A 56,711-nucleotide genomic window follows, 5' to 3' on the forward strand; every position below is an offset into this window, starting at 1 on the left:
TGCCGCCCGCCTGTACCGGGTGGCTGGCAATGAAAATTTATACCTTTGATTTTGACGAAATTGAGAGTCAGGAAGACTTCTATCGCGAGTTTACTCGGGCGTTCGACCTGGAGCGGGGCAGCGTAAGCGATCTTGATATGCTGTGGGATGTAGTGACCGGCGATCGGCTGCCGTTACCGCTGGAGATCGAGTTTATCCATCTGCCTGAAAAACTGCGCAGACGCTTTGGCGCATTGATTTTATTGTTTGATGAAGCGGAGGAGGAACTGGAAGGACAACTGCGTTTCAACGTGCGTCATTCATAAAAAAGCCCCTGACCGGGAGGTCAGGGGCAAGTCGTATGATGAGATACGACGAGGGTTTATTTGTACAGTTCTGCGGTAGCGTGCCAGTGATCACCACTGCGCGCTTCGATGATGCGATAGGATGACGCACCCTGTTCTTCCGCTTTTTTGTTCAGCATTTCGTGCATGTCCATCGGAGAAGTACCGATGGCACCAACAGAAACAGTCCCGATAGCCTGACGGGATTGTGCCTGTTCGGCATTAATGGTGTCGGCTGCAAACGCACCGAATGACAGGACTGACAGTACGCTCAGGGCAGCTACAGTGGTTTTGATTTTCATGATTATTTACCTCGTCAATTATTTTACTGGGGTCTTTGTTCTGTGACCCTCATCACAAAATCAAGTATACACTAATCACGCAAAAAATTAATACCAGACTAATGGTTGCGCCTGTTATTACGTGTTAAAAAAATCAATTTTTATAACAAGAATGCATAAAAAGTGCGTTGCAAGCTGAAAAGGAATGCTTTTTTGATTTAAAAATCAAAAGGATAAGTGAATTTGATTTTTAGTGCGATTTTGCGGCAGATCATTCGCTGGATGAATGTTAATGGACGGTAAAAAGCACTATTTGCAAAAGTAGCAGGCAGAGAAAAGCAGGGTAAAACGAGGTAACAGCAGAAGGATCCCCGCAGCCAGACGCTACGGGGCAGACAATTACAGCTCCTGTTCGAACAGAACCAGAATCGCTTCGTAGAGGTCTTTCACAGAGAAACCGTTTGCCGGGGTCGTAAAAATGGTGTCATCCCCGGCGATAGTCCCGAGGATCCCCTCTGCTTTACCCAGCGAATCCAGCAGGCGAGCGATCAGCTGTGCTGCGCCTGGGCTGGTGTGGATCACGACCACGGCATCGTTATAGTCGATGTCCAGAACCAGGTTCTTCAGCGGGCTGGAGGTCGTCGGCACGCCAAGTTCAGCAGGCAGGCAATAGACCATCTCCATTTTGGCGTTGCGCGTACGCACCGCACCAAACTTGGTTAACATGCGAGAGACCTTCGACTGGTTAATGTTGTCGAAGCCTTGTTCCTGCAACGCCTGAACAATTTCTCCCTGAGAACTGAATTTCTCTTCTTTGAGCAGCGCTTTAAACGCCTTTACTAATTCTTCTTGCTTAGACGAGCTTCGCATAAGTCACCCGGAATATGACGATAGAAACAACATTATTATGCATGTGGATGAATTTTTATGCAAATTATCTACCTGACACCAGGCTGAAATAATGTTATGAAAGGGAGTGATTTTATCAGATTTCGTTATCGGAAAACATGCCTGGGTCACGCCGCGCAAATAAGCTTAAAAGTAAATTAAATGTTATCAAAATGATGTTGTTTTGGTGGCGTGGCAGGGTGTATTGTAACCCCCTCTTAATTCGTTGTTTGCCCATAGCCCGATAGCATTCAGGTGAAGGCGAAAGACGTGCGACCTCAAATTCTTTAGCGATGAAAATTGTAATTAATGACGTGCTGAATTATGGTCGCCGCAACGGAATTACAGATACTTAAGTTAACCATAATAAGGAGTTTAGGATGAAAGTCGCAGTCCTCGGCGCTGCTGGTGGTATCGGCCAGGCGCTTGCCCTACTACTGAAAACCCAACTGCCTTCAGGCTCAGAACTCTCCCTGTACGATATTGCCCCGGTTACCCCAGGTGTGGCGGTTGACCTGAGCCACATCCCGACAGCTGTGAAAATCAAAGGCTTCTCCGGTGAAGATGCGCGTCCTGCATTGCAGGGTGCCGACGTGGTGCTGATCTCTGCGGGTGTTGCGCGTAAACCGGGTATGGATCGTTCAGACCTGTTTAACGTCAACGCGGGCATCGTGAAAAACCTGGTTCAGCAGATCGCTGAAACCTGCCCGAAAGCGTGCATCGGTATCATCACCAACCCGGTGAATACCACCGTGGCCATCGCAGCAGAAGTGCTGAAGAAAGCAGGCGTTTACGACAAGAACAAACTGTTCGGCGTGACGACGCTGGATATTATCCGTTCCAATACCTTCGTGGCTGAGCTGAAAGGCAAGCAGCCAACGGAAGTGGAAGTGCCGGTTATCGGCGGTCACTCTGGCGTGACCATCCTGCCTCTGCTGTCGCAGATCCCGGGCGTGAGCTTCACCGAGCAGGAAGTGGCTGACCTGACCAAACGTATTCAGAACGCAGGCACCGAAGTGGTGGAAGCGAAGGCGGGTGGCGGTTCTGCAACCCTGTCTATGGGCCAGGCGGCGGCACGTTTCGGCCTGTCTCTGGTTCGCGCGTTGCAGGGTGAAAAAGACGTTGTTGAATGCGCCTATGTTGAAGGCGACGGTGAACACGCGCGCTTCTTCTCTCAGCCGCTGCTGCTGGGTAAAAACGGTGTTGAAGAGCGTAAGTCTATCGGTACGCTGAGCGCGTTTGAGCAAAACGCGATGGAAGGCATGCTGGATACGCTGAAGAAAGATATTACGCTGGGCGAAGAGTTCGTTAACAAGTGATCTTGTCCCGGTAAAAAAAACGGAGCGCTAAGCTCCGTTTTTTTATGCCCGTCAGTTAGTGGCCGGGTATTCCTGAATCGTGACCTGAATCGTCAGCTTCTTGTCATTACGCATGACTTCAACAGGGATGATGGAGCCAGGGCGAATCTCAGCCACCTGATCCATGGTTTCCAGCGCAGAGACCGCTGGCGTGCCGTTGACGGAAAGGATAACGTCGTTCACCTGGATACCCGCATTAGCCGCCGGGCCGCCAGGAGCCACTTCGTTGACCACAATCCCCTGGATCTGATCGATACCACCGCCCTGCGTATGCATCGGCGCGATTTCACGCCCACCGATACCAATGTAGCCACGGATCACGCGGCCATCGCGGATCAGCTTATCCATAATCTTGGTCGCCAGCTGGAACGGAATGGCAAAGCCAATCCCTTCCGGCGTTTCGCCGTCGTTGCTCTTGTCGAAGGAGAGGGTGTTAATGCCCATCAGTTCGCCCAGAGAGTTGACCAGTGCGCCGCCGGAGTTACCGTGGTTGATCGAGGCATCGGTTTGCAGGAAGTTCTGCCGCCCTGACGGGTTCAGGCCGATTCGACCGGTCGCGCTGATGATCCCCTGAGTGATGGTCTGACCCAGGTTGTACGGGTTACCGATCGCCAGCACCACATCGCCGATGTGCGGCGTTCGTTTGCGATTAATCGGGATAGTCGGCAGACCGCCCGTGGCGTTGATCTTCAGCACCGCCAGATCGGTCAGGCTGTCCGACCCCACCAGCAGGGCTTCAAACACGCGGCCATCCTGCAAGGCGACGATAATCTGATCGGCATCGTTAATGACGTGTTTATTGGTGATGATGTAACCCCGGTCATCCATGATCACACCGGAACCGAGCGTGCGGATCTCCAGCTGGTTATGAGCGGAACTGTTAAGCCCGCGGTTATAGACGTTAACCACGGCGGGGGCGGCACGGCGTACCGCCTGATTGTACGTCGCAGGCGTTTCATCCGTGCTGTCGAACTGGGGAGCCGACAGTTTGTTGAACTGGCGTAAAGATGGCATAGCCACCAGAAGCAGGCCGGCAACGATCAAACCAATGACAATTGAACGAAAGAGCTTTAAAAGCATGATGCGTGTGTCGTTAAAAAAGGAACGGTTTGCAGCATAACATGAGTTATCCGGACATCACACGCAGCGGCGATGCCCGGAGTCGCAAATGGTTAACGCAGTAAAATGTAGAGGGTGTCGTTGCCACGGATAATTTGCAGGGCAATGACCGCCGGTTTACTCTCCAGCACCTTACGCATTTCGGCAATAGACTGCACGCGAGTGCGGTTCACGCCCACGATCACATCGTCCTGATGTAAACCTGCCTGCGCGGCCGGGCTACTCTTTTCAACGGTGGTGACAGAGATGCCTTTCGTGCCGTTTTTAAGCTGGCCGTCGCTCAGCGTAGCGCCCTGTAGCGCCGGGGAGATCTGTTCGGCACTGGCGGAAGAGGAGGTGCTCTTGTCCAGCGTCACTTCCACGGTCAGCGGTTTGCCCTCGCGGATCAGGCCCAGCTTCACTTTAGCGCCTGGCTCCGTGGTGGCAATACGTGAACGCAATTCAGCGAAGCTGCTCAGCGGTTTATCGTTCAGGCTGACAATAACGTCGCCGGATTTCACGCCCGCTTTCGCAGAGCCGGAGTTGGGCAGCACTTCGCTGACAAACGCCCCGCGCTGCACGTTGAGCTTAAAGGCTTTGGCGATATCGGCGCTCATTTCCATGCCTTTGATGCCCAGCAGCCCGCGCTTAACCTCGCCAAACTGAATTAACTGTTGAGACAGGGTTTTCGCCATGTTACTCGGAATGGCAAAGCCAATCCCGATGCTGCCGCCGCCTGGCGCGAGGATAGCGGTGTTGATGCCGATCAGCTCACCGTTCAGGTTAAGCAGCGCACCGCCGGAGTTGCCCCGGTTGATGGAGGCATCGGTCTGGATGAAGTTTTCCAGCCCTTCGAGATTCAGGCCGCTGCGCCCCAGGGCGGAGACAATCCCGGAGGTGGCGGTCTGGCCTAAACCGAACGGGTTACCGACCGCGACGGCAAAATCACCGACGCGCAGTTTATCGGAATCTGCAATGGCGATCTGGGTCAGGTTGCTGGGGTTTTGCACCTGTAACAGGGCGATATCACTCTGATCGTCACCGCCGATCAGTTTGGCGTCAAACTCCCGGCCATCGTTTAGCTGAACGCTGATTTTATCAGCCTGGCTGATCACGTGGTTATTGGTCAGGATATAGCCTTTGGCCGCGTCGATAATCACCCCTGAACCCAGACCTTCAAACGGCTGGGCCTGCTGATCCGGCGCGTCCTCGCCAAAATATTTCTTCAGCTCTTCGGGAATGCGCTGGCTTTGGCGGGCCGTCCCTTCCACCTGAACGCTGACCACCGCAGGCAGGACTTTCTCAAGCATTGGCGCGAGGCTGGGAATGGCTTCTTGTCCTGGCACCTGCGAAGGCAGTGCCGCACTGGCAGGGAAGGAGGCCGAGAGAGATAACCCGACACTTAACGCTAAGGCGCTCAACAGCTGGTTTTTTTTCTTCATCGATGCTGACTCTCGTATCCTGGAATGAAAAAGAACGGCCCCAAAAACATCTTGATGTTATTGAATTTTCAACCGCTGAACAATGAGGTGTTTGACTAAATAATAGCTGGGGACGGGAAGAAAGGACGGGCGCTTAAGGTGCGCCCGTAAAATTTATTCAGGTTGTGCGATTAATCGCGTTTTACGCCACCGCGCAGCAGGCCGGACGCGCCGTCTGAATAGTCGCGTGGCATCTGAACCGGTGCCTGATCGTTACCGGCTTCAGAGTCCGCCAGACGATTGCGGAAGGGGTTGGTCTCCGCGGTCATTTCCGGCAGCAGGCTGCTGGAGCTTTTCGCCATGTGCTGGTAGAGCTGGCGATAATCTGTCGCCATGTTGTCCAGCAGCTCAGCGCTACGGGCAAAGTGGCTGACCAGCTCTTCGCGATATTCTTCCAGTTCGGCTTTGTTCTTTTCCAGTTCGTATTGCAGTGACTGCTGCTGACGCAATTTGCGGTTACCGAAACGCATGGCCACAGCACCAATGATGATGCCGACGACTAAACCGATTAGCGCATATTCCCAGGTCATGAACTTCTCCCGTTGTCTTGTTGTTCCGTAGGGTGTTGGCTCGGCTCCTGCCTGTGCCTGATTATGCCACTATAACCGCTATTTCCGCAGAAGTGGAATCCTGACGTATCATCGCGTAGTGTAGAACGGCCTTTTTTTCATCAGCCACGCGCGCTGGTGAGGTTTAACTAAAGGAATAACAACAACATCATGCAAAACCTGTCCCCTTCATCGCGTTACCAACTGGCCCTGAGTGAGGGCACACACCAGCCGGATGATGTCCAGCGTGAAGCGGTTAACCGCCTGGACACGATTTATCAGGAACTCCTGGCGAAACCCGCCGATGCGGTGCAGAGCAGTGGGCTGAAGGCGGCATTCGGCCGTTTACTGGGCAAAAAAGAGCCCACGATAAACGCACCGGTTCGTGGCTTATATATGTGGGGCGGCGTGGGACGGGGTAAAACCTGGCTGATGGATATGTTCTACCAGAGCCTGCCCGGCACGCGTAAGCAGCGTCTGCACTTTCACCGTTTTATGCTGCGGGTTCATGAAGAGCTGACGGCGCTCCAGGGGAAAACCGACCCGCTGGAAATCGTGGCGGACCGCTTTAAGGCGGAAACCGACGTGCTCTGCTTCGACGAATTCTTTGTTTCCGATATTACGGACGCCATGCTGCTGGGGGGACTCATGAAAGCGCTGTTTGCGCGTGGGATCACCCTGGTAGCGACCTCAAATATTCCGCCGGATGAGCTTTATCGCAATGGTCTCCAGCGGGCGCGTTTCCTGCCAGCCATTGACGCTATTAAACAGCACTGCGACATCATGAACGTCGATGCCGGTGTCGATTATCGTCTGCGTACGCTGACGCAGGCGCACCTGTGGCTTTCGCCTTTGAATGCCGACACCGCCCGCGAGATGGATAAACTGTGGCTGGCCCTGGCGGGGGCGCCGCGGGGTAACGCGCCAGCGCTGGAGATTAATCATCGTCCATTGCCGACGCTTGGCGTAGAGAACCAGACGCTGGCCGTCTCGTTTGCCACGCTGTGCGTGGATGCCCGCAGCCAGCATGACTACATTGCCCTTTCGCGTCTGTTCCATACCGTGATGTTGTGGGATGTACCCGTCATGACCCCGCTCATGGAGAGCGAAGCACGCCGCTTCATCGCGCTGGTAGATGAGTTTTACGAGCGTCACGTTAAACTGGTGGTCAGCGCCGAGGTGCCTTTATATGAGATCTATCAGGGCGAGCGCCTGAAGTTTGAGTTCCAGCGCTGCCTGTCGCGTCTGCAAGAGATGCAGAGCGAGGAGTACCTCAAGCGTGAGCATATGCCATAAATACTCCCCTCTCCCTGAGAAGGGAGCCTTGTAGGCCGGGTAAGGCGCAGCCGCCACCCGGCATTTTCCGTAGCCCCGAAAAACCCATTCCAAATCACATTTAAGGGTCGATCTTTGACCTCAACTTCTCTATAATCTTGCGACCCCACGTTACGAGAAGGTTTTTTTCCCGAAACTTTCTATGTGTCGGCATGTGCTATTCGAAGGGGTAGGTTTGCCGGACTTTGTCGTGTGAACCTCAACTGACTAAACGTTTGGGTGTTCACCAACGTGTAACTTATTATTTGGGTAAGCTTTTAATGAAAACTTTTACAGCTAAACCAGAAACCGTACAGCGCGACTGGTATGTTGTTGACGCGACCGGTAAAACTCTGGGCCGTCTGGCTACTGAACTGGCTCGTCGCCTGCGCGGTAAGCATAAAGCGGAATACACTCCGCACGTTGATACCGGTGATTACATCATCGTTCTGAACGCTGACAAAGTTGCTGTTACCGGCAACAAGCGTACTGACAAAATGTACTACCACCACACCGGCCACATCGGTGGTATCAAAGAAGCGACCTTTGAAGAGATGATTGCCCGCCGTCCTGAGCGTGTGATTGAAATCGCGGTTAAAGGCATGCTGCCAAAAGGCCCGCTGGGTCGTGCTATGTTCCGTAAACTGAAAGTTTACGCAGGCAACGAGCACAACCACGCGGCACAGCAACCGCAAGTTCTTGACATCTAATCGGGATTATAGGCAATGGCTGAAAATCAATACTACGGCACTGGTCGCCGCAAAAGTTCCGCAGCTCGCGTTTTCATCAAACCGGGCAGTGGTAAAATCGTAATCAACCAGCGTTCTCTGGAACAATACTTCGGTCGCGAAACTGCCCGCATGGTAGTTCGCCAGCCGCTGGAACTGGTTGATATGGTAGAAAAACTGGATCTGTACATCACCGTTAAAGGTGGTGGTATCTCCGGTCAGGCAGGTGCGATCCGTCACGGTATCACCCGCGCTCTGATGGAGTACGACGAATCCCTGCGTTCTGAACTGCGTAAAGCTGGCTTCGTTACTCGTGACGCTCGTCAGGTTGAACGTAAGAAAGTGGGTCTGCGTAAAGCACGTCGTCGTCCACAGTTCTCCAAACGTTAATCCATTCTGCTTACGCAGAACGATTGGCGAAAAACCCGCTTCGGCGGGTTTTTTTATGGATAATGCGCAGGTTATCCACAGTAACATTTCATATATCTTCTCTTTTTCCACATTTCCGGAATCCCCTCACCACAAAGCCATCAAAATCTGGTAAACTATCATCCAATTTTCTGCCCAAATATCGGTGAATACTCGATTTTTGTTCGATTCTTGAACAATGTGTCTTCTCTGGGATGGGCGATACATCATCTGGCTGGCCCCGTTGGGCTGGTAGCAGTAAAAATTCTGAATATACCTGGAGGTTTTCATGGCTGTCGCTGCCAACAAACGTTCGGTAATGACGCTGTTTTCTGGTCCTACTGACATTTATAGCCATCAGGTTCGTATCGTGCTGGCCGAGAAAGGTGTCAGTTTTGAGATCGAGCATGTGGAAAAGGATAACCCGCCTCAGGATCTGATCGATCTCAACCCGAGCCAAAGCGTACCGACGCTGGTGGATCGCGAGCTGACCCTGTGGGAATCCCGTATCATTATGGAATACCTGGATGAGCGTTTCCCGCATCCGCCACTGATGCCTGTTTATCCTGTTGCGCGTGGTGAAAGCCGCCTGTACATGCAGCGTATCGAGAAAGACTGGTACTCGCTGATGAACGTTATCGTCACCGGTTCCTCTTCAGAAGCGGATGCTGCACGTAAACAGCTGCGTGAAGAGCTGCTGGCGATTGCGCCGGTATTTGGTCAAAAACCTTTCTTCCTGAGCGACGAATTCAGCCTGGTGGATTGCTATCTGGCTCCGTTGCTGTGGCGTCTGCCAACCCTGGGCGTAGAGTTCAGCGGCCCTGGCGCGAAAGAGCTGAAAGGCTACATGACTCGCGTCTTTGAACGCGACTCTTTCCTGGCATCCTTAACTGAACCGGAACGTGAAATGCGTCTCGGCCGAGGCTAATGACTGTGGAAATGTCACAACTTTCACCACGCCGTCCGTATCTGCTGCGCGCCTTCTATGAATGGCTGCTGGATAACCAGCTCACGCCGCACCTGGTTGTGGATGTGACGTTGCCGGGCGTGCTGGTGCCGATGGAATACGCACGTGATGGACAGATCGTACTGAACATTGCGCCGCGTGCGGTGGGCAACCTGGAACTGGCAAACGACGAAGTGCGCTTCAACGCGCGTTTTGGCGGTGTGCCGCGTCAGGTTTCCGTTCCGCTGGCAGCGGTACTGGCCATCTACGCCCGTGAAAACGGTGCCGGCACCATGTTCGAGCCGGAAGCGGCTTATGATGAAGATGTTGCCAGCCTGAACGATGATGAGTCAGCACCCGATTCAGAAAGTGAAACGGTCATGTCCATTATTGATGGTGATAAGCCGGACCATGCCGACGATAACGATCCGGATGACGACCCACCACCGCGTGGGGGGCGCCCGGCGCTACGCGTCGTTAAATAGATTCAGCTTCGTTATAAACCAGCCAGTTAACATTACCTGGCTGGTTTTTTTTTGGGAAAATTTTGCCCGGGTTTTTATTTTGTAATTGATAATGCATATGTTTTTTTATTTCGAACACATTAAAATGAAAATTTGAAGCGCAAATTCATAACTTTTGTGAATAATATAATCCATTTTTTTCATTGAAACTTCTGATTTTATAGTTATGCCATATCTTATGAGTGGTTCTTAATTTATTAATTAATAATGCTAAATTGCATGTATTTATAAAAATAATATTATGATAACCAATGCTGGAGGCTGTCATCGATTATTGACGCATCTGTACCAGCATAATATTCGCATATGTTAAGGAATAACAGGTGAAAAAGGTTTTACTCGCCTCGGCTTAGTCTCCTTGCGTTGTTTCTACATGAACTCCAGATACCCCAGCACTGAAATGTCAGTAGGCCTACCAGGCCGCGGTGGCGTAGTGGATTGCGGTACAGTTAAATAACGTGGGTTAAATAAACCCAGAGAGTAAATAAATCATGCGTTTATTCTCTTTTTAACAGCACGATAGACATGGATTGTATTGTTGTCGCTTCTAAGGATTTATTCATATGTCATGCTTTAAAAGTGTATTATTAAACACATTAATTACTGCTGCATTATTCTCAGTGCAATTTTCTGGGCATGCCGCCGGGATGGTTCCCGAAACCAGTCTGCTCGTTATTGACGAAGCAACGCACAGTGGAATCATTAACGTCAAAAATACGGATAGCTTTCCGTCACTGCTGTATACCAATGTCGTGGACCTTCCTGACGATAAAGGGTTGAAGCTGATTGCTACGCAGCCTGTTGTTCGTCTGGAGCCGGGGCAAACCCAGCAGCTTCGTTTTATATTGCAGACAAAAGAGCCTCTGAGCGTCGAGCATTATAAACGTGTCACTTTTGAAGGCATTCCGCCAAAAAGCGATGATAAAAAAATAAAAATTGGTATTAACATCCGCCAGGATATTCCTGTGCTTATCCGTCCAAAATCACTCGCGGTTGTGACGGATGCCTGGAAAGAGCTGAAGTGGAGTGCCAACGGCAAATCACTGAAGGTCAACAACCCGAGCAAATACGTCGTTCGTCTGGCGCAAAAAGTGGTAACTCAGCCCTCGGGTGCGGCTGGCTCGCTGTCTAAAACCTACATCCTGCCGGGTGAAACGCTCACCACGACTTTAGATAAAACGCCGGTGAGTGATAACAAGGTGAAGTTTTTCCCAGCAAGCCGCTATGGGGTTGAAGTACCAAGCTTTATTTCGGACTTGAATAAATAAAATAGGGATATGACGGTGTGTAAAAAAAGCCGCCTTGCACTTTGTGTCCGCGCCATCCTTTGCGGCACGCTGCCTCTGGTATTACTGAATTCAACTTCCCTCCAGGCGAGGGAAGTGACGTTTGACACGGGGATCATTAAATCCCGTGGTTTAAGCATGGATCTCAACCATTACTTTGCAGAAGCCCCGCGCTTCCTCCCGGGTACGCACTCCGTACAGATTAAAGTGAATGGCAAAGATCGTGGCACCGCGGCAGTACGCTTCAATGAAGAGGGTGTACTGTGTATTGATAATGATTTTCTTGAATTTGCAGGCATCATGCCTGTTCCATTAAAAGCCAGTGAAACGTGCCACGATATTCGCAGCGATTATGCGCAGGCCGTTGTTAACTCACTGCCTAACCAGGAAGCGGTGGAACTGTTTTTACCTCAGGAAGCCATTAACAGCCTGACGGCGGACGTTAAAAACTTCCAGCACGGGGGAACCGCTGGACTCCTGAATTATTCTCTGTTTAGCACCCGTAATGAATACGGTAGCAGCGAAAGCAATCGATACTCGCAGGCGAGTCTGGAGGCAGGTTTTAATGCTCTGGACTGGTCGCTGCGCAGCCGTTATATCCTGACGGATGATCAGGGGAAAAGGAATGCAGAGAGCATCTACACCTACGCCGAGCATGTGTTTGTGCCTCAGCGTCTGACCATGCAGGTCGGTGAAATTAACGCCTCATCGCAGGTACTGAGCGGTGCCCCCATTTTGGGCGTTCAGTTGATGCCCACGACTGGCTTGCAAAAGCAGGGCAGTGGCGTAAGTGTTTCCGGCATCGCACGTACCCCGCAAGCCCGCGTTGAGATTCGTCAAAGCGGGCAGGTTATTTTCAGTACGTTAGTGCCAGCCGGTCCCTTCAAGCTGGACGATGTGCCAATGGTCCGGAGCAATGTGGACCTGGATGTCACCGTGGTCGAGACGGACGGCTCCAGCAGCCACTTTATCGTGCCTGCCGCGTCGGTGAGATCGCAGCAACTGTCGCGTCCGCAAGGTCTGACAATCTCAGCAGGTCAGGTGCGCGACATTGAAAGTGATTATGATGATCCGATGGTCGTGAACGTTTCTGATGGCTGGCGGATCCTGCCATGGATGAACTTCATGGCGTCCGGTGCGGCAGCGGAAGACTACCAAGCCGTAGGCGGCAGAACCGAGTTTAGGTTAACCGACCGCTGGGGGATTTCAACGAGTGCCGCAGCCAGTAAATCGAAATTTGGCGACAGCAACAGCGGCCTGAAGACGGAATTGCAGAGTGATTTGGCGCTGGGCGAAAACTTCGGACTCTCTGCAAGCGCGACGCATTACAGCGGCGGCTACCGTGAATTGACCGAAGCAATGGACGATGATTTTGAAGCCAGCGATAACGTCTATTCAGGCAATATCAGCTTCTCGACTGAAATGGCGGGCGCTTTCAGCGCCGGGTTTAACTACAACCAGAGCGCTGGTGATGAGCCTGACTCACGCTACCTGTTGCTGACATGGGGTAAAACCTTCAAATACGCCTCGGTGAACGTGAACTGGCAGACTTCGGTAGGGAACAATGATAGTGATGATGAACAGGATGATGACCTGCTCTATATCAATGTGAGTATTCCTCTCGGCGGTTCACAAAGCCTGAGCACCTATATGCGTAAGCAGGGTGACAGCACCAGCTATGGCGTTGCGAACAGCGGAGGCATTGGTGATAACACCAATTACTACATCTCTGCTGACCGCGATGATGAATCTCACGAAAACAGCTTTAACGGAAATATCACGACGAACCTGCACTATACCCAGCTTGGCCTGGGCGGCGGCACCAGCGGTAATAACAACCGCAACTATAATGCCTCGCTGTCTGGTGGAATCGCGATGCATAAAGATGGCGTGACTTTCTCGCCGTATACCATCAAGGACACTTTTGCGATTGCCAAAGTGAGCGAGCCTAAGAGCGGGATAGAGATTTCTACCCCACAGGGAACCGTCTGGACGGATCGCTGGGGACAAGCCGTGGTGCCGGGGCTGACTGAATGGCGTAACTCTCGTCTTGAAGTTGATGCGAACAAACTGCCTCAAAGTATGACTCTCGCGAACGGGACCAAATACGTGGCCGCGGGGCATGCATCTGTCAGTGAAGTGACCTTTAAGGTGCTCAACAGTCGTCGTGTAATGTTGCGTGTGAAGCGTACCGATGGCACGCCATTGGCAAAAGGTATTTCGATTGTTGACGGCAAAGGTCACTACATCGTGACCACCGTAGATGACGGTCACGTCTTCCTCAACGATGCCGATCAGCTTGACGCGCTGTATGCGATGGACGACAACAACAAACAACTGTGTCAGATCGATTTCACCCTCAGTGATAAGCGAGATGAAGACGCATTCTATGAGGAAGTGAACGGAGTATGCCGATGAGATTTCAGCGAAAAATGACACTCGCCGGGCTGCTGGCGTTCTGTTTACCCGCGATGGCGTTTGCCGAGGACTGTCAGATTACCCTCTCGCAGTCCGTGGTGGATTACCACCAACTACAGCGTGAAAACATTGTCACGACGCAGCAGGACTGGCACAAAATGCCGGAGCGCGAAGTCAATGTGAATGTTTACTGCCCCGAAAAACACCAGATCGGCGTGCTGCTCCAGGGGGCATCCGGCGAAAAAGGTCGTTTTCTCTTTGGTGAAAAGGGCGGGGTCGCGATCAAAATCGACAACATGATTGTTGATGGTAAAAATTACAATGTGGGTAAAACAGGCGACCAGGTTAACTTAACGCCTGAGAGTGATGGTGAACAGTCGTTATATTTGAGAAATAACGAAACCGTAGTGGCCGTAGAGAACAACCAGGTTCCTATAGTTCAACAGATGAGCTTCAGGGTGACGGTTTTCCCCGTCCTGAGAGATAACGCATTCAGAAACATTGCGGACGTTACGCAACTGGAAAGCGATCTGAGCTGGAAAATCATTACGAAATAATGTTTCGCCATATGACGCGGTAGCGTTATAAGGCCTGGCACCGCTAACGATATTCAGTCCGTTGTTAGCCGCGTAAAAAAGCCGGATGGTCTGCACCATCCGGCTTATCTCTTACACTTCCAGGAAGTTCATAATCCCTTCAGCGGCTTTACGGCCTTCGGCAATCGCCGTGACCACCAGGTCAGAACCGCGAACGATATCACCACCGGCGAAAATTTTCGGGTTACTGGTCTGGAACGCGTTATCGCTGCCTTCCGGCGCAATCACGCGGCCCTGCGAATCCAGCTCGACGCTGTGCTTCGCCAGCCATTCCATACTGTGAGGACGGAAACCAAACGCCATCACTACGGCGTCAGCCGGGATCACGTGTTCAGAACCGGCAACGATCTCCGCGCGACGACGGCCTTTCGCATCCGGTGCACCCATCTCCGTGCGCGCCATCTTCACGCCGCTCACTTTACCGTTGGCATTCACTTCAATACCCAGAGGCTGGATGTTGAACTGGAACTCCACGCCCTCTTCACGCGCGTTTTTCACTTCGCGCTTAGAGCCAGGCATGTTCTCTTCGTCACGACGATAGGCACAGATGACGTGCGCCGCGTTCTGACGAATAGACGTACGCACACAGTCCATCGCGGTATCACCGCCGCCCAGCACCACCACGCGTTTGCCTTCCATGCTGACGAACGGCTCATCGGCCGTTTCGCCGTAGCCCATCAGCTGTTTGGTATTCGCAATCAGGAACGGCAGCGCATCGTACACGCCTGGCGCATCTTCGTTCTCCAGACCACCGCGCATGGACTGATAAGTGCCTACGCCCAGGAACACGGCATCGTAATCCTTCAGCAGATCGTCAAGCTGCACGTCGCGGCCCACTTCGGTGTTGAGTTTGAACTCAATGCCCATGCCGGTGAAGATTTCGCGGCGGCGGGTCATCACCTCTTTTTCCAGCTTAAAGGCCGGAATACCGAAGGTCAGCAGACCGCCGATTTCCGGGTGGCGATCGAAGACCACCGCCTTCACGCCGTTACGGGTCAGCACGTCCGCACAGGCCAGGCCTGCCGGACCCGCGCCGATAATCGCCACGCGCTTGTCGGTTTGACGTACGCCGGTCATATCCGGACGCCAGCCCATTTCGAAGGCTTTATCGTTGATATAGCGCTCGATGTTGCCGATGGTCACCGCGCCAAACTCGTCGTTCAGCGTACAGGAGCCTTCGCACAGACGGTCCTGAGGACACACGCGGCCGCACACTTCCGGCAGGGTGTTGGTCTGGTGAGACAGCTCAGCGGCTTCAAAAATACGCCCTTCGTTGGCCAGCTTCAGCCAGTTCGGAATGTAGTTATGGACCGGACACTTCCATTCGCAGTAAGGGTTACCGCAGGACAGGCAGCGGTCTGCCTGTGCTTTGGCCTGGCCTTCTGAAAACGGCTCATAGATTTCAACAAATTCAATTTTACGGATCTTCAGCGGTTTCTTTGGCGGATCAACACGCTGAAGGTCGATAAACTGGTAAACGTTCTGGCTCATCTGAATTCCTTACTGCGCCTGCACACGCAGCTCTGCTGCGCTACGACTACGGTGACCCAACAGGGCTTTAACATCGCTGGACTTCGGCTTAACCAGCGCGAATTTCGCAGAGAACGCCGGCCAGTTCGCCAGGATCTCTTCGCCGCGCGAAGAACCGGTATGCTGCACGTGTTCGGTAATCAAACCGCGCAGGTGTTCTTCGTGGATGGCCAGCGAATCAACGTCCAGCACTTCCACCAGTTCCGGGTTCACGCGTTTGCGGAACTCACCGTCTTCATCCAGGATGTAGGCAAAACCGCCCGTCATGCCCGCGCCAAAGTTCACGCCGGTTTTCCCCAGGACGCACACAATTCCGCCCGTCATGTATTCGCAGCCGTTATCGCCGATACCTTCCACCACGGTGATGGCGCCGGAGTTACGTACCGCAAAACGCTCGCCTGCACGACCCGCGGCAAACAGACGTCCGCCGGTCGCGCCGTACAGACAGGTGTTGCCGATGATGCTCGCTTCATGGCTGCGGAAGGCCGAGCCGACCGGAGGACGCACCGCCAGCAGACCGCCCGCCATGCCTTTTCCGACGTAATCGTTGGCATCGCCGGTCAGGTATAATTCAACCCCGCCAGCGTTCCACACGCCGAAGCTCTGACCTGCGGTACCGCTGAAGTGCGCGGTAATCGGATCCGACGCCAGCCCCTGATCACCGTGCGTTTGCGCGATATAACCGGAGAGGGATGCGCCGACTGAACGGTCGGTGTTGCGGATATCAAACCAGAACGTTTTGCTCTGCTTCTCATCCACATACGGCTTCGCCTGTTGCAGCAGCTGCGCGTTCAGCACGCCGTTGTCGAACGGCGGGTTGTTCTCGGTGCAGTAAACCGCTTTGCCAGGATGCGGCTGAGCGGTTTCCAGCAGCTTAGACAGCTCCAGCTTCTGCTGCTTGGCCGTGAAGCCCTCCAGCTCTTTCAGCAGGTCGGTACGACCAATGAGATCCACCAGACGTTTCACGCCCAGCTGCGCCATCAGCTCGCGGGTTTCACGGGCGATGAAGTCAAAGTAGTTAGTCACTTTAAACGGCAGGCCGTGATAGTGATTCTTACGCAGCTTCTCGTCCTGGGTAGCAACGCCCGTTGCGCAGTTGTTCAGGTGGCAAATACGCAGGTATTTACAGCCGAGCGCAACCATCGGGCCGGTACCGAAGCCGAAGCTTTCCGCACCCAGAATCGCCGCTTTGATGATGTCGAGGCCGGTTTTCAGCCCGCCATCCACCTGCAAGCGGATCTTGTGACGCAGGCCGTTAGCGACCAGCGCCTGCTGGGTTTCCACCAGGCCAAGCTCCCACGGACAACCCGCGTATTTCACGGAGGAGAGCGGGCTTGCGCCGGTGCCGCCGTCGTAACCGGCGATGGTGATCAGATCTGCATAGGCTTTCGCCACGCCGGTGGCAATGGTGCCAACGCCCGGTTCGGAAACCAGCTTCACGGAGATCATCGCTTTCGGGTTGACCTGTTTCAGGTCGAAAATCAGCTGCGCCAGATCCTCGATAGAGTAGATATCGTGGTGCGGCGGCGGGGAGATCAGCGTCACGCCCGGCACCGAGTAGCGCAGTTTGGCGATATACGGCGTCACTTTATCACCCGGTAACTGACCGCCTTCGCCCGGTTTAGCGCCCTGCGCGACCTTAATCTGGATCACGTCGGCGTTAACCAGGTACGCAGGCGTTACGCCGAAGCGACCGGACGCCACCTGCTTGATTCGGGACACTTTGTTAGTGCCGTAGCGGGCCGGATCTTCACCGCCTTCGCCGGAGTTAGAGTTGCCGCCGATGCTGTTCATGGCTTCCGCCAGCGCTTCGTGCGCTTCCGGGCTCAGCGCGCCGATGGACATCGCCGCGGTGTCGAAGCGTTTGAACAGCTCAGACGCAGGCTCTACGTCGTCGATGCTGACAGCCTCGTCACCCGGATTCAGCGCGATAAGGTCGCGCAGCGTCGCCGCCGGACGGTTGTTCACCAGCTCAGCATACTGCTGGTAATCGCTGTACTCGCCGCTCTGCACCGCCTGTTGCAGCGTGCGCACCACGTCCGGGTTATAAGCGTGATACTCGCCCCCGTGGACGTATTTAAGCAGGCCGCCCTGTTCCAGCGGCTTACGTGCCAGCCAGGCGCGTTTCGACAGGTTCACCAGATCCTGCTGGAAGTCAGCAAAACCGGCGCCACCGATGCGGCTGACCACGCCCTGGAAGCAGAGGTTGGCAACCTCGTCGTGCAGCCCGACCGCTTCAAACAGCTTCGAGCAGCGGTAAGAGGCGATGGTCGAGATGCCCATTTTGGACATGATCTTATACAGGCCTTTGTTGATGCCGTTACGGTAGTTCAGCATCACGGCGCGGTAGTCTTTGTCGATCGCGCGGGTATCCACCAGACGGGCCAGCGTTTCGTAGGCCAGGTACGGGTAGATCGCCGTCGCGCCAAAGCCTAACAGCACCGCAAAGTGATGCGGATCGCGCGCGCTCGCGGTTTCAACGATGATGTTGGCATCACAGCGCAGGCTTTTATCCACCAGGCGCGTCTGGATTGCACCTACCGCCATTGGCGCAGGCACAGGCAGACGGTTTTTCGCAATGTTGCGGTCAGACAGCACCAGCAGAACGGTGCCGTTACGCACCATCTGCTCGGCTTTATCGCACAGCGCGTTCACCGTCTCTTCGAGGCTCGTTTCGGTCACGTCGAAGGTGATATCGAGCGTGTCGGCGCGGTAGTGCTCCTCGGTCATGGTGGTGAGCTGTTTGAAATCGGAGTACAGCAGGATCGGTGATTTAAAGGTCAGACGGTGCGCCTGGCCTTCGGCTTCACAGAAGACGTTCATTTCACGACCAATGCTGGTGGCCAGCGACATGACGTGTGCTTCGCGCAGCGGATCGATTGGCGGGTTGGTGACCTGCGCGAACTGCTGACGGAAATAGTCGTAAATGATGCGTGGCTGGCTGGAGAGCACGGCAAACGGGGTATCGTCACCCATGGAGCCGACCGCTTCCTGGCCGTTTTCCCCGAGCACGCGAATAACCGAGTCCAGCTCTTCCGCGCTGTAGTTAAACTGTTTCTGGAAGCTCGCGAGGGTGTCATCATCCATCTCGCGGCTGCCCACTTCTTCGTCCGGCAGATCTTCAAACGGCACCAGACGGCGCACGTTTTTCGCCATCCACTCTTTGTACGGATGGCGGCTTTTCAGATCGTTGTCGGTTTCGGCGGAGTGCAGAATACGGCCGCCGCGGGTATCGATCACCATCAGCTCGCCCGGACCGACGCGGCCTTTCTCGACCACTTCGTCTGGCTGGTAATCCCAGATACCGACTTCAGAGGCGCAGGTGATGAGCTTGTCTTTGGTGATAACGTAGCGCGCCGGACGCAGACCGTTACGGTCCAGGTTACAGGCGGCGAAACGACCGTCGGACATGACGATGCCTGCCGGGCCATCCCACGGCTCCATGTGCATGGAGTTAAAGTCGAAGAAGGCGCGCAGCTCCGGGTCCATATCCGGGTTGTTCTGCCAGGCCGGTGGTACCAGCAGACGCATGGCGCGCACGATATCCATCCCGCCCGCCAGCAGCAGTTCCAGCATGTTATCCATTGAGCTGGAGTCCGAGCCGGTTTCGTTCACGAACGGTGCGGCATCGTGCAGGTCCGGGATCAGCGGGGTCTGGAATTTATAAGTACGGGCGCGGGCCCACTGGCGGTTACCGGTGATGGTGTTGATCTCGCCGTTGTGCGCCAGGTAGCGGAACGGCTGAGCCAGCGGCCAGCGTGGAACGGTGTTGGTGGAGAAGCGCTGGTGGAACAGGCAAATGGCCGATTCCAGACGCAGGTCCGCCAGGTCCAGGTAGAAGCGCGGCAGGTCAGCCGGCATACACAGACCTTTATAAATGTTCACCAGGTTAGAGAGGCTACAAACGTAAAACTCTTTATCGTCCTGGAGACGTTTTTCAATGCGGCGACGGGCGATGAACAGACGGCGTTCCATATCGCGCGGACGCCAGCCCGCAGGCGCGTTAACAAAAATCTGTTCAATACGAGGCAGCGAGGAGAGGGCGATTTCACCGAGCACCCCTTCGTTGGTTGGCACATCGCGCCAGCCGACAATTGACAGGGTTTCACGCTGAAGTTCTTCTTCAACAATGCGGCGTGAGGCGGCAGCCTTTTCAGGATCCTGATTCAGGAACAGCATGCCGACAGCGTAGTTTTTGGCTAAACGCCAGCCGCGCTCTTCCGCCACGATGCGGAAGAAACGATCCGGTTTTTGCAGCAGCAGGCCGCAACCGTCGCCGGTTTTACCATCGGCAAGGATGGCGCCACGGTGCTGCATACGGGCCAGTGCGTGAATAGCAGTACGCACTACCTTGTGGCTAGGTTCGCCTTCTATGTGGGCGATCAGGCCGAAACCACAGTTATCCTTCTCAAGGGATTTATCGTACAACATATCAGTGAACCTCCCCAGGCTCGTCGGGCTTCCCACTGAACTTTACCGTGGCGCACAGGCACAGAAAGAGCATGGCGACGGGGTTGGCGTTTCATACGCGGACCTCGCATTCGCCCTCTTTTTCATCCTTTCGCGCAGGTAAACAAGTTTGAGGACTTGCTTCAGAGGGAATCTCAATTACTGCATAAATATGATGAGCAGGCCGCTCATCCAGAAAGCTTCCAGCGGATTTCCAACTTATCGGGAATTGGTACACAGGTCAAATGGCAATCTTATTTATATAAAAATGTGCTAAAGAGCGCTTATCGCATTGTTTAAAAAAGAGATTTAACTATTTTTACAACCATTGAAAGGCCAGGGAAACCGCGAAGGAGTGTGATCTGACTCACTATATGAAAGCGGTATTATCGATGTAGCGTGCTGAAATGCTGATTTATAGCAGAATAATAATCTGGTAGTGCATTCAAACCCGCATAAAATCACTGTTTTTCAGTGATGCCGCTATAAATGAAAAAAACAATCAGAACATAAGGAAAAGTAATCACAGATGGCGTGAATGAAATCGCAGTAATCTTGAGTATTTATTCATATAGATAAAAGCCGTCCAGGGCGATTGATCCAGGTCATCGCCGACAGAGGCTAAAAATGGCAGGCTTGTCCCCTTTCTTCGGGACGGTCTATCAGATTATGCAGTTACAGAAATTAGTCAATATGTTTGGTGGGGATCTTTTGCAGCGCTACGGGCAAAAGGTTCATAAGCTGACGCTGCACGGCGGCTTTAGCTGCCCGAATCGCGACGGCACCATCGGGCGTGGCGGCTGTACCTTCTGCAACGTGGCCTCGTTTGCTGACGAAGCCCAGCAGCATAAATCCATCGCAGAGCAGCTCGCGCATCAGGCCAGCCTCGTGAACCGTGCGAAGCAGTATCTGGCCTATTTTCAGGCTTACACCAGCACATGGGCAGAGGTGCAGGTACTGCGCGCTATGTACCAACAGGCGGTTGCTCAAGCGAACATTGTCGGGCTGTGCGTGGGGACGCGTCCGGACTGCGTGCCTGACGCAGTGCTGGATTTACTGAGCGAGTACAAAGAGAAGGGCTATGAGATCTGGCTGGAGCTGGGCTTGCAGACCGCGCATGACAAAACCCTCCACCGTATCAATCGCGGACATGATTTCGCCTGTTACCAGCGCACCACGCGTCTCGCCCGCGAGCGTGGATTAAAAGTCTGCTCGCATCTGATTGTCGGCTTGCCGGGAGAAGGGCGGCAGCACGGTCTGGACACGCTGGAAAAAGTCGTTGAGACCGGCGTGGACGGTATTAAGCTGCACCCTCTGCATATCGTGAAGGGCAGCATAATGGCGAAAGCCTGGGAAGCGGGGCGGTTAAGTGGTATCGCACTCGACGACTATACGGTGACAGCGGGTGAGATGATTCGCCACACGCCGCCGGAGATTGTTTACCACCGCATCTCGGCCAGCGCCCGCCGCCCAACGCTTCTGGCACCGCTCTGGTGCGAGAATCGCTGGACGGGAATGGTAGAAATTGACCGTTATCTGCATGAACACGGTGTGCAGGGGTCAGCGCTTGGCCGCCCGTGGGTTTCCCCGCTACCGGCGACGGCCGCCTAGCAGACTTCCCAGCATGCCGCGTACAATCTGATTCGTAATCTGTCGCGTCGCGCTTTTTGCCATGGTCTGCACCACGCCATCGCGCTTGCCGCCGCGTGGCCCGGTGCTGCCGAACAGAATATCTTTCAGGCCCCCGAGAATGCCGTCATCCACGGCAACAGTTTGCCCTTTGGCGGCTGGCGCATCCTGTGATTCGGCAGTTGCCTGCACCCCTTTTTGCAGCATTTCGAACGCAGATTCGCGATCCACCTCGTCTTCATACTTGCCGTAGACCGGGGAGTGGTTAATCAGGCCGTTGCGTTCATCGTCCGTTACTGGCCCCATACGCGAGCAGGGCGCAATCACCATCGCGCGCTCGACAACTGTCGGGCTGCCTTTGGCATCCAGGAAAGAAATCAGCGCTTCACCGGTGCCCAGCGCCTGAATGGCGGTTTCGGTATCAAAGGCCGGATTGGCACGCATGGTTTGCGCCGCGGCTTTGACCGCTTTCTGATCTTTCGGCGTAAAGGCACGCAGGGCGTGCTGCACGCGGTTACCCAGCTGCCCCAGCACGTTGTCAGGAATATCCGACGGGTTTTGCGACACAAACCAGACACCGACGCCTTTGGAGCGGATCAGACGGATAACCTGTTCAATTTTATCCAGCAGCACCTGCGGCGCGTCGTTAAACAGCAGATGCGCTTCGTCAAAGAAGAACACCAGTTTGGGTTTTTCCAGATCGCCTGCTTCCGGCAGTTGTTCGTACAGTTCAGAGAGCATCCACAGCAGGCTGGCGGCATAGAGCTTCGGCATCTGGTAGAGCTTCTCTGCGCTCAGAATGTTGATGATGCCTTTGCCGCTGCTGTCGGTGCGCATCCAGTCTTTAATATCCAGCATCGGCTCGCCGAAGAAGTTTTCGGCTCCCTGTTGCTCCAGCGTCAGGAGTCCGCGCTGAATGGCGCCCACCGAGGCGCTGCTGATATTGCCGTACTGGTTCTGGAAGGATTTCGCGTTATCGCCAATATACTGGGTGATGGCGCGCAGATCTTTGAAGTCGAGCAGCAGCAGCCCCTGATCGTCGGCGATACGGAAGATAATGTTCAGCACCCCGGACTGCACATCGTTAAGGTTAAGCAGACGGGCCAGCAGCAAAGGGCCGAGATCGGAGACGGTGGCGCGCACCGGGTGCCCTTTTTCGCCGAAAATGTCCCAGACCACCACCGGATTACCGTGCGGCGTCCAGTCTGTGATGCCGATATTTTTCAGGCGCTCGAGCAGTTTTTCTGATGCTGCACCTTCCTGAGCCACCCCGGTTAAATCGCCCTTCACGTCAGCCATAAACACCGGCACGCCAATCTCTGACAACGACTCAGCCAGCTTTTGCAGGGTGACGGTTTTTCCCGTCCCGGTCGCGCCGGTGATCAGGCCATGACGGTTCGCCATCCCAGGCAGTAAAAACAGCTCTTTTTCCAGCGTCCGGGCGATTAACAATGGTGTACTCATGATGCACGTCCTCTCGTAGTCCTGGGTGGAGTATAGGCAACCTGACGGCAAAATGTCTGCGTAAATTCCTCACTTTGCGGCGCATTATCCAGTGCGGACTATGCTTTTGCATACGGTAAACAAAATTTTGGGAAACTATGTCCAGATTCTTTTTTAACGACCGCAAACAGCTTGTCAACGATGCCATTGAAGGCATACTTCTCTCCGCGCCGCACGGTAATCTTGTCAAACTGGATATCGATCCGGCCATCCGCGTGGTGGCACGCGGCGACTGGGATAAAAGCCGTGTAGCGGTGATCTCCGGTGGCGGCTCCGGCCACGAACCGGCACATGCCGGGTTCGTGGGTAAAGGCATGCTTACCGCAGCGGTGTGTGGCGATCTGTTCGCCTCCCCAAGCGTGGATGCGGTCCTCAATGCCATTGTGGCGGTGACGGGTGACCGTGGCTGCCTGCTGATTGTGAAAAACTACACCGGCGACCGTCTTAACTTTGGCCTGGCCGCGGAAAAAGCCAAACGCTACGGCCTGAAGGTGGAGATGGTTATTGTGGCGGATGATATCGCCCTGCCGGATAACAAGCAGCCGCGCGGTATCGCGGGAACGGCTCTGGTGCATAAGATTGCGGGATATGCGGCAGAGCAGGGGAAATCGTTAACCGACGTGCGGGATATTGCGCAACAGGCCTGCGATAACCTCTGGAGCCTGGGGGTTGCGATGCAAACCTGTAACCTGCCGGGTAGCGATGATGAAGAAGGGCGTATTAAGCAAGGCCATGTGGAGCTGGGGCTGGGCATTCACGGCGAGCCGGGGGCCTCGGTGGTGGATACGCAGAACAGCAGGGCGATTATCGACACGCTGGTGACGCCGTTGAAAGCCCAGGCGGGTGACGGGCGCTTTGCGGTGCTGATCAACAACCTCGGCGGTGTGTCAGCGCTGGAGATGGCTCTGCTCACCAAAGAGCTGGCGCATTCGGCGCTGAAAACGGAGATCGCTTACCTGATTGGTCCCGCGCCACTGGTGAGTGCGCTGGATATGAAAGGCTTTTCGCTGACGCTGTTAAAGCTCAACGACTTCTTCGAGAAGGCGATTCACGCCGAGGTCGAGACCCTGGGCTGGCAGAAGCCCGTCGCGTTTGCGCCTCTGCGTACCGTCCCACATAGCGCTCTTTATGACCGCGTGGAATATACCCCGTCGGACAATCCGCAGGTGGGGGCGTTAGTCTCCTCGGTAACTAAGTCATTGATCCAGCTGGAAAATCGCCTTAACGCGCTGGATGCCAAAGTGGGCGATGGCGATACGGGCTCTACCTTTGCGCAAGGGGCGCGGGATATTGCGCAGCGTCTTGAGGAGAACAACCTGCCCCTCAACGATGTGCCGACATTACTCGTGCTGGTGGGTGAGCGGCTGGCGACGGTGATGGGCGGATCGAGCGGCGTACTGATGTCGATCTTCTTTACGGCGGCCGGGCAAAAGCTGCATGACGGACACTCCCTGCCGGATGCGCTGTTGAGCGGGCTGGCGCAGATGAAGCAGTATGGCGGGGCCGATCTCGGGGATCGCACGCTGATCGACGCCCTGCAACCGGCGCTGGAGGCATTACAGAAAGGCAACATTCAGGCGGCAGCCCAGGCCGCACAGCAGGGCGCCGAAGCAACGGCGAAAATGGCGAAAGCCGGCGCGGGGCGCTCGTCGTATGTGAATAAAGAGAATCTGGACGGGGTGATGGATCCGGGGGCGGTCGCGGTGGCGGAAGTGTTTAAGACCATGGTAGATGCAAAACGGTAACAACCGTTACCGTTTTTAGTGTTTGCGCCCTCTCCCTGTGGGAGAGGGTTGGGGTGAGGGCATCAGGCCGAACATTCCCCGGCAAACTTACATCAGAAATCCGCTTTCAACACCACGCGGTAGCGGGCTTTGCCGTCGCGCACGTGCTGGATCGCTTCGTTGATTTTTGACATTGGGTACAGCTCGGTAGTCGGTGCCACTTTGGTGCGTCCGGCAAACTTCATCAGCTTGCGTAACTCATATGGCGTACCGGTCGCAGAGCCTGACACGCTGCGATCCCCGCCGATCAGGGTAAAGGCCGGAACAGGCAGCGGCTTCATCACCGCACCCACGGTGTGGAAGTTACCGCCGTAGGCCAGGGCTTCAAAGTACGGCTGCCAGTCGAGATCCACGTTCACAGTGTTGATGATCAGATCAAACTGACCCGCCAGTGCGGTAAGCGCCTGCGGATCGCGACTGTTCACCACTTTATCGGCCCCCATCGCCAGCACTTCCTGCTCTTTTGCCGGGTTGGAGCTGAACGCCGTCACTTCACAGCCCATCGCGTGCAGCAGTTTGATGGCAATATGCCCCAGACCGCCAATACCGATCACGCCCACGCGGCTGGTGGCGGTCACGTGGTGCATCAGCAGCGGTTTAAAGACGGTAATACCGCCGCACAGCAGCGGACCTGCGGATTCAATATCAATGCTGTCCGGCAGCGGGATAACCCATTGCCAGTCGGCGCGCAGTTTATCGGCGAAACCGCCCTTGTTCAGGATGGTAGGCACTGCGCCCTCAAGGCAGTTAATCTGGTTGCCGCTGATACAGGCGTCGCAGTGGCCACAGCTGCGTGCCGTCCAGCCGATGCCCACGCGCTGGCCCACTTTCAGCCCTTTGTCCTGCGCGGCGCTGCCGAGCGCCACGACGCGGCCAATGACTTCGTGCCCGGCAACCAGCGGATAGCTGGAGAAGCCCCATTCGTTGTCGATCATCGAGAGATCTGAGTGGCAGATCCCGCAGTAATCAACCTGTACTTCGACGTCTTCCGCTTTTAGTTCGCCCGCATCGTACTCGTACAGCTCAAGTTCTGCACCCGCCTGCGGTGCTGCGTAGCTTTTTATCTTCGACATCGCATTTCCCCTGTTTTGGTGTGAACTGTGAGTGTAGAGCATTCAGTTTACAGACGCTTAACAGAAGACGGCAGGAACGAAACTTACAGACTTTTCAGCATTCTGACTTCGCAGTCCACATGGCCTGTGCAGCCCAGTGGCGCATCGATATGCTCGAAGCCCAGATGTTCATACAGGCCAATGGCCTCTTTAAGGAAAGCGGTGGTTTCAAGGTAGCAACGTTTAAAGCCCTGTGAGCGTGCATATTCCAGGGCGACCAGCGCCAGCTTTTTCGCCAGCCCTTGTCCGCGTATCGTTGGCAGGAAATACATTTTCTGTAGTTCACAGATATCCGGCTCGCTGCAAAGCAGTGGGGCAATGCCGCCGCCGCCCACGACCTGACCGTCCTGCTCGATGACCCAGTAGGCATGACCCGGCTGGCTGTACAGCTGAAAAAGTTCGTCCAGATTTGGGTCGGCCACGGTGTAGCCTTTGTCGGCGGTCAGGCCGTATTCGGCAGAAACCGTGCGGATAACGGCGGCGATAGCCGGGTTGTCTTGCTCAGTGATCCGACGCATTGTCGTCGCGACGGGGGTAATCACGCTCATAGCATTACTCATGACAAAAATTGACACACAACTGCTGTTAATAGCACCGCGGAAAGGGGAGTGCAAGCGAGGAGTTTTCAGGAAGGATACCCCTTACGCCCTGAAGCGTAAGGGGTAAAAGCATTACAGGGCAGCGATAACCGCCTGCTGCTCGATCAGTTTGGTCTTCGCATCGGCGAAGGCAACCAGACGCTCACGCTCTTTGGCGATGACCGCTTCCGGCGCGCGGGCCACAAAGCCTTCATTCGCCAGTTTGCTTTCGATTTTGCCAATTTCCACGTCGACTTTCGCCACTTCTTTCGCCAGACGCGCCAGCTCAGCATCTTTGTCGATCAGACCCGCCATCGGGATCAGCAGTTCCGCGCCATCGATGATTTTGGTCACGGAAACCGGACCTTTGTCATCCGTAGGCAGTACGGTGATGCTTTCCAGACGCGCCATGGTTTTCAGGAAGGTGTTGTTCTCCGTGACACGACGAACGGCAGCTTCGCTGCAACCGCGCAGCAGCAGTTCCAGTGGTTTACCCGGAGCGATGTTCATTTCCGCGCGGATGTTACGTACCGCAACGATTGCCTGTTTCAGCCACTCGGTATCCGCAGATGCAGCGTCGTCCACTTTCGCGGCGTCGAATGCCGGGAACGGCTGGAGCATGATGGTATCGGCGTTGATACCGGCAATCACCTTCACACGCTGCCAGATGGTTTCGGTGATGAATGGAATGATCGGGTGCGCAAGGCGCAGCAGACCTTCCAGGACGGTAATCAGAGTATTGCGCGTACCGCGCAGTTCCGCCTCAGTCCCGCCGTTCATCACCGGCTTCGCCAGCTCCAGATACCAGTCACAGAACTGGTTCCAGGTGAATTCGTACAGGATGCCTGCCGCAATGTCGAAGCGGTAGCTGTCCAGTGCGTCGCGGAAGGCTTTCACCGTCTGGTTAAATTCCGCCAGGATCCAGCGGTCCGCCAGAGACAGGGTCATTTCGCCACCGTTGAAGCCGCAGTCCTGATCTTCGGTGTTCATCAGCACGAAGCGGCTGGCGTTCCACAGCTTGTTACAGAAGTTACGGTAACCTTCCAGACGCTTCATATCCCAGTTGATGTCACGGCCAGTAGAGGCCAGCGCCGCCAAGGTGAAGCGCAGGGCGTCGGTACCGTGAGATTCGATCCCGTTCGGGAACTGCTTCTCGGTACGCTTGCGGATTTTCTCCGCCAGCTGCGGCTGCATCATGTTACCGGTACGTTTTTCCAGCAGCTCTTCCAGCGAGATACCGTCCACCATGTCCAGCGGGTCGATAACGTTACCCTTAGATTTGGACATCTTCTGGCCTTCGTCGTCGCGGATCAGGCCGGTCATGTAGACGGTATGGAACGGAACCTGCGGCTTGCCGTCTTCGTCTTTGATGAAGTGCATGGTCATCATGATCATGCGGGCGATCCAGAAGAAGATGATGTCGAAGCCGGAGACCATCACGCTGGTTGGGTGGAACTGACGCAGCGCGTCGGTATTTTCTGGCCAGCCGAGGGTGGAGAAGGTCCACAGCGCGGAGGAGAACCAGGTATCCAGAACGTCTTCGTCCTGGCGCAGCGCCACGTCAGCGCCCAGGTTGTTTTCCTGACGCACTTCCTCTTCGGTGCGGCCAACGTAGACATTGCCTTCGTTGTCGTACCACGCCGGGATACGGTGACCCCACCACAGCTGACGGGAGATACACCAGTCCTGAATATCGCGCATCCAGGAGAAATACATGTTTTCGTACTGCTTCGGCACGAACTGAATGCTGCCGTTCTCAACCGCTTCCACAGCCGGTTTCGCCAGCACGTCGGCACGCACGTACCACTGGTCGGTCAGCATTGGCTCGATCACCACGCCGCCACGGTCGCCGTACGGCACGGTCAAATCGTGAGGCTTAATCTCTTCCAGCAGGCCAAGCGCGTCAACGGCGGCCACAATCGCTTTACGCGCGGCAAAGCGTTCCAGCTTCTGGAACTCAGCCGGGATGTCGCTTGAGTAAACGTCGGATTCGTTGCCTTTGGTGTCGTATACTTCTGCACTTTCGCGGATATCGCCGTCGAAGGTCAGAATGTTGATCATCGGAAGTTGATGACGACGGCCCACTTCATAGTCGTTGAAGTCGTGCGCCGGGGTGATTTTCACGCAGCCGGTGCCTTTTTCCATGTCGGCGTGTTCGTCGCCCACAATTGGAATACGGCGGTTCACCAGCGGCAGCACCACGAATTTGCCGATCAGATCTTTATAGCGCGGATCTTCCGGGTTAACGGCCACGCCGGTATCGCCCAGCAGGGTTTCCGGACGGGTGGTCGCCACCACCAGATAATCTTTACCGTCGGCGGTTTTTGCGCCGTCGGCCAGCGGATAGCGGATGTGCCACATGGAGCCTTTAGACTCGCGGTTTTCCACTTCCAGGTCAGAAATTGCGGTGCGCAGTTTCGGGTCCCAGTTGACCAGGCGCTTGCCGCGGTAAATCAGGTCTTCTTTGTACAGGCGCACGAAGACTTCTTTCACGGCGTTGGACAGGCCCTCGTCCATGGTGAAGCGCTCGCGCTCCCAGTCCACGGAGTTGCCGAGACGGCGCATCTGACGGGTAATGGTGCCGCCGGATTCTGCCTTCCACTGCCAGATTTTGTCGATGAACGCGTCGCGACCGTAGTCGTGGCGGGTTTTACCCTCTTCAGCGGCAATTTTACGCTCTACCACCATCTGGGTCGCGATACCCGCGTGGTCAGTCCCCGCCTGCCACAGGGTGTTTTTGCCCTGCATGCGCTGGTAGCGGATCATGGTATCCATGATGGTCTGCTGGAAAGCATGTCCCATATGCAAACTGCCGGTGACGTTCGGCGGCGGGATCATGATGCAGAAGGACTCTTTGCTTTCGTCGCCGTTAGGCTTGAAATAGCCCTGCTGTTCCCAGTGCTCGTAAAGCGGCTGTTCGATATCGCGTGGGTTATATGTCTTTTCCATTATTTCCAGGTTGCCGTATTCAGGTTAAAACCGGCCAGGCGGTACGCTTTGTAGCGTTCGCGCGCCAGTTGTTTCAAAGATTCTTCGTAAGGGACAAAGTCTACCACTTCTGTGAAAGCGGTGGCAAAATCTGCAAAGTCTGTCCGCAGGCTAATGAGAATGTCGCGCGCGCTGCTGTTGCGTTTTTGTGGCCAGGCAATTTCGACCGGTGCCCCGCCGCGCGGACCTTCACCCGACAGGTTATGCGGCACAAAACTCTCCGGCGGGCGCGCCCATAGCGCTTCATCCAGGCGAATGGCCTGCTGCTCATCTTCACAGGCAATCAACACGCGTTTACCTGCGCGCCAACGTTCTGCGGCAATTTCACACACCAGCTGTTCGACGGCGCTAAGGCCATCCTGATGGGTGTCGTTGTCCAGAAGGTAGAACGTTGCATTCTTCATATATGGGGCTTCTTGTCGTGGATTTAAATGCAAAGCCGGGTGGCGCTTCGCTTACCCGGCCTACGGTTGAGTGGCGTGTAGGCCGGGTAAGGCGTAGCCGCCACCCGGCGTTTTACATCACTCGTCGCCGTTAAAACCCGCACGATTGAGCAGGAACTGCGACAGCAGCGCCACCGGACGTCCGGTCGCGCCTTTGGCTTTACCGGAGCGCCATGCGGTGCCAGCAATGTCCAGGTGCGCCCAGTTGTACTTGCGGGTGAAGCGCGCCAGGAAGCAGCCTGCGGTAATTGCGCCGCCAGGACGACCACCAATGTTCGCCATGTCTGCGAAGTTAGACTCCAGCTGTTCCTGGAACTCATCCCCCAGCGGCAGACGCCACGCGCGGTCGCCAGCCTGTTCGGACGCGCCGATCAGCTCATGCGCCAGCGGGTTGTGGTTCGACATCAGGCCGGTGATGTGATGGCCCAGCGCGATCACGCAGGCGCCGGTCAGGGTAGCCACGTCAATCACCGCTTCAGGCTCGAAGCGTTCAACGTAGGTCAGCACGTCGCACAGTACCAGACGGCCTTCGGCGTCGGTGTTCAGCACCTCAACGGTCTGACCGGACATGGTGGTCAGCACATCACCCGGACGATACGCGCGGCCGCCAGGCATGTTTTCGCAGCCCGCCAGCACGCCGATCACGTTGATGGGTAACTGAAGTTCCGCGACCATGCGCATCACGCCGTAAACCGCCGCTGCGCCACACATGTCGTATTTCATCTCATCCATGCCTTCTGAAGGCTTGATGGAGATGCCGCCGGAGTCGAATGTCAGCCCTTTACCGACGAGCACGATGGGACGCGCATCTTCAGACGGATTGCCTTTGTATTCGATGACCGACATAAGGGATTCGTTCTGAGAGCCGTTACCGACCGCCAGATAAGAGTGCATTCCCAGCTCTTTCATCTGCTGTTCGCCGATGACGCGGGTGATGACGTTCTTGCTGTAGGCGTCAGCCAGCTGGCGCGCCTGAGAGGCGAGATACGCGGCGTTACAGATGTTTGGCGGCATATTGCCAAGATCTTTTGCCGCTTTAATACCGGCGGCAATCGCCAGACCGTGCTGAATAGCGCGCTCGCCGCTGGTCAGCTCGCGACGGGTTGGCACGTTAAAGACCATTTTACGCAGCGGGCGACGCGGCTCGCTTTTGGTGGTCTTAAGCTGATCAAAGCTGTAGAGGCTCTCTTTTGCGGTTTCGACGGCCTGACGTACTTTCCAGTACGTGTTGCGGCCCTTAACGTGCAGCTCAGTCAGGAAGCAGACCGCTTCCATCGAACCAGTATCATTCAGTGTATTAATGGTTTTCTGAATAACCTGCTTGTACTGGCGCTCATCAAGCTCACGTTCTTTACCACAGCCAATCAGCAGAATACGCTCGGACAGGACGTTCGGAACATGGTGCAGCAACAGGGTTTGCCCTGGTTTGCCTTCCAGTTCGCCACGGCGCAGCAGGGCGCTGATATAGCCGTCGCTGATTTTATCGAGTTGCTCGGCGATCGGGGAGAGTCGGCGTGGTTCAAAGACGCCCACAACGATGCAGGCACTCCGCTGTTTCTCCGGGCTACCGCTTTTTACACTGAACTCCATGCACTACGCTCCTGAATCTTAAAGACAACGGCGGCGGCTACGGATAGAATTGAAACCTTTCGTAACTCATGTCCGCCGTTGTGGTGACTTCGTGTTAATCTTACGTTACTACGGTTTCGACACGTCAATAAATGTCATGAAGCGCGAATCCGCCGGGTTTTTTAATCTTAGCGATGATTTCGACGACTCAAGAGAATAAATGACGTTTAAGCCATGAAACAAGCTAAATTCCTGCATAAGACGAGTTTTAACGGGCGTATTTAAAGTGATAATCATAAGATATCTGGTTCGGGAGACGCTGAAGAGCCAACTGGCGATCCTCTTTATCCTCCTTCTGATCTTTTTCTGTCAGAAGCTGGTCAGGATCCTCGGCGCGGCGGTTGATGGCGAAATCCCAACGAATCTGGTGCTTTCCCTGCTCGGGCTTGGCGTGCCGGAAATGGCGCAGCTTATCCTGCCGTTAAGCCTGTTCCTTGGTCTGCTGATGACCCTGGGTAAGCTCTATACCGAAAGTGAAATCACCGTGATGCATGCCTGCGGCCTCAGTAAAGCCGTACTGGTAAAAGCAGCCATGGTGCTGGCGCTGTTTACGGGCATTGTTGCCGCGGTTAACGTCATGTGGGCGGGGCCGACCTCTTCCCGTCATCAGGATGAGGTGCTGGCGGAAGCCAAAGCTAACCCGGGGCTGGCCGCGCTGGCGCAGGGGCAGTTCCAGCAGGCGACCGACGGTAACTCCGTGCTGTTTATCGAAAGCGTGGATGGCAACCGCTTTAATGACGTGTTTCTTGCTCAACTGCGCCCGAAAGGTAACGCTCGCCCTTCTGTGGTGGTGGCAGACTCTGGTCAGCTGGCGCAGCGTAAAGATGGCTCTCAGGTTGTCACGCTGAACAAAGGAACGCGTTTCGAAGGCACGGCAATGTTGCGTGACTTCCGTATTACCGATTTCCAGAACTATCAGGCCATCATTGGTCATCAGGCCGTCGCGCTCGATCCAACGGATACTGAGCAGATGGATATGCGTACCTTAATGAATACCGATACCGATCGTGCGCGTGCTGAACTGCACTGGCGTATCACTCTGGTATTCACCGTATTTATGATGGCGCTGATGGTGGTTCCACTGAGTGTGGTGAACCCGCGTCAGGGGCGCGTGCTGTCGATGCTGCCAGCGATGCTGCTGTATCTGGTGTTCTTCCTGCTGCAAACCTCAATCAAGTCTAACGGCGGGAAAGGAAAAATTGACCCGATGATCTGGACCTGGGTCGTGAATGGTTTGTATCTGCTGCTTGCAGTCGGACTCAACTTGTGGGACACGGTGCCTGTGCGTCGTCTTCGTGCCCGGTTTACGCGTAAAGGAGCCATCTAATGCAGGCGTTTGGCGTACTTGACCGCTATATCGGTAAAACGATTTTTACCACCATCATGATGACCCTGTTCATGCTGGTGTCGCTTTCGGGCATTATCAAATTTGTCGACCAGCTGAAAAAAGCCGGGCAGGGGAGTTACGACGCGTTAGGCGCCGGGATGTATACCCTGCTCAGCGTACCAAAAGATGTGCAGATCTTCTTCCCGATGGCGGCCCTGCTGGGGGCGCTGCTGGGCCTGGGGATGCTGGCTCAGCGTAGCGAGCTGGTGGTGATGCAGGCATCGGGCTTTACCCGTATGCAGGTTGCGCTGTCGGTGATGAAAACCGCGATCCCGCTGGTGCTGTTGACCATGGCGATCGGCGAATGGGTTGCGCCGCAGGGCGAACAGATGGCGCGTAACTACCGTGCTCAGGCTATGTACGGCGGTTCACTGCTCTCCACACAGCAGGGGTTATGGGCGAAAGATGGTCAGAACTTCGTCTATATCGAACGCGTGAAAGGGGACGATGAACTGGGCGGCGTGAGCATCTACGCTTTCAACAACGATCGTCGTTTGCAGTCGGTGCGTTATGCCGCCTCCGCTAAATTTGATGCGAACAACAAGCTGTGGCGGTTATCCCAGGTTGATGAATCTGACCTGACGAACCCGAAACAGATCACCGGTTCGCAGACCGTTAGCGGTACCTGGAAAACCAACCTGACGCCGGACAAGCTCGGCGTCGTGGCGCTGGATCCGGATGCGCTCTCCATCAGTGGTCTGCATAACTACGTGAAGTATCTGAAATCCAGCGGACAGGATGCGGGGCGTTACCAGCTCAACATGTGGAGCAAAATCTTCCAGCCGCTGTCCGTTGCGGTGATGATGCTGATGGCGCTGTCGTTCATCTTTGGGCCACTGCGTAGCGTGCCGATGGGGGTTCGTGTGGTAACCGGTATCAGCTTTGGTTTCGTGTTCTACGTCCTCGATCAGATTTTCGGTCCACTGACGCTGGTGTATGGCATTCCGCCGATTATCGGCGCGCTGTTGCCGAGCGCCAGTTTCTTCCTGATCAGCCTCTGGATGCTGCTAAAACGCTCCTGATCACTCCTCTTCCTCGCTCCCGGTTGCACGGGGGCGAGGCTAATCTCCTGTTTCACCCCGCACTTTTTCTCACAACTTGCAACGCCTCGCCCTGAATTTGAGTATTATTGAGCGATAAAGTCGTGAAGGGATCCTCTATGAAGCAAATTCGAATGCTGGCCCAGTACTACGTCGACCTGATGATGAAGCTTGGGCTGGTGCGTTTTTCCATGCTGCTGGCGCTGGCACTGGTCGTTCTGGCGATAGTTGTACAAATGGCCGTGACCATGGTTCTGCATGGTCAGGTCGAGAGCATCGACGTGATCCGCTCTATTTTCTTTGGCCTGCTGATCACCCCCTGGGCGGTCTATTTCCTTTCCGTAGTGGTTGAGCAACTGGAAGAATCCCGACAGCGTTTATCGAAACTGGTGGATAAGCTGGAAGAGATGCGCGAACGCGATCTCAAACTCAACGTTCAGCTCAAGGACAACATTGCCCAGCTGAATCAGGAAATTTCAGACCGTGAGAAGGCGGAAGCCGAGCGTCAGACCACGCTTGAGCAGCTGAAAATTGAGATGAAAGAGCGTGAAGTGACGCAGATCCAGCTTGAACAGCAATCCTCTTTCCTGCGCTCGTTCCTCGATGCGTCGCCAGATCTGGTGTTCTACCGTAATGAAGATAAAGAGTTCTCCGGCTGTAACCGGGCGATGGAACTGTTGACCGGGAAAAGCGAAAAGCAGCTGATCCACCTGAAGCCTCAGGATGTCTATTCCGAAGAGGCGGCAGCAAAAGTGATGGAGACGGATGAAAAAGTCTTCCGCCATAACGTTTCGCTGACTTATGAGCAGTGGCTGGACTATCCCGACGGACGTAAAGCCTGCTTTGAGATCCGCAAAGTGCCTTATTACGACCGGGTGGGAAAACGTCATGGTCTGATGGGCTTTGGCCGTGATATCACCGAGCGTAAGCGTTATCAGGATGCGCTGGAGCGCGCCAGCCGGGATAAAACCACCTTCATCTCCACCATCAGCCATGAACTGCGCACCCCGCTGAATGGCATTGTGGGGCTGAGCCGCATTCTGCTGGATACCGAGCTGACCAGCGAGCAGGAAAAATACCTCAAAACGATCCACGTCTCGGCGGTCACGCTGGGCAATATCTTCAATGATATTATCGACATGGATAAGATGGAGCGCCGTAAAGTTCAGCTCGACAACCAGCCAGTTGATTTTACCGGCTTCCTCGCGGACCTGGAAAACCTGTCAGGTTTGCAGGCTCAGCAAAAAGGGTTGAGCTTTGTGATGGAGCCAACCCTGCCGCTGCCGCATAAAGTGGTGACGGACGGCACGCGTCTGCGTCAGATCCTGTGGAACCTCATCAGCAATGCCGTGAAGTTTACCCAGAAGGGGCAGGTTGCGGTGCGTATTCGCTATGACGAAGGGGACATGCTGCACTTTGAAGTTGAGGACTCGGGTATCGGCATTCCTCAGGAGGAGCAGGATAAGATCTTCGCCATGTACTATCAGGTTAAAGACAGCCACGGCGGTAAACCGGCGACCGGTACGGGCATTGGCCTGGCGGTGTCGAAACGTCTGGCGAAAAGTATGGGCGGGGATATCACCGTTGCCAGCCAGCCGGGTAAAGGCTCCACCTTTACGCTTACCGTCCACGCGCCTGCCGTCGCGGAAGAGGTGGAAGATACGTTTGAGAACGACGATATGCCGCTGCCAGCCCTGCACGTCCTGCTGGTGGAAGATATTGAGCTGAACGTCATTGTCGCCCGGTCGGTACTGGAAAAACTCGGTAACAGCGTGGATGTGGCGATGACCGGCAAAGCCGCGCTGGAGATGTTCACGCCGGGCGAGTACGACCTGGTGCTGCTCGATATTCAGCTACCGGACATGACCGGGCTGGATATTTCCCGCGAGCTGACGCGTAAATACGCTCCTGACGAGCTGCCGCCGCTGGTGGCGTTGACCGCAAACGTGCTGAAAGATAAAAAAGAGTACCTCGAGGCCGGTATGGACGATGTGCTCAGCAAGCCGCTGGCAGTGCCTGCCCTGACGGCGATGATCAAGAAGTTCTGGGATACCTGTGATGAAGAGGAGAGCACCATGACGTCTGTTGATAGCGCCAAAGCCCAAACGATTCTGGATACCGCCATGCTGGAGCAGTATATCGATCTGGTGGGACCCAAACTGATCACCGATGGCCTGGCCGTGTTCGAAAAAATGATGCCGGGCTATCTGAACGTGCTCGAATCCAACCTGACGGCGCGTGACCAGAAGGGCATCGTCGAAGAGGGACATAAAATCAAAGGCGCGGCTGGCTCCGTCGGATTACGCCATCTCCAGCAACTGGGCCAACAGATTCAGTCGCCTGATTTACCTGCCTGGGAAGATAACGTGGGTGATTGGGTTGAAGAGATGAAACAAGAGTGGCAAAACGACGTGGCAGTGCTGAAAGCCTGGGTAGATGCCAGAAAAAAATGACCCCGGCTATACCGGGGTGCGCGAATACTGCGCCAACACCAGGGAAATCGTGGCTGCGCCTGATTTTTATGGGTTGTTTTCGCATGGACGCCGCCTGAAAATTGAGGCCGCACGCAGACAAGATAGCAAATCTTAAATAGTTTGTTACATGAATCAGTGAAATATGTGAAGCATAGCGTTTTAATCAGAATTTTTAATGTGCTTCAGCGAGTTGCATAGAAGGATCGTCAGAATGAAAAAGATTGGTGTCGTGCTGAGCGGATGTGGTGTTTTCGATGGTTCAGAGATACATGAAGCCGTATTAACGCTACTGGCATTATCGCGCCAGGGGGCGGAGGTTATCTGTTTCGCCCCGGATAAAACCCAGGCAGACGTGATTAATCATCTTACCGGCGAGCCGATGGCGGAAAGCCGTAACGTCCTGATTGAAGCGGCGCGTATTGTGCGCGGGGATATTCACCCGCTGGCACAGGCTGATGCCGCTGAACTTGATGCCCTCATCGTGCCGGGCGGTTTTGGCGCGGCGAAAAACCTGAGCACGTTTGCAACTGAGGGGGCGGCGTGTCATGTCGATCCTGATTTAAAAGCGCTATCGCTGGCGATGCATGCGGCAGGTAAGCCACAGGGCTTTATCTGCATAGCGCCAGCCATGCTGCCGAAAATTTTTGATTTCCCGCTGCGGCTCACGATCGGAACCGACATTGATACCGCTGAGATGGTCGAGGATATGGGCGGCGAACACGTGCCATGTCCGGTAGACGACATTGTGGTGGATGAGGACAACAAAATCATCACCACGCCAGCCTATATGCTGGCGCAGAACATCGCCGAGGCTGCCGCAGGCATTGAAAAGCTGGTGGACAGAGTCTTGGTTCTTACCGAATGAGTCGTAAATTATCCCCCGGCGGGTGGGTAAAACGGATCCTGCTGCGTTTTGTTTTGGTTCTGGCGGTTTTCTGGGGCGGCGGTATTGCGCTTTTCAGCATCCTGCCCGTCCCGTTCTCCGCCGTGATGGCAGAGCGGCAGATTAGCGCCTGGCTCTCCGGTGATTTTGGCTATGTTGCCCACTCAGACTGGGTCAGCATGGATGCAATCTCCCCGTGGATGGGGCTGGCGGTCATTGCGGCAGAAGATCAGAAATTCCCGGAACACTGGGGTTTTGACGTGGCGGCGATCGAAAAGGCGCTGGATCATAATGAACGCCATGAGAACCGCGTCCGCGGCGCATCGACGCTTTCTCAGCAGACGGTAAAAAACCTGTTCTTATGGGACGGTCGTAGCTGGGTGAGAAAAGGGCTGGAGGCCGGGCTGACGCTGGGAGTCGAGACGGTGTGGAGCAAAAAACGCATTTTAACCGTCTACCTGAATATCGCGGAGTTTGGTGACGGCGTGTTTGGGGTCGAAGCGGCATCGCAGCGCTATTTTGGCAAGCCTGCCAGCAGGCTGACTATGTCCGAAGCGGCACTGCTCGCCGCCGTTCTGCCAAACCCTCTGCGGTTTAAGGCCAGCGCTCCGTCAGGCTACGTGCGAAGCCGCCAGGCGTGGATTATGCGCCAGATGCGTCAGCTGGGTGGGGAAGGCTTTATGGAGCGAAATCATCTTATGTAGAGCGGGTGAGCGCAGCGCCACCCGCCAGAACACCAGGTTTTAGTCTTCGTCAAACCCGGCATTAAACAGGGCAATCACCGCCGCCAGCGCTTCTTCTTCCTGTGGACCCGTGGCTTCCACTTCAATCTGGCGGCCTTTGGCAGAATCCAGCATCAGCAGCGCAATCACGCTGTTGGCTTCTGCCTCGGTTCCCTCATCGTTGCGCAGCAGCACCTCAGCATCAAAACCCTGCATCAGTTCAAACAGCTTCATCGCCGGGCGCGCATGCATGCCCAGCTTGTTGGTGATTTCGACGGTCTGTTTTACGGTCATGTTTTGCGTTTTTCCAGCGTGCGATGACGGGACTGAACGTTCTTCCCGCGTGAGCGGAAGTAATCGGCCAGCTGTTCGGCAATGTACACCGAACGATGTTTACCGCCGGTACAGCCAATCGCTACCGTCAGGTAGCTGCGATTGTTTGTTTCCAGCATAGGTAACCATAGCTCAAGGTAGCTTCGCGTCTGGTAGATAAAATTGTGTACTTCTGTGTGTCGATCGAGGAACGCCGCCACGGGCTTATCCAGACCGGTCATAGGACGCAGTTTCGGATCCCAGTGTGGGTTCGGCAGGAAACGCACATCAAAAACGTAATCCGCATCGATAGGTATGCCGTGCTTAAAGCCGAAGGATTCAAACACCATTGTCAGTTCGCGCTCGCGCTTGCCGAGTAAGCGAGTACGCAGCATTTCCGCCAGCTCGTGGACGGACATTTCTGAGGTGTCGACAATCAGGTCGGCCCGGGAACGCAGCGGCTCAAGCAGATCGCTCTCTTTATCGATGGCGCTTTCCAGCGAAAGATTTTTACTGGAGAGCGGATGCAAACGACGTGTATCGCTGTAACGACGGATCAACGTGTTGCGGTCAGCATCCAGGAACAAGAGCTGAGGCGAGAAGCATTCCGGCAGGCTGTTCATTGCCTGCTCGAAGATTTCCGGCGATTCCGGCATGTTACGCACGTCAATACTGACCGCGGCAGAGATTTGCCTGTCCGCAAGCGTCCGCGCCAGATCGGGTAACAGCACTACCGGTAGGTTATCTACGCAGTAAAATCCCATGTCTTCCAGCGCGCGCAGGGCCACGGACTTCCCGGACCCCGAACGACCGCTGACGATCATCAGCACCATGTTCCGTTTCTCCTCAGGGCAGCAGTTCTGAAAGCCATCTCCCGATTATGCCTCATCCTGGTGGCCTTCTGCTTCAGTGATAATTTGATAAAGCTCTTCATCACTTTGGGCTGAGCGCAGTCGACGACAAATGGTTTTATCCGCCAGACGTTTGGCAACCAGCGACAGCGTGTGCAGGTGGGTTTTGGTCTGATCGGCAGGAACCAGCAGCGCGAAGAGCAGATCCACAGGCTGGTTATCGATGGCGTCAAAAGCGATAGGCGTTTCCAGTTGCACAAACACCCCCACGGCACGCAACGTATCTTCTTCCAGCTTGCCATGCGGGATCGCAATGCCATTGCCGATGCCGGTACTGCCCATTTTTTCACGGGTCAGAATGGCTTCAAACACGATCTGCGGCGGCAGACCCAGCTGCTTTGCGGCCAGCTCACTGATAATTTCCAGCGCACGTTTTTTGCTCTGGCAGTGAACGCCACTGCGGGTACAATCCTGGTTAAGGACATTGCTCAGTTGAAGAGCGGAATCGTTGTTTATCATAATTTCACCTAAGCGCTAACTGTACAAATGGCCTGTTGTGTTTCACAACAGGCCGTCCTGCACCCGTTAACTGCCCGGACAATTAGTGTTGTTTCAGTTTATCTTTATGTTTATTGAGCTGTCTCGCAAGCTTATCAATCAAGCCGTCGATAGCCGCGTACATGTCTTGCCCTTCCGCACTGGCATGGAGTTCCCCTCCGTTGACGTGCAGGGTCGCATCCGAGATATGCGTCACTTTCTCCACTTTCAACACAACATAGACCTGGTTGATCCTCTCGAAATACTGCTCGAGTTTCGCAAACTTAGTGTTTACAAAATCGCGTAAAGCCTCAGTAATCTCGACGTTATGTCCGGTGATATTGAGCTGCATAGTGTCTTCCTTATCGGTTGTGTCAAACCAGTTGTTTACGCTGGTTAGACGGCGGAATGGATAAAGACTCTCGATACTTCGCGACAGTACGACGTGCCACCATAATACCCTGATCGGACAGCATGGTGGTTAACTTACTGTCACTGAGTGGCTTCGCGGGATTCTCCGCGGCGATCAACTTCTTCACCAGTGCGCGAATGGCCGTTGACGAGGCTTCGCCGCCGCCTTCGGTATTCACGTGGCTGGAGAAGAAATACTTAAGCTCAAAAATACCGCGTGGGCTGTGCAGATACTTCTGCGTAGTCACGCGGGAAATGGTTGATTCATGCATCTCGACGGCCTGGGCGATGTCCGCCAGCACCATCGGTTTCATAAACTCTTCGCCCTGCTCAAAGAACGCCTGCTGCTGTTCGACAATACAGCGGCTGACGCGCAGCAGCGTGTCATTACGGCTCTCCAGACTCTTGATCAACCAGCGTGCTTCCTGAAGGTTGCTGCGAATGTATTGATTGTCGGCATCGTTACGTGCGCTGGTGCACATGGCGGCGTATTGCTGGTTGATTTGCAGGCGAGGGATGCTGTCAGAGTTCAGTTCAACGACCCAGCGGTCATTGTGTTTTCTGACCAGCACGTCCGGGATAACGTACTCGGGTTCGCTGGTCTGGATCGACTGCCCCGGACGCGGATCGAGCGACTGGATCAGATTCACCGCTTCCTTCAGTACCTCTTCCTTCAGGCGCGTCACGCGCATCAGGGTGCGGAAGTCGTGGTTCGCCAGCAGATCCAGATGATCGCTGATGATGAGCCGGGCTTCGTCAATCCACGGTGTCTCTTTGGCAAACTGCGAAAGCTGGATCAGCAGGCAGTCGCGCAGATCTTTCGCGGCGACGCCAATCGGGTCGAAACGCTGAACGCGTTTCAGGACGGCTTCGATCTCTTCCATCTCAATGTCGTCATCGCCGATGCTTTCCAGTATTTCATCCAGCGTCACGGTCAAATAGCCCGTGTCGTCAACGGCATCGACAATGGAGGTGGCAATCGCGCGATCGGTATCGGAGAAAGGGGTCAGCTCGACCTGCCACATCAGGTAGTCCTGAAGCGACTGGGTTGTTTCGCCCTGATAAACCGGCAGCTCGTCGTCCTGGTAGTCTGCACGGGTTCCTGAGGGCGTACCCGCGGTGTAGATTTCATCCCAGCTGGCATCCAGCGGCAGTTCGTCCGGCATATCTTTCTGTTCGAGCGCATCTACGGAGTCGAGCGTTTCTGTGTCCTGCGTCTGCTGGGTGTCTACCTCGTCATGAAGATCGGTTTGCTCCAGCAGCGGGTTACTGTCCAGCGCTTGCTGGAGCTCCTGCTGGAGTTCTAACGTGGACAACTGCAACAGACGGATTGCCTGCTGTAGCTGCGGCGTCATGGCCAGTTGCTGGCTGAGCCGTAATTGCAAACCTTGCTTCATGTTCAGCGCGTTTTTCTCCGGTTCGGCGTGATTTAACCTCTACCCTATCAGAGTCTGAAGTCTTCCCCAAGGTACACGCGCTTAACATGCTCATCTTCGAGGATTTGCTGCGGCGTACCGTGGGCAATCAGATGGCCCTGGCTCACAATGTAGGCGCGCTCACACACGGCCAGCGTTTCACGAACGTTGTGGTCCGTAATCAGTACGCCAAGCCCGCTGTCGCGCAGATGCTCAATGATACGTTTGATATCGATAACGGAGATGGGGTCAACGCCCGCAAACGGTTCATCCAGCAGGATGAATTTCGGGTTTGCTGCCAGCGCGCGCGCAATCTCAACGCGGCGGCGTTCACCGCCAGACAATGCCTGACCGAGGCTGTCGCGTAGGTGTTCGATATGAAACTCTTCCATCAGCTCGTTCGCACGGTCAGTGCGCTGCTCGCTGGTCAGATCGTCACGGATCTGGAGCACGGCCATCAGGTTATCGAACACGCTTAAGCGGCGGAAGATAGAGGCTTCCTGCGGCAGATAGCCGATGCCACGACGCGCGCGAGCATGCAGCGGCAGCAGGCTGATGTCTTCATCATCGATAATAATGTTGCCAGCGTCACGCGGGACAATGCCCACCACCATGTAGAAGGTCGTGGTTTTACCCGCACCGTTAGGGCCAAGCAACCCCACGATTTCGCCGGAGTTGACGGTCAGACTGACATCTTCGACGACGCGGCGGCCCTTGTACGCTTTCGCGAGGTTTTTTGCAGTTAATGTTGCCATAACGAATTAGTTACTCTTTTTCTGTGCCGGAGCCTGACCGTTGTTCTTGTCCTGCAACTGCGAAGGCACAAGCACGGTAGTGACGCGTTTGCCTTTTTCGCTGGAGGCCTGCATTTTCTGCTCTTTCACCAGATAGGTGATCTTGTCGCCTTTGATATTGCTGTCCAGCTGTTCCAGGTAGGCATTACCGGTCAGGATGACCAGATCTTTCGCCAGTTCATAGTGCATATGCGAGGCATGGCCTTTCACCGGCTTGCCGTTGTCCTGCATCTGGTAGAAGGTGGCCGGGTTGCCATAACCATCGATAATCTCTTTGCCCTGCTCGCCGCCCGGACGGGTAACGACCACTTTGTCGGCGTTGATTTTGATGGTGCCCTGGGTCATGACGACGTTGCCGGTAAAGGTGACGACGTTACCCTGCATATCCAGAGACTGGGTATCAGATTCAATATGAATCGGCTGTTCGGTATCGCCAGTCACAGCAAGCGCGGGAAGACTGGCCGCCAGCAGCGCGCTGGCGATAACCACTTTAAGGCTGAGTTTGTTTGTTTTGAATTTCATAGGAGGTTCTAACCTTTTCAATCAGCTCGGCGTTTTTGCTGCGTAAGTTCCCGCGCATTCTTAAACCGCTGGAATTAAATGTTGTGCCATACAGGGTGACTAAATCCTGCGACGTGACATCCTGGGTGACCAGGTTGATCTGGGCGTTATCCGTCGTAATTTTGCGCAGTTGAGCGTCAGCGGTCAGGGCGTTGACTTCAACGTGACCATACAGGTAAAGCATACGGTCATTTGTCAGTTTTGCCCGGTCAGACTTGATAGACCACGTCGGCACTTTGTCCGTATCAAAGGTGGTCATGACCGGTTGGGTAAACCACGACGTACCGTCATCTGAAAAATATTCTACATGCTGTGCAACCAGGCGATAGTTCAGTGCGCCTTCCGGGCTATAGACCACGGTATCGCTGTGATCGCTTTTATAGGTCGGGTCGCTCGTGTTAACCACTTCCGCTTGCGAATCATCGCGATCGGCGAGGTTTACGCCAATCAGTACCAGGGCGACAAGCGCAAGCAGAATGATAACCCAACGTCTGGTTTTACTCATATTGATTGCCCTTTCGCCTCATCAAGCTTGCCCTGCGCCAGCAGAAGCAGATCGCAGACTTCACGGACGGCGCCACGGCCACCGTGAATATGGGTTACGTAATCAGCACGCGGGATCAGCAGCGGGTGCGCGTCAGCCACGGCGATGCTCAGACCCACCTCCGCCATCACTGGCCAGTCGATCAAATCATCGCCGACGTACGCCACATTCTCTGGCGCAATGCCCAGTTTTCCCAGCAGATCCCGGAAGGCTACCATCTTATCAGACTGCCCCTGATAGAGATGGGTAATGCCCAGCGTTTCACACCGATCTTCTACCAGTTTAGCTTTCCGTCCGGTGATGATTGCAACTTCAATGCCGGACGTGAGCGCACAGCGGATGCCGTAACCGTCGCGAACGTTAAAGGCTTTCAGCTCTTCGCCATTATTGCCCATATAAATCAGACCGTCAGAGAGCACGCCATCTACATCGAGGATCAGCAGGCGGATATTTTCCGCCTTTGCCATCATGTGGGCACTCACCGGGCCATAACAGGTTGCAAGGGATGCACCCGCATTACTCATTGTCTTATCCTTCATTACACTACGCCAGCGCGCAGCAGATCATGCATATGTACCACACCCAGCAGTTGGTCGCCATCGGCAACCATCACTGAGGTAATATGACGGGACTGCATCAGGTTCAGCACATCTACCGCCAGCGTACCCGGACGGACGCGGATCCCGCCTGGCGTCATCACATCAGCGATGCCCAGCGTTCGGACATCCACACCCATATCGAATACCCGGCGCAGGTCACCATCGGTGAAAATGCCCTGAATCTTCATCAGGTCATCGCAGATGACCGTCATGCCCAGGTTTTTACGGGTGATCTCCAGTAACGCGTCGCGCAACGAGGCCTCTTTGCTGACGTGCGGGATCTCATCCCCGGTGTGCATAATATCGTTCACCCGCAGCAGCAGCTTGCGCCCGAGCGCGCCGCCGGGGTGAGACAGGGCGAAATCTTCAGGCGTAAAACCACGGGCTTCCAGCAGCGCAACGGCAAGGGCATCGCCCATCACCAGCGCGGCGGTTGTGCTGGAGGTCGGCGCCAGCCCCAGTGGACAGGCTTCTTTTGGCACCTTCACGCACAGGTGGATATCCGCCGCACGCGCCATACTGCTTTCCGGGCGGCTGGTCATACAAATTAGCGGTACGTGCAGACGCTTCAGCACCGGGATCAACGCCAGAATTTCATTCGATTCCCCGGAGTTGGAGAGCGCAATAACCACGTCCTGCGGCGTAACCATGCCGAGGTCACCGTGCGCGGCTTCACCTGGATGAACGAAGAATGACGACGTGCCGGTACTGGCAAAGGTCGCCGCCATTTTGCGCCCGATATGGCCGGACTTGCCCATCCCCATCACCACGACTTTACCGGCACAGTAGAACATCTTCTCACAGGCCAGACTAAAATCCTGATTAATGTACTGATCTAACTGCGCCAGACCTTCACGTTCAATCTCCAGAACGTCTTTGCCTGCTTTCTGAAAGTCAAAACCCGGCTGCAATTCTATTTGCGACATAATGCGTTTCCGTTTACCCAGAGAGAAGAGGCGAAAGCCAGTACAGCATCGCCAGCCATACGATAAATCCACCCGTCAATAGCGCGCCTGCGCCTTTGCCGATCTGCTCTTTTCGCCGCCAGCAGAGCAGGGCGAAAATCACGCTAACCAGCAGCATCACACCGTAATCGCGCGTGAAGACCATAGGGTTAAACGGCCCCGGCGAAATTAACGCTGGCAGCCCCGTCACGATCGCGATATTGAAAATATTAGAGCCAATGATATTGCCGATGGCGATATCATCTTCCCCTTTACGCGCCCCGGCGATGGCGGTAGCCAGCTCTGGCAGACTGGTGCCGATGGCGATGACCGTCAGGCCGATTGTCAGTTCGCTCATCGCAAACGCGTTCGCCAGCACCGTCGCGTTATCGACTACCATCTGCGTGGCCATTGGCATGATGATCAGCGCGACGCCCAGCCACAGCAGGGCGACGGGCAAGGTCCCTTCCCGGGGCAGCTCGGCGAGATGCTCACGCGTGAGGCTATCGTTACCCTGTTTTTCCGCCAGACGTGCGATCTTCACGCTGTAAAGCAACCAAATCACGGCCAGGGCGAGCAGGAATATACCGTCATCGACGCTTAGCACGCCGTCATAAAGCACGTAGCCTGCCAGCAGGCTAACGACTAACATTAGCGGCAATTCACGGCGCAAAACATCAGAATGCACGCGAAATGGATGCAATAATGCGGCTAAGCCTAAAATCAGTAAGATATTGACGATGTTAGAGCCAATCGCGGTGCCGATAGCGAGGTCGACCTGGCCATGCAGCGAGGCTGAAACAGAAACGATGATTTCAGGTAGCGATGTGCCTACACTGACCACCGTCATGCCGATAATGATGGGCGGCATGCCAATGAGTCGACAGAGAATGGATGCGGCAAAGACCAAACGGTCAGCACTGTAGACCACCAACAGTAAACCAATTATTAACAGTGCTGTTGCTAAAAGCATCAAAAGTCCTTTCTTCAGGTATACTCGCTGGTCCACTGCGCACGAATGTTGGCGCCAGATGAAGTCTGAGACGTAACGAATTCCTAATTTTGACTTTATGCGCCGGAAAAGTAAAACAAATGCCAGCTTTCGCTAACCCCAATAGTGAATATTCTGTAAAAATGCGGGGTTTAGGGCTGATTTACGCTTCATGCCAGCCGTGAAGCAAGGTAAGTAAGGAACCATAAATGAGCCAAACGATGGCGAATATAGTCGATGTCCGGGGCGTCAGTTTTTCTCGCGGCAACCGGTTAATATTTGATGATATTTCGCTGACCGTGCCGCGCGGTAAAATCACCGCCATCATGGGGCCGTCAGGGATCGGTAAAACCACGTTGCTGCGTCTGATCGGCGGGCAAATCCCCCCTGATAGCGGCGAAATTCTCTTCGACGGCGAAAATGTCCCGGAGATGTCTCGCTCGCGCCTCTACACGGTTCGCAAACGGATGAGCATGCTCTTTCAGTCGGGCGCGCTGTTCACGGATATGAACGTTTTTGACAACGTGGCCTATCCGCTGCGTGAGCACACCCATCTTCCCCCTGAGCTGTTGCACAGCACGGTGATGATGAAGCTTGAAGCCGTAGGGCTGCGGGGGGCGGCGAAACTCATGCCGTCCGAACTCTCGGGTGGGATGGCGCGCCGCGCCGCGCTGGCGCGTGCTATTGCCCTGGAACCCGATTTAATCATGTTCGATGAACCGTTCGTCGGGCAGGACCCTATCACCATGGGCGTGCTGGTAAAGTTAATCTCAGAGCTGAACAGCGCCCTTGGCGTCACCTGCGTGGTGGTGTCCCACGATGTGCCGGAAGTGCTGAGTATCGCGGATTACGCCTATATTGTGGCTGACAAAAAGATCGTCGCCCACGGCAGCGCCCAGGCGTTGCAGGAGAATGGCGATCCGCGTGTGCGGCAGTTCCTGGACGGTATCGCAGATGGGCCAGTGCCTTTCCGCTATCCGGCGGGCGACTATCATGACGATTTACTGGGAATAGGGAGTTAAGCCACTCATGCTGTTAAATGCGTTGGCGGGTCTTGGACACCGTGGCCTAAAAACCATCAGTACGTTCGGGCGTGCCGGATTAATGTTGTTCAACGCGCTGGTTGGCAAACCGGAGTTCCGCAAGCATGCGCCGTTACTGGTGCGGCAGCTCTACAACGTCGGCGTTTTGTCGATGCTTATCATCATCGTGTCGGGTCTGTTTATCGGCATGGTGCTGGGGTTGCAGGGGTATCTGGTGCTGACAACCTACAGCGCGGAAACCAGTCTTGGCATGCTGGTGGCGCTTTCGCTGCTGCGTGAACTCGGGCCGGTGGTTGCCGCGCTGCTGTTCGCCGGGCGTGCCGGGTCCGCACTGACGGCTGAAATTGGCCTGATGCGCGCAACCGAACAGCTCTCCAGTATGGAGATGATGGCGGTTGATCCGCTGCGCCGGGTCATCTCTCCGCGTTTCTGGGCCGGGGTTATCTCCTTGCCGTTACTGACTATCCTCTTTGTGGCGGTAGGTATCTGGGGAGGCGCGCTGGTTGGCGTCAACTGGAAAGGCATTGATGCTGGCTTCTTCTGGTCTGCCATGCAGGACGCCATCGATCTGCGTATGGATCTGGTGAACTGTCTGATCAAGAGCGTGGTTTTCGCTGTGACGGTTACCTGGATTGCGTTGTTTAATGGTTACGATGCCATTCCGACGTCGGCGGGCATTAGCCGTGCAACGACGCGTACTGTCGTACATTCGTCGCTGGCCGTTTTAGGTCTGGATTTTGTGCTCACCGCACTGATGTTTGGGAATTGAGTTCATGCAAACGAGAAAAAATGAAATTTGGGTTGGCGTGTTTCTGCTTCTGGCGCTGCTGGCCGCGCTGTTCATCTGCCTGCGAGCGGCGGACATCACCTCAGTTCGCGCCGAGCCGACGTATCGCGTCTACGCGACTTTCGATAATATCGGCGGCCTGAAGGCGCGCTCACCGGTGCGTATTGGTGGCGTCGTTATCGGACGTGTCGCTGATATTACGCTTGATGAGAAAACCTATCTGCCGCGCGTCGCGATGGATATCGAAGAGCGTTATAACCACATTCCAGACACCAGCTCACTTTCTATCCGCACCTCTGGCCTGCTGGGGGAGCAATATCTGGCCCTTAACGTGGGTTTTGAAGATCCTGAGCTGGGAACGACTATCCTTAAAGACGGTAGCGTTATCCAGGATACCAAGTCAGCGATGGTGCTGGAAGATATGATTGGTCAGTTCCTTTACAACAGTAAAGGGGATGATAAAAAGTCTGACGATGCCCCTGCGCAGAGTGAAGACCACACCAACGTCGAACCGACGCCAGGCGCGACGAATTAATTTCAGGAGAAGTCATTCATGTTTAAACGACTGTTAATGGTTGCCATGCTGGTCATTGCCCCTCTTACCGCGGCGCACGCCGCGGATCAGAGTAACCCGTACAAACTGATGGATGAGGCCGCGAAGAAAACCTTCGACCGTCTTAAAAACGAGCAGCCAAAAATCCGCTCTAACCCTGATTATCTGCGTGATGTGGTGGATCAGGAACTGCTGCCGTATGTGCAGATCAAGTATGCGGGCGCACTGGTACTGGGCCGTTACTACAAAGACGCGACCCCGGCACAGCGCGAGGCTTACTTCGCGGCGTTCCGTGAATATCTGAAACAGGCTTACGGCCAGGCGCTGGCAATGTACCACGGGCAGACCTATCAGATTGCCCCTGAGCAGCCGCTGGGCGATGCCACCATCATTCCTATCCGCGTGACGATTATCGATCCAAACGGTCGTCCACCGGTTCGTCTGGACTTCCAGTGGCGTAAAAACAGCCAGACCGGTAACTGGCAGGCGTACGACATGATCGCTGAAGGCGTCAGCATGATCACCACTAAACAGAACGAGTGGAGCGATCTGCTGCGCACTAAAGGCATTGATGGCCTGACGGCTCAGCTTCAGTCTATCTCTCGTCAGAAAATTACCCTGGACGAGAAGAAGTAATGTCGCAGCAGCTTAGCTGGGCGCGTGACGGCGAGACGCTGACGCTGACGGGAGAGCTGGATCAGGATCTGCTTAACCCGCTGTGGGACGCTCGCCATAACGTGATGCAGGGCGTGACGCTGATTGATCTTCATGGCGTCACGCGGGTAGATACCGCCGGTATTGCCCTGCTGGCGCACCTGGTGGCCACGGGGAAAAAGCAGGGGAGCAACGTCGCCCTGACGGGGGTAAGCGATAACGTGATTACCCTTGCACAGCTTTACAATTTGCCGCAAGACGTATTACCTCGCTAATTTTTTCAGTACGTTACTTCCGAAAGCCCCGACAGTTTACTGGTTGGGGCTTTTTGCTTGTTTAAGACCGCGCCACTTTGCTCTAAGATGTTGGGCTTGTTTTCACTATCAGATGATGTAGACCCCCATGGAAAATAATGAAATCCAGACTGTGCTGATGAATGCACTCTCCCTTCAGGAAGCCCACGTCTCTGGCGATGGCAGTCACTTCCAGGTTATTGCTGTGGGTGAGATGTTCGACGGAATGAGTCGCGTGAAGAAACAGCAGGCTGTGTACGCGCCGCTGATGGAATACATTGCGGATAACCGCATTCACGCCCTGTCGATTAAAGCGTTCACCCCACAGGAGTGGGCACGCGATCGCAAACTAAACGGTTTTTGAGCTGAGGGCGAAGCGCCCGCAGCACGGTTGAATTTATAAGAGAGCAAACAATGGATAAATTTCGTGTTCAGGGACCCACGCGTCTCCAGGGCGAAGTCACAATTTCTGGCGCTAAAAACGCCGCGCTGCCCATTCTTTTCGCTGCGCTGCTCGCAGAAGAGCCGGTAGAGATCCAGAACGTACCGAAGCTGAAAGATATCGACACGACCATGAAGTTGCTCGGCCAGTTGGGCACCAAAGTGGAGCGTAACGGTTCCGTCTGGATCGATGCCAGCAATGTGAACAACTTTTCAGCACCGTATGAGCTGGTGAAAACGATGCGTGCGTCCATCTGGGCGCTTGGTCCGCTGGTGGCGCGTTTCGGTCAGGGACAGGTTTCACTGCCGGGCGGATGCGCTATCGGCGCGCGTCCAGTCGACCTGCATATCTTCGGCCTCGAAAAACTTGGCGCGGAGATCAAGCTGGAAGAAGGTTACGTTAAAGCGTCCGTAAATGGTCGTCTGAAAGGCGCGCACATTGTCATGGACAAAGTGAGCGTGGGCGCAACGGTCACCATCATGTCGGCTGCTACGCTGGCAGAAGGCACCACCATCATCGAAAATGCCGCACGTGAACCGGAAATCGTGGATACCGCGAACTTCCTGGTCGCGCTGGGCGCGAAGATCAGCGGGCAGGGCACTGACCGTATCACCATCGAAGGCGTTGAACGTCTGGGTGGCGGTGTGTACCGCGTACTGCCAGACCGTATCGAAACCGGTACTTTCCTGGTCGCGGCCGCGATTTCTGGCGGTAAGATTGTCTGCCGTAACGCCCAGCCGGACACCCTGGATGCGGTGCTGGCGAAACTGCGCGATGCGGGTGCGGACATTGAAATCGGTGAAGACTGGATCAGCCTGGATATGCACGGGCAGCGTCCTAAAGCCGTTAACGTGCGTACTGCGCCACACCCGGCATTCCCGACGGATATGCAGGCACAGTTCACGCTGCTGAACCTGGTGGCCGAAGGCACGGGCTTTATCACGGAAACCATCTTCGAAAACCGTTTCATGCACGTACCGGAACTGATCCGTATGGGTGCGCATGCTGAGATTGAAAGCAACACGGTAATTTGCCACGGCGTTGAAAAACTGTCCGGTGCGCAGGTGATGGCGACCGATCTGCGCGCGTCTGCGAGTCTGGTACTGGCTGGTTGTATTGCGGAAGGGACTACCGTTGTCGATCGTATCTACCACATCGATCGTGGTTATGAGCGTATTGAAGACAAACTGCGCGCGCTGGGTGCTAATATCGAGCGTGTGAAGGGCGAGTAATCTTTCCGGCCCCCCCCTGCCAGAACAGGCCGGGGGATTGCTGTTCCTGTAAATCCGGGTGCATCAGTCCTGATGTGCTTTCTTCGTTTTGCTCTGGCGCATCATGCGCGTTCTGTCGATAAATTCATGGGTAATGGGATCGTGGTAGCGTGATGGCCAGATTACCCACGGATGCGTATCCAGCGCCGTCGCGATAATCAGTTCCCCCTTCGGCCATGGGCGGGTCAGTGCGTTTGCCAGCGTCGACGAGCTCAGCCCATGACGACGTGATTCGCAGCCAGCGATGTCCCTTTTTTACGCAGTGCCGCAATAATGTCAGCAGAATGCCAGTCGATGAATTTTGTATCCATAATGCTGTCCTTGTGTTCGTTATCGTCCACGTCGTTTCGTGTGAAAAGACAGCATTACTATACTCACTTCGAACATCTGTTCTAAAAAGTTCATGTTACGAGAAGCAATATTCAGAATAAGACACGGCTTTATACATGCGGCCTGTAACCTGATGAGCTTACACGGGAAAGTAATTTACTGGTGCGTACTGGAATCTCCCTGCAAGGACGCAGGGAGACGAGGAGAGGATTAACGGTCGCGCTGAACGGCGATGTGGGCGAGGCCGATTAACGCATCACGCCATGGGCTGTCAGGGATGACCTGAATTGCGGCGATGGCTTTGTCTGCTTCTTCTTCAGCGCGCTGGCGCGTCCATTCGAGGGAGCCGCAGATTGCCATTGTTTCCAGTACCGGTTCCAGAAGATGGCGACCATTTCCCTGCTCGATAGCTTCCCTGATCATTTTCGCCTGCTCTGGGGTGCCGTTGCGCATCGCATGGAGCAGCGGCAGCGTTGGCTTGCCTTCGTTGAGGTCATCGCCGACGTTTTTACCAAGCGTTTCGCCATCCGCGCTGTAATCCAGCAAATCATCAATCAGCTGGAACGCGGTGCCGAGGTAACGGCCATAGTCCTGAAGCCCTTTTTCCTGAGCTTCGCTACAGCCCGCCAGAATGCCAGAGCACTGCGCGGCTGCTTCAAACAGACGTGCGGTCTTGCTGTAAATCACCCGCATATAGTTCTCTTCGGTGATGTCCGGGTCGTTGACGTTCATCAACTGTAGGACTTCGCCTTCAGCGATAACGTTCACGGCTTCTGACATCACTTCCAGCACCTTCAGCGAGCCAAGGCTGGTCATCATCTGGAACGCTCGGGTATAGATAAAATCCCCTACCAGAACGCTTGCCGCATTACCAAACGCGGCATTAGCGGTGGCTTTGCCACGACGCATGTCTGATTCATCCACAACATCGTCGTGAAGCAGGGTGGCGGTGTGGATAAATTCGATCAGCGCCGCGATCGTGACGTGGGCATTTCCCTGATAGCCAACCGCGCGTGCGGCCAGAATGGCAATCATCGGACGAATACGTTTACCGCCGCCACTGACGATGTAATAGCCCAACTGATTGATCAGCTGAACGTCAGAGTTGAGTTGCTCCAGGATTGCTGCATTCACACCCGCCATATCTTGCGCGGTTAACTCATTGATTTTTTCTAAATTCATCGCAAAAGCCGGGCTTTTTATCCTGTTTATCCCACACGAGATGGGTACACAAAGGGTTTCGGTTTATAAATAGTATTGCTGATTGTACTGAAAAAACGGCTCAGATAAACGTTACCGTACGTGTTGTGTTTTTTTTCTTCATGTATTGATGGTAGCACTTGTCAAAGGCTCGCGTTTTGCGTAATATTCGCGCCCTATTGTGAATATTTATAGCGCACTCTGAATCATACGAGGATGTGCGCGGAAGCGGAGTTTATATGTACGCGGTTTTCCAAAGTGGTGGTAAACAACACCGAGTAAGCGAAGGTCAGACCGTTCGCCTGGAAAAGCTGGACATCGCAACTGGCGAATCTGTTGAGTTCGCTGAAGTTCTGATGATCGCAAACGGTGAAGAAGTCAAAATCGGCGTTCCTTTCGTTGATGGCGGCGTTATCAAAGCTGAAGTTGTTGCTCACGGTCGTGGCGAGAAAGTTAAAATCGTTAAGTTTCGTCGTCGTAAACACTATCGTAAGCAGCAGGGCCACCGTCAGTGGTTCACTGATGTGAAAATTACTGGCATCAGCGCCTAAGACCTGAGGAGAGATTTAAATGGCACATAAAAAGGCTGGCGGCTCCACACGTAACGGTCGCGATTCAGAAGCTAAACGCCTGGGCGTTAAGCGTTTCGGTGGCGAATCCGTTCTGGCGGGTAGCATCATCGTTCGTCAGCGTGGCACCAAGTTCCACGCAGGTACTAACGTAGGTTGCGGTCGTGACCACACTCTGTTTGCTAAAGCAGACGGTAAAGTGAAATTTGAAGTTAAAGGCCCGAACAACCGTAAATACATCAGCATCGTTGCTGAGTAAGGTTTTCTCGGTCCGGTAACGGATTAAAGCCCCGCAACGTGTTGCGGGGCTTTTTACATTGGAAACCCGGAAAATTTTCTGTAGGGAAAACGGGCATGAAGCAGCAGGCCGGCATTGGTATTCTTTTGGCGCTCACTACCGCAATGTGCTGGGGTGCACTGCCAATTGCAATGAAGCAGGTACTGGAAGTGATGGAACCGCCGACGGTGGTGTTTTATCGCTTCCTGATGGCAAGCATTGGCCTGGGCGCCATTCTGGCCGTCAAAGGTAAGCTGCCACCGCTGCGCATCTTCCGAAAGCCGCGTTGGCTGGTGTTACTGGCTATCGCGACGGGCGGTCTGTTCGGTAACTTCATTCTGTTCAGCTCTTCCCTGCAATATCTTAGCCCTACAGCGTCGCAGGTGATTGGTCAGCTTTCACCGGTCGGCATGATGGTCGCCAGCGTATTTATCCTCAAGGAGAAGATGCGTGGCACGCAGATCATCGGGGCAAGCATGCTGCTTTGCGGTCTGGTGATGTTCTTTAACACCAGTCTGATCGAGATTTTTACCCGCCTGACGGATTACACCTGGGGTGTCATTTTTGGGGTGGGTGCAGCAACGGTCTGGGTGAGTTATGGCGTCGCGCAAAAGGTGTTATTGCGCCGTCTTGCCTCACAGCAGATCCTCTTTTTGCTGTACACTTTGTGTACACTGGCATTATTGCCGTTAGCGAAGCCGGGTGTGATCACCCAGCTCAGCGACTGGCAACTGGCGTGCCTCATTTTTTGTGGGCTGAATACGCTGGTCGGTTATGGCGCGCTGGCTGAAGCCATGGCGCGCTGGCAGGCAGCACAGGTGAGCGCCTTAATCACGCTTACCCCGCTGTTTACGCTGTTATTTTCAGATTTGTTATCAATGGCCTGGCCCGATGTCTTCGTCAAGCCGATGCTCAACCTGTTGGGTTATCTCGGTGCGTTTGTCGTGGTTGCGGGCGCGATGTATTCCGCCATTGGTCATCGTCTCTGGGGACGTTGGCGCAAAAATGAAGCGGTTGTAGTAGTCCCCCGCTCAGGCGAATGAGTTACGGAGAGTAAAATGAAGTTTGTTGATGAAGCGACGATTCTGGTCGTGGCAGGTGATGGCGGTAACGGTTGTGTAAGCTTCCGCCGTGAAAAATATATTCCTCGTGGCGGTCCTGACGGCGGTGATGGTGGAGACGGTGGAGACGTGTGGCTGGAGGCGGATGAAAACCTCAACACGCTGATCGACTACCGTTTCGAAAAATCTTTCCGCGCCGAGCGTGGTCAGAACGGCCAGAGCCGTGACTGTACCGGTAAACGCGGTAAAGACGTGACGATCAAGGTGCCGGTGGGTACGCGTGTGATCGACCAGGGCACGGGCGAAACCATGGGTGATATGACCAAACACGGTCAGCGCCTGATGGTGGCGAAAGGCGGCTGGCACGGTCTGGGTAACAGCCGTTTCAAATCCTCCGTAAACCGTACCCCGCGTCAAAAAACCATGGGTACCCCGGGTGATAAGCGCGACCTGCAACTGGAACTGATGCTGCTGGCGGATGTTGGGATGCTGGGTATGCCAAACGCCGGTAAATCGACGTTTATCCGTGCTGTCTCTGCGGCGAAACCAAAAGTGGCGGACTATCCGTTTACGACGCTGGTGCCGAGCCTGGGCGTTGTCCGTATGGATAACGAGAAAAGCTTCGTGGTAGCGGACATCCCGGGTCTGATTGAAGGGGCAGCAGAAGGCGCCGGTCTGGGTATTCGCTTCCTGAAGCACCTTGAGCGTTGCCGCGTACTGTTGCACCTCATCGACATCGATCCCATCGACGGTTCCGATCCGGTTGAAAACGCCCGTATTATTATTGGCGAGCTGGAGAAATACAGCGAAAAACTGGCGCAAAAACCACGCTGGCTGGTCTTCAACAAGATCGACCTGATGGACAAAGCGGAAGCTGAAGCGAAAGCTAAAGCGATTGCCGACGCGATGGGATGGGAAGATAAGTACTACCTGATCTCTGCCGCCAGCCAGGTTGGCGTGAAAGATCTCTGCTGGGATGTGATGACCTTTATCATCGAGAATCCGGTTGTTCAGGCAGAAGAAGCGAAACAGCCTGAAAAAGTCGAATTCATGTGGGATGACTACCACCGCCAGCAGCTCGAAGAGCTGGAAGCGGAAGAAGATGATGAAGACTGGGACGATGACTGGGATGAAGACGACGAAGAAGGCGTCGAATTCATTTACAAGCACTAACCCCTGTATCAAGCCCCTTAACGGGGCTTTTTTTTATCCAATTTTCGCGGGTAACCAACAACTGGCGATTAAACCGCCCTCAGCACCGTTCTCCAGCGTTAAATGGCCATGATGGAGCTGCACGATTCGCTGTACGATGCTCAGCCCAAGGCCGCTGCCGCCATAGCGCTGGTCGAGACGGCGAAAAGGTTCGGTGATCGACTGGCGGTGTGCCTCATCAATACCCGGCCCCTGATCGGTAACGCTGATCCGGGTACCGCCCTCCGTCGCTGTTAATGCCACTTCAATGGTTGTGCCTGCCGGGCTGTAGCGGGCGGCATTCTCCAGAAGGTTCCTTAGCATCAGGCGTAACAGAACGGCGTCCCCCTGTACCGTCAGCGCGCTGTGCGCTGGCCATATTACCGTGTGCTCTTTGGCTTCATGTTCCAGGCTGAGCGGGGCAATGATCGTCTCTGTCCAGTTCACGGTATCGTAGTGGCCGCTGGCCATCGCCTGCCCGGCACGCGCCAGCATCAGCAGCTGTTCCACCGTATGCATTAACTGATCGATACGGCTTATCAGAGGCGTGGCCTGAGGGGAACCGGACTGGGCCATCAGTTCCAGATGGAGCCTGATCCCCGCAAGCGGTGTTCGTAACTCGTGTGCCGCATCGGCGGTAAACAGGCGTTCCTGTTGAATAGTGTGGTCCAGCCGGGCGAGCAGTTGATTCAGCGACGTGGTCACTGCGCCAATCTCTTCCATATCGGAATAC

The 56,711-nt window shown here is 54.8% G+C and carries 54 protein-coding genes and 1 pseudogene (1 of these 55 cut by a window edge); 28 read left to right on the plus strand and 27 right to left on the minus strand.

What is annotated here, in order from left to right:
- Positions 1-29 precede the first annotated feature (29 nt).
- Entirely contained in the window at positions 30-305 is a 276-nt protein-coding gene (locus BH712_RS20160) for a barstar family protein (RefSeq protein WP_006812161.1), read from the plus strand.
- Between the two features lie 56 nt (positions 306-361).
- Here the strand turns inward: BH712_RS20160 and yhcN are convergent, their stop codons facing one another.
- Positions 362-625 (minus strand): peroxide/acid stress response protein YhcN, encoded by a 264-nt coding sequence (gene yhcN / locus BH712_RS20165; RefSeq protein ID WP_006812160.1) that lies wholly within the window; start codon positions 623-625, stop codon positions 362-364.
- A 378-nt stretch (positions 626-1,003) separates the two neighbouring features.
- Positions 1,004-1,474 carry a transcriptional regulator ArgR gene (gene argR / locus BH712_RS20170; RefSeq protein WP_003860428.1) on the minus strand — a complete coding sequence of 157 codons (471 nt, stop codon included), beginning with the start codon at positions 1,472-1,474 and terminating at the stop codon, positions 1,004-1,006.
- A gap of 398 nt (positions 1,475-1,872) precedes the next feature.
- Here argR and mdh point away from each other — a divergent pair, with 398 nt between their 5' ends.
- Complete coding sequence (gene mdh / locus BH712_RS20175; RefSeq protein ID WP_006812159.1) at positions 1,873-2,811, plus strand: malate dehydrogenase; 939 nt, start codon at positions 1,873-1,875, stop codon at positions 2,809-2,811.
- A gap of 51 nt (positions 2,812-2,862) precedes the next feature.
- On the opposite strand, the gene degS is transcribed toward mdh, so the two are convergent.
- From degS to zapG, 3 genes are all read right to left on the minus strand, one after another.
- Positions 2,863-3,930, minus strand: coding sequence for an outer membrane-stress sensor serine endopeptidase DegS (degS, locus tag BH712_RS20180; protein ID WP_003860430.1), 1,068 nt, complete (start codon positions 3,928-3,930; stop codon positions 2,863-2,865).
- Positions 3,931-4,022: 92 nt separating this feature from the next.
- The gene (degQ, locus tag BH712_RS20185) at positions 4,023-5,390 is read right to left on the minus strand and encodes a serine endoprotease DegQ (RefSeq protein WP_006812158.1); all 1,368 of its coding nucleotides are present in this window, start codon (positions 5,388-5,390) and stop codon (positions 4,023-4,025) included.
- Positions 5,391-5,560: 170 nt separating this feature from the next.
- Positions 5,561-5,959, minus strand: coding sequence for a Z-ring associated protein ZapG (zapG, locus tag BH712_RS20190; RefSeq protein ID WP_003860432.1), 399 nt, complete (start codon positions 5,957-5,959; stop codon positions 5,561-5,563).
- Between the two features lie 189 nt (positions 5,960-6,148).
- On the opposite strand from zapG, the gene zapE reads away from it, so the two are divergent.
- The 8 genes from zapE to BH712_RS20240 all read left to right on the plus strand — a co-directional run bounded on the left by zapE (position 6,149) and on the right by BH712_RS20240 (position 14,158).
- The gene (gene zapE, locus BH712_RS20195; RefSeq protein WP_006812157.1) at positions 6,149-7,273 is read left to right on the plus strand and encodes a cell division protein ZapE; all 1,125 of its coding nucleotides are present in this window, start codon (positions 6,149-6,151) and stop codon (positions 7,271-7,273) included.
- Positions 7,274-7,572: 299 nt separating this feature from the next.
- On the plus strand, positions 7,573-8,001 hold the full coding sequence (gene rplM, locus BH712_RS20200) for a 50S ribosomal protein L13 (RefSeq protein WP_003860434.1): 429 nt from the start codon (positions 7,573-7,575) through the stop codon (positions 7,999-8,001).
- A 15-nt stretch (positions 8,002-8,016) separates the two neighbouring features.
- Positions 8,017-8,409, plus strand: a complete 393-nt coding sequence (gene rpsI, locus BH712_RS20205; protein WP_003860436.1) for a 30S ribosomal protein S9 — start codon at positions 8,017-8,019, stop codon at positions 8,407-8,409.
- A gap of 307 nt (positions 8,410-8,716) precedes the next feature.
- Positions 8,717-9,355, plus strand: a complete 639-nt coding sequence (gene sspA / locus BH712_RS20220; RefSeq protein ID WP_006812155.1) for a stringent starvation protein SspA — start codon at positions 8,717-8,719, stop codon at positions 9,353-9,355.
- 5 nt (positions 9,356-9,360) lie between these two features.
- Complete coding sequence (gene sspB / locus BH712_RS20225; RefSeq protein WP_032674148.1) at positions 9,361-9,858, plus strand: ClpXP protease specificity-enhancing factor; 498 nt, start codon at positions 9,361-9,363, stop codon at positions 9,856-9,858.
- A gap of 602 nt (positions 9,859-10,460) precedes the next feature.
- Positions 10,461-11,165 (plus strand): fimbria/pilus chaperone family protein, encoded by a 705-nt coding sequence (locus BH712_RS20230; RefSeq protein WP_006812152.1) that lies wholly within the window; start codon positions 10,461-10,463, stop codon positions 11,163-11,165.
- A gap of 9 nt (positions 11,166-11,174) precedes the next feature.
- Positions 11,175-13,601 (plus strand): fimbrial biogenesis outer membrane usher protein, encoded by a 2,427-nt coding sequence (locus tag BH712_RS20235; RefSeq protein ID WP_006812151.1) that lies wholly within the window; start codon positions 11,175-11,177, stop codon positions 13,599-13,601.
- Complete coding sequence (locus BH712_RS20240) at positions 13,598-14,158, plus strand: DUF1120 domain-containing protein (RefSeq protein WP_032674075.1); 561 nt, start codon at positions 13,598-13,600, stop codon at positions 14,156-14,158. Before BH712_RS20235 ends, BH712_RS20240 begins: the two co-directional genes overlap by 4 nt.
- 111 nt (positions 14,159-14,269) lie before the next feature.
- Here BH712_RS20240 and gltD read toward each other — a convergent pair whose 3' ends face one another.
- Together gltD and gltB are read right to left on the minus strand one after the other, a co-directional pair.
- Positions 14,270-15,688, minus strand: a complete 1,419-nt coding sequence (gene gltD / locus BH712_RS20245) for a glutamate synthase subunit GltD (protein ID WP_006812149.1) — start codon at positions 15,686-15,688, stop codon at positions 14,270-14,272.
- A 9-nt stretch (positions 15,689-15,697) separates the two neighbouring features.
- Positions 15,698-20,158, minus strand: a complete 4,461-nt coding sequence (gltB, locus tag BH712_RS20250; RefSeq protein WP_006812148.1) for a glutamate synthase large subunit — start codon at positions 20,156-20,158, stop codon at positions 15,698-15,700.
- A 687-nt stretch (positions 20,159-20,845) separates the two neighbouring features.
- Here gltB and mnmL point away from each other — a divergent pair.
- Positions 20,846-21,787 (plus strand): tRNA modification radical SAM protein MnmL/YtqA, encoded by a 942-nt coding sequence (gene mnmL / locus BH712_RS20260; protein ID WP_102765803.1) that lies wholly within the window; start codon positions 20,846-20,848, stop codon positions 21,785-21,787.
- Here the strand turns inward: mnmL and BH712_RS20265 are convergent.
- Complete coding sequence (locus BH712_RS20265; RefSeq protein ID WP_006812145.1) at positions 21,767-23,269, minus strand: helicase HerA-like C-terminal domain-containing protein; 1,503 nt, start codon at positions 23,267-23,269, stop codon at positions 21,767-21,769. The two genes, mnmL and BH712_RS20265, sit on opposite strands and share 21 nt — an antisense overlap.
- A gap of 137 nt (positions 23,270-23,406) precedes the next feature.
- On the opposite strand from BH712_RS20265, the gene BH712_RS20270 reads away from it, so the two are divergent.
- A complete protein-coding gene (locus BH712_RS20270) occupies positions 23,407-25,053 on the plus strand; it encodes a dihydroxyacetone kinase subunit DhaK (protein WP_006812144.1) in 1,647 nt (548 codons plus the stop codon).
- A gap of 92 nt (positions 25,054-25,145) precedes the next feature.
- Here the strand turns inward: BH712_RS20270 and ahr are convergent, their stop codons facing one another.
- The 5 genes from ahr to pepA form a co-directional block, all read right to left on the minus strand.
- Complete coding sequence (gene ahr, locus BH712_RS20275) at positions 25,146-26,165, minus strand: NADPH-dependent aldehyde reductase Ahr (RefSeq protein WP_006812143.1); 1,020 nt, start codon at positions 26,163-26,165, stop codon at positions 25,146-25,148.
- 83 nt (positions 26,166-26,248) lie between these two features.
- Positions 26,249-26,752 carry a GNAT family N-acetyltransferase gene (locus BH712_RS20280; RefSeq protein ID WP_032674074.1) on the minus strand — a complete coding sequence of 168 codons (504 nt, stop codon included), beginning with the start codon at positions 26,750-26,752 and terminating at the stop codon, positions 26,249-26,251.
- Positions 26,753-26,875: 123 nt separating this feature from the next.
- Positions 26,876-29,731 carry a valine--tRNA ligase gene (locus tag BH712_RS20285; protein ID WP_006812141.1) on the minus strand — a complete coding sequence of 952 codons (2,856 nt, stop codon included), beginning with the start codon at positions 29,729-29,731 and terminating at the stop codon, positions 26,876-26,878.
- Positions 29,731-30,174 (minus strand): DNA polymerase III subunit chi, encoded by a 444-nt coding sequence (gene holC, locus BH712_RS20290; protein ID WP_003861884.1) that lies wholly within the window; start codon positions 30,172-30,174, stop codon positions 29,731-29,733. The genes BH712_RS20285 and holC overlap by 1 nt, the downstream gene beginning before the upstream one ends.
- A 117-nt stretch (positions 30,175-30,291) precedes the next feature.
- Positions 30,292-31,803 carry a leucyl aminopeptidase gene (gene pepA, locus BH712_RS20295; protein WP_003861882.1) on the minus strand — a complete coding sequence of 504 codons (1,512 nt, stop codon included), beginning with the start codon at positions 31,801-31,803 and terminating at the stop codon, positions 30,292-30,294.
- A 265-nt stretch (positions 31,804-32,068) separates the two neighbouring features.
- Here pepA and lptF point away from each other — a divergent pair, with 265 nt between their 5' ends.
- From lptF to mtgA, 5 genes are all read left to right on the plus strand, one after another.
- Positions 32,069-33,169 carry an LPS export ABC transporter permease LptF gene (gene lptF / locus BH712_RS20300; RefSeq protein WP_000584142.1) on the plus strand — a complete coding sequence of 367 codons (1,101 nt, stop codon included), beginning with the start codon at positions 32,069-32,071 and terminating at the stop codon, positions 33,167-33,169.
- Positions 33,169-34,251, plus strand: coding sequence for an LPS export ABC transporter permease LptG (gene lptG, locus BH712_RS20305; RefSeq protein WP_001147540.1), 1,083 nt, complete (start codon positions 33,169-33,171; stop codon positions 34,249-34,251). The genes lptF and lptG overlap by 1 nt, the downstream gene beginning before the upstream one ends.
- Before the next feature lie 137 nt (positions 34,252-34,388).
- Positions 34,389-36,722: an aerobic respiration two-component sensor histidine kinase ArcB gene (gene arcB / locus BH712_RS20310; RefSeq protein ID WP_000809803.1), complete on the plus strand. Its 2,334-nt coding sequence runs from the start codon at positions 34,389-34,391 to the stop codon at positions 36,720-36,722.
- A gap of 232 nt (positions 36,723-36,954) precedes the next feature.
- Entirely contained in the window at positions 36,955-37,608 is a 654-nt protein-coding gene (gene elbB / locus BH712_RS20315; RefSeq protein WP_032674072.1) for an isoprenoid biosynthesis glyoxalase ElbB, read from the plus strand.
- On the plus strand, positions 37,605-38,330 hold the full coding sequence (gene mtgA, locus BH712_RS20320; RefSeq protein ID WP_006812139.1) for a monofunctional biosynthetic peptidoglycan transglycosylase: 726 nt from the start codon (positions 37,605-37,607) through the stop codon (positions 38,328-38,330). The genes elbB and mtgA overlap by 4 nt, the downstream gene beginning before the upstream one ends.
- A 39-nt stretch (positions 38,331-38,369) precedes the next feature.
- On the opposite strand, the gene npr is transcribed toward mtgA, so the two are convergent.
- The 11 genes from npr to BH712_RS20375 all read right to left on the minus strand — a co-directional run bounded on the left by npr (position 38,370) and on the right by BH712_RS20375 (position 46,289).
- A complete protein-coding gene (gene npr, locus BH712_RS20325; RefSeq protein WP_003861872.1) occupies positions 38,370-38,642 on the minus strand; it encodes a PTS phosphocarrier protein NPr in 273 nt (90 codons plus the stop codon).
- The gene (rapZ, locus tag BH712_RS20330; RefSeq protein WP_003861870.1) at positions 38,639-39,493 is read right to left on the minus strand and encodes an RNase adapter RapZ; all 855 of its coding nucleotides are present in this window, start codon (positions 39,491-39,493) and stop codon (positions 38,639-38,641) included. The genes npr and rapZ overlap by 4 nt, the downstream gene beginning before the upstream one ends.
- Before the next feature lie 45 nt (positions 39,494-39,538).
- Entirely contained in the window at positions 39,539-40,030 is a 492-nt protein-coding gene (gene ptsN, locus BH712_RS20335; protein WP_006812138.1) for a PTS IIA-like nitrogen regulatory protein PtsN, read from the minus strand.
- 82 nt (positions 40,031-40,112) lie between these two features.
- A complete protein-coding gene (gene hpf, locus BH712_RS20340; protein ID WP_003861866.1) occupies positions 40,113-40,400 on the minus strand; it encodes a ribosome hibernation promoting factor in 288 nt (95 codons plus the stop codon).
- A 22-nt stretch (positions 40,401-40,422) separates the two neighbouring features.
- On the minus strand, positions 40,423-41,856 hold the full coding sequence (gene rpoN, locus BH712_RS20345) for an RNA polymerase factor sigma-54 (RefSeq protein WP_006812137.1): 1,434 nt from the start codon (positions 41,854-41,856) through the stop codon (positions 40,423-40,425).
- Between the two features lie 47 nt (positions 41,857-41,903).
- Positions 41,904-42,629: an LPS export ABC transporter ATP-binding protein gene (gene lptB / locus BH712_RS20350; RefSeq protein WP_003861862.1), complete on the minus strand. Its 726-nt coding sequence runs from the start codon at positions 42,627-42,629 to the stop codon at positions 41,904-41,906.
- A 6-nt stretch (positions 42,630-42,635) separates the two neighbouring features.
- Positions 42,636-43,190 carry a lipopolysaccharide ABC transporter substrate-binding protein LptA gene (gene lptA, locus BH712_RS20355; protein ID WP_006812136.1) on the minus strand — a complete coding sequence of 185 codons (555 nt, stop codon included), beginning with the start codon at positions 43,188-43,190 and terminating at the stop codon, positions 42,636-42,638.
- A complete protein-coding gene (gene lptC / locus BH712_RS20360; protein WP_006812135.1) occupies positions 43,159-43,734 on the minus strand; it encodes an LPS export ABC transporter periplasmic protein LptC in 576 nt (191 codons plus the stop codon). Before lptC ends, lptA begins: the two co-directional genes overlap by 32 nt.
- A complete protein-coding gene (gene kdsC / locus BH712_RS20365; RefSeq protein ID WP_032674071.1) occupies positions 43,731-44,297 on the minus strand; it encodes a 3-deoxy-manno-octulosonate-8-phosphatase KdsC in 567 nt (188 codons plus the stop codon). Before kdsC ends, lptC begins: the two co-directional genes overlap by 4 nt.
- A gap of 14 nt (positions 44,298-44,311) precedes the next feature.
- Positions 44,312-45,298 carry an arabinose-5-phosphate isomerase KdsD gene (kdsD, locus tag BH712_RS20370; protein WP_003861853.1) on the minus strand — a complete coding sequence of 329 codons (987 nt, stop codon included), beginning with the start codon at positions 45,296-45,298 and terminating at the stop codon, positions 44,312-44,314.
- Positions 45,299-45,311: 13 nt separating this feature from the next.
- Complete coding sequence (locus BH712_RS20375) at positions 45,312-46,289, minus strand: calcium/sodium antiporter (protein ID WP_006812133.1); 978 nt, start codon at positions 46,287-46,289, stop codon at positions 45,312-45,314.
- Positions 46,290-46,516: 227 nt separating this feature from the next.
- On the opposite strand from BH712_RS20375, the gene mlaF reads away from it, so the two are divergent.
- The 7 genes from mlaF (at position 46,517) to murA (ending at position 51,311) form a co-directional block, all read left to right on the plus strand.
- Positions 46,517-47,329: a phospholipid ABC transporter ATP-binding protein MlaF gene (gene mlaF / locus BH712_RS20380; protein WP_006812132.1), complete on the plus strand. Its 813-nt coding sequence runs from the start codon at positions 46,517-46,519 to the stop codon at positions 47,327-47,329.
- 7 nt (positions 47,330-47,336) lie between these two features.
- Positions 47,337-48,119, plus strand: coding sequence for a lipid asymmetry maintenance ABC transporter permease subunit MlaE (gene mlaE, locus BH712_RS20385; protein ID WP_003861848.1), 783 nt, complete (start codon positions 47,337-47,339; stop codon positions 48,117-48,119).
- 4 nt (positions 48,120-48,123) lie between these two features.
- Positions 48,124-48,672 carry an outer membrane lipid asymmetry maintenance protein MlaD gene (gene mlaD / locus BH712_RS20390; protein ID WP_006812131.1) on the plus strand — a complete coding sequence of 183 codons (549 nt, stop codon included), beginning with the start codon at positions 48,124-48,126 and terminating at the stop codon, positions 48,670-48,672.
- 18 nt (positions 48,673-48,690) lie between these two features.
- On the plus strand, positions 48,691-49,326 hold the full coding sequence (gene mlaC, locus BH712_RS20395) for a phospholipid-binding protein MlaC (RefSeq protein ID WP_006812130.1): 636 nt from the start codon (positions 48,691-48,693) through the stop codon (positions 49,324-49,326).
- Entirely contained in the window at positions 49,326-49,619 is a 294-nt protein-coding gene (gene mlaB, locus BH712_RS20400; protein ID WP_006812129.1) for a lipid asymmetry maintenance protein MlaB, read from the plus strand. Before mlaC ends, mlaB begins: the two co-directional genes overlap by 1 nt.
- Positions 49,620-49,746: 127 nt before the next feature.
- Entirely contained in the window at positions 49,747-50,001 is a 255-nt protein-coding gene (gene ibaG, locus BH712_RS20405; protein WP_003861840.1) for a BolA family iron metabolism protein IbaG, read from the plus strand.
- A 50-nt stretch (positions 50,002-50,051) separates the two neighbouring features.
- A complete protein-coding gene (murA, locus tag BH712_RS20410) occupies positions 50,052-51,311 on the plus strand; it encodes a UDP-N-acetylglucosamine 1-carboxyvinyltransferase (protein WP_006812128.1) in 1,260 nt (419 codons plus the stop codon).
- Between the two features lie 63 nt (positions 51,312-51,374).
- Here murA and sfsB read toward each other — a convergent pair.
- Both sfsB and ispB read right to left on the minus strand, forming a co-directional pair.
- Positions 51,375-51,661: pseudogene (sfsB, locus tag BH712_RS20415) on the minus strand (DNA-binding transcriptional regulator SfsB).
- Positions 51,662-51,890: 229 nt separating this feature from the next.
- Positions 51,891-52,862 (minus strand): octaprenyl diphosphate synthase, encoded by a 972-nt coding sequence (gene ispB, locus BH712_RS20420; RefSeq protein ID WP_006812126.1) that lies wholly within the window; start codon positions 52,860-52,862, stop codon positions 51,891-51,893.
- A 257-nt stretch (positions 52,863-53,119) separates the two neighbouring features.
- On the opposite strand from ispB, the gene rplU reads away from it, so the two are divergent.
- The 4 genes from rplU (at position 53,120) to cgtA (ending at position 55,960) form a co-directional block, all read left to right on the plus strand.
- Positions 53,120-53,431 carry a 50S ribosomal protein L21 gene (rplU, locus tag BH712_RS20425; RefSeq protein ID WP_003025032.1) on the plus strand — a complete coding sequence of 104 codons (312 nt, stop codon included), beginning with the start codon at positions 53,120-53,122 and terminating at the stop codon, positions 53,429-53,431.
- Positions 53,432-53,450: 19 nt separating this feature from the next.
- A complete protein-coding gene (rpmA, locus tag BH712_RS20430) occupies positions 53,451-53,708 on the plus strand; it encodes a 50S ribosomal protein L27 (protein ID WP_003861831.1) in 258 nt (85 codons plus the stop codon).
- Between the two features lie 95 nt (positions 53,709-53,803).
- Positions 53,804-54,769 (plus strand): DMT family transporter, encoded by a 966-nt coding sequence (locus BH712_RS20435; RefSeq protein ID WP_006812125.1) that lies wholly within the window; start codon positions 53,804-53,806, stop codon positions 54,767-54,769.
- A gap of 15 nt (positions 54,770-54,784) precedes the next feature.
- Positions 54,785-55,960 carry an Obg family GTPase CgtA gene (gene cgtA, locus BH712_RS20440; protein ID WP_006812124.1) on the plus strand — a complete coding sequence of 392 codons (1,176 nt, stop codon included), beginning with the start codon at positions 54,785-54,787 and terminating at the stop codon, positions 55,958-55,960.
- 33 nt (positions 55,961-55,993) lie between these two features.
- On the opposite strand, the gene pmrB is transcribed toward cgtA, so the two are convergent.
- Positions 55,994-56,711 carry the 3' portion of a two-component system sensor histidine kinase PmrB gene (gene pmrB / locus BH712_RS20445; RefSeq protein WP_006812123.1) on the minus strand. It continues 326 nt past the right edge of the window, so 718 of the gene's 1,044 nt are visible here — the last part of the coding sequence; its start codon lies beyond the right edge, outside the window; the stop codon is at positions 55,994-55,996.

The organism is Enterobacter hormaechei ATCC 49162 (assembly GCF_001875655.1).
In the GTDB taxonomy this organism is placed as follows: Bacteria; Pseudomonadota; Gammaproteobacteria; order Enterobacterales; family Enterobacteriaceae; genus Enterobacter; species Enterobacter hormaechei.

What these genes read in the sequence shown, in the direction of transcription:
- pepA (WP_003861882.1), bottom strand. Translation starts at nt 31,803, where the DNA reads ATGGAGTTCAGTGTAAAAAGCGGTAGCCCGGAGAAACAGCGGAGTGCC.
- BH712_RS20160 (WP_006812161.1), top strand. Translation starts at nt 30, where the DNA reads ATGAAAATTTATACCTTTGATTTTGACGAAATTGAGAGTCAGGAAGAC.
- mlaF (WP_006812132.1), top strand. Translation starts at nt 46,517, where the DNA reads ATGAGCCAAACGATGGCGAATATAGTCGATGTCCGGGGCGTCAGTTTT.
- BH712_RS20240 (WP_032674075.1), top strand. Translation starts at nt 13,598, where the DNA reads ATGAGATTTCAGCGAAAAATGACACTCGCCGGGCTGCTGGCGTTCTGT.
- sspA (WP_006812155.1), top strand. Translation starts at nt 8,717, where the DNA reads ATGGCTGTCGCTGCCAACAAACGTTCGGTAATGACGCTGTTTTCTGGT.
- ahr (WP_006812143.1), bottom strand. Translation starts at nt 26,165, where the DNA reads ATGTCGAAGATAAAAAGCTACGCAGCACCGCAGGCGGGTGCAGAACTT.
- rpsI (WP_003860436.1), top strand. Translation starts at nt 8,017, where the DNA reads ATGGCTGAAAATCAATACTACGGCACTGGTCGCCGCAAAAGTTCCGCA.
- rplM (WP_003860434.1), top strand. Translation starts at nt 7,573, where the DNA reads ATGAAAACTTTTACAGCTAAACCAGAAACCGTACAGCGCGACTGGTAT.
- lptC (WP_006812135.1), bottom strand. Translation starts at nt 43,734, where the DNA reads ATGAGTAAAACCAGACGTTGGGTTATCATTCTGCTTGCGCTTGTCGCC.
- kdsD (WP_003861853.1), bottom strand. Translation starts at nt 45,298, where the DNA reads ATGTCGCAAATAGAATTGCAGCCGGGTTTTGACTTTCAGAAAGCAGGC.
- mnmL (WP_102765803.1), top strand. Translation starts at nt 20,846, where the DNA reads ATGCAGTTACAGAAATTAGTCAATATGTTTGGTGGGGATCTTTTGCAG.
- npr (WP_003861872.1), bottom strand. Translation starts at nt 38,642, where the DNA reads ATGACCGTAAAACAGACCGTCGAAATCACCAACAAGCTGGGCATGCAT.
- BH712_RS20375 (WP_006812133.1), bottom strand. Translation starts at nt 46,289, where the DNA reads ATGCTTTTAGCAACAGCACTGTTAATAATTGGTTTACTGTTGGTGGTC.
- BH712_RS20435 (WP_006812125.1), top strand. Translation starts at nt 53,804, where the DNA reads ATGAAGCAGCAGGCCGGCATTGGTATTCTTTTGGCGCTCACTACCGCA.
- rpmA (WP_003861831.1), top strand. Translation starts at nt 53,451, where the DNA reads ATGGCACATAAAAAGGCTGGCGGCTCCACACGTAACGGTCGCGATTCA.
- gltB (WP_006812148.1), bottom strand. Translation starts at nt 20,158, where the DNA reads ATGTTGTACGATAAATCCCTTGAGAAGGATAACTGTGGTTTCGGCCTG.
- yhcN (WP_006812160.1), bottom strand. Translation starts at nt 625, where the DNA reads ATGAAAATCAAAACCACTGTAGCTGCCCTGAGCGTACTGTCAGTCCTG.
- lptB (WP_003861862.1), bottom strand. Translation starts at nt 42,629, where the DNA reads ATGGCAACATTAACTGCAAAAAACCTCGCGAAAGCGTACAAGGGCCGC.
- gltD (WP_006812149.1), bottom strand. Translation starts at nt 15,688, where the DNA reads ATGAGCCAGAACGTTTACCAGTTTATCGACCTTCAGCGTGTTGATCCG.
- degQ (WP_006812158.1), bottom strand. Translation starts at nt 5,390, where the DNA reads ATGAAGAAAAAAAACCAGCTGTTGAGCGCCTTAGCGTTAAGTGTCGGG.
- kdsC (WP_032674071.1), bottom strand. Translation starts at nt 44,297, where the DNA reads ATGAGTAATGCGGGTGCATCCCTTGCAACCTGTTATGGCCCGGTGAGT.
- cgtA (WP_006812124.1), top strand. Translation starts at nt 54,785, where the DNA reads ATGAAGTTTGTTGATGAAGCGACGATTCTGGTCGTGGCAGGTGATGGC.
- BH712_RS20235 (WP_006812151.1), top strand. Translation starts at nt 11,175, where the DNA reads ATGACGGTGTGTAAAAAAAGCCGCCTTGCACTTTGTGTCCGCGCCATC.
- lptG (WP_001147540.1), top strand. Translation starts at nt 33,169, where the DNA reads ATGCAGGCGTTTGGCGTACTTGACCGCTATATCGGTAAAACGATTTTT.
- arcB (WP_000809803.1), top strand. Translation starts at nt 34,389, where the DNA reads ATGAAGCAAATTCGAATGCTGGCCCAGTACTACGTCGACCTGATGATG.
- hpf (WP_003861866.1), bottom strand. Translation starts at nt 40,400, where the DNA reads ATGCAGCTCAATATCACCGGACATAACGTCGAGATTACTGAGGCTTTA.
- rapZ (WP_003861870.1), bottom strand. Translation starts at nt 39,493, where the DNA reads ATGGTGCTGATGATCGTCAGCGGTCGTTCGGGGTCCGGGAAGTCCGTG.
- mtgA (WP_006812139.1), top strand. Translation starts at nt 37,605, where the DNA reads ATGAGTCGTAAATTATCCCCCGGCGGGTGGGTAAAACGGATCCTGCTG.
- zapE (WP_006812157.1), top strand. Translation starts at nt 6,149, where the DNA reads ATGCAAAACCTGTCCCCTTCATCGCGTTACCAACTGGCCCTGAGTGAG.
- zapG (WP_003860432.1), bottom strand. Translation starts at nt 5,959, where the DNA reads ATGACCTGGGAATATGCGCTAATCGGTTTAGTCGTCGGCATCATCATT.
- lptA (WP_006812136.1), bottom strand. Translation starts at nt 43,190, where the DNA reads ATGAAATTCAAAACAAACAAACTCAGCCTTAAAGTGGTTATCGCCAGC.
- rpoN (WP_006812137.1), bottom strand. Translation starts at nt 41,856, where the DNA reads ATGAAGCAAGGTTTGCAATTACGGCTCAGCCAGCAACTGGCCATGACG.
- BH712_RS20285 (WP_006812141.1), bottom strand. Translation starts at nt 29,731, where the DNA reads ATGGAAAAGACATATAACCCACGCGATATCGAACAGCCGCTTTACGAG.
- mdh (WP_006812159.1), top strand. Translation starts at nt 1,873, where the DNA reads ATGAAAGTCGCAGTCCTCGGCGCTGCTGGTGGTATCGGCCAGGCGCTT.
- ispB (WP_006812126.1), bottom strand. Translation starts at nt 52,862, where the DNA reads ATGAATTTAGAAAAAATCAATGAGTTAACCGCGCAAGATATGGCGGGT.
- murA (WP_006812128.1), top strand. Translation starts at nt 50,052, where the DNA reads ATGGATAAATTTCGTGTTCAGGGACCCACGCGTCTCCAGGGCGAAGTC.
- degS (WP_003860430.1), bottom strand. Translation starts at nt 3,930, where the DNA reads ATGCTTTTAAAGCTCTTTCGTTCAATTGTCATTGGTTTGATCGTTGCC.
- ibaG (WP_003861840.1), top strand. Translation starts at nt 49,747, where the DNA reads ATGGAAAATAATGAAATCCAGACTGTGCTGATGAATGCACTCTCCCTT.
- mlaC (WP_006812130.1), top strand. Translation starts at nt 48,691, where the DNA reads ATGTTTAAACGACTGTTAATGGTTGCCATGCTGGTCATTGCCCCTCTT.
- BH712_RS20230 (WP_006812152.1), top strand. Translation starts at nt 10,461, where the DNA reads ATGTCATGCTTTAAAAGTGTATTATTAAACACATTAATTACTGCTGCA.
- BH712_RS20270 (WP_006812144.1), top strand. Translation starts at nt 23,407, where the DNA reads ATGTCCAGATTCTTTTTTAACGACCGCAAACAGCTTGTCAACGATGCC.
- rplU (WP_003025032.1), top strand. Translation starts at nt 53,120, where the DNA reads ATGTACGCGGTTTTCCAAAGTGGTGGTAAACAACACCGAGTAAGCGAA.
- BH712_RS20265 (WP_006812145.1), bottom strand. Translation starts at nt 23,269, where the DNA reads ATGAGTACACCATTGTTAATCGCCCGGACGCTGGAAAAAGAGCTGTTT.
- mlaB (WP_006812129.1), top strand. Translation starts at nt 49,326, where the DNA reads ATGTCGCAGCAGCTTAGCTGGGCGCGTGACGGCGAGACGCTGACGCTG.
- holC (WP_003861884.1), bottom strand. Translation starts at nt 30,174, where the DNA reads ATGAAGAATGCAACGTTCTACCTTCTGGACAACGACACCCATCAGGAT.
- argR (WP_003860428.1), bottom strand. Translation starts at nt 1,474, where the DNA reads ATGCGAAGCTCGTCTAAGCAAGAAGAATTAGTAAAGGCGTTTAAAGCG.
- elbB (WP_032674072.1), top strand. Translation starts at nt 36,955, where the DNA reads ATGAAAAAGATTGGTGTCGTGCTGAGCGGATGTGGTGTTTTCGATGGT.
- BH712_RS20280 (WP_032674074.1), bottom strand. Translation starts at nt 26,752, where the DNA reads ATGAGCGTGATTACCCCCGTCGCGACGACAATGCGTCGGATCACTGAG.
- mlaD (WP_006812131.1), top strand. Translation starts at nt 48,124, where the DNA reads ATGCAAACGAGAAAAAATGAAATTTGGGTTGGCGTGTTTCTGCTTCTG.
- ptsN (WP_006812138.1), bottom strand. Translation starts at nt 40,030, where the DNA reads ATGATAAACAACGATTCCGCTCTTCAACTGAGCAATGTCCTTAACCAG.
- mlaE (WP_003861848.1), top strand. Translation starts at nt 47,337, where the DNA reads ATGCTGTTAAATGCGTTGGCGGGTCTTGGACACCGTGGCCTAAAAACC.